Raw genomic sequence first — 57671 nt, forward strand, 5'->3', positions numbered from 1 at the left:
GCGCGTGCGTCCTCGATCAGCTCGGCGGCCACGATGGCGCTGCGCAGGCGTATGTGCAGTGTCTCCAGATCAACCCTTCGCATGGCGAGGCGTTACGGCAGCTGAACATGTTGATGGACAAGCTCCGCGGTGATTCACGGGCGCTCATCCGACACATGAGCGCGTGGCGTCGCTCTACGGTGTGACTGTCGCTGATACGGCAAGACTCGCCGCGCATTCGCCCATGCTGCGGGTCCTAGCCTGAGACGCGGCCATGGCAAGCGTATCGCCGCTGCCTGCAAACTTCCGGTATCGACCCACTCCGGACTTTGGACGTTCTACAAAGCGGACGTTCGATCTCCAGATCTTCGTCCCGTCGGACCGGCTACGGAGCGGCCAAGATTGCGCGTTCCACGTTGGGATCGAAGTGGTTCCGATACCAATCAATCATTTCCCGCATATGTGGCTCGGCCGGTGGCGTCCCCCCCGCGCCTATAAGTTCTGCACATGCGGCGGCTACTGCGGTGAGAATCCGCGCCGTTTCCGGGACATAAGGCAGATCGAGATTCTCGTCGTGACGCGCCCGGATTATTTCGTAGCGAACGTTCTCGGGCAGCGTCCAAGCGCTGATCAAGAACTCCAGCACGTTGACTTGTCGCCCGCCTACCTGGACGGAACGGCTGCGATGCTCTTCAGCATACCCGGCCTGTTCCAGCCGCTCACAACTGTCGATCGCCGCATTTAGAACGTCACGAATCAAATTCCAGTCTGTTTTCATTTCACTCCTTTTCAGTCGCTTCAATGAATGCTCAAGACGTCCTGTCGCAAGAATCGACGCGCAACAATCGTCTGCGATTGGAATCGACGCCCGTGTTTCCGGATAGCTCCATCGCGGCGCGTAAGCGGTCCCTCGTCTCCGTTCAATGCGGCCATTCACCTCATTCGAAGGCACGCTGTATCCGATTGATGAGGACTGCAAGCTCCGGCATATCGCCCCACATGTCAAACTCCCGAGTCGCAATCAGCCCCATCGTAAGTGGCCCCTGTCTAGGCTCCGACGGCTCGCCGGAAATTTGAGCGCGGCACCACATCAGTTGACGGTGAATGCTCTGCAAGTTTGGCCACGTTGCTGTCAGCATGGGCCCTATGGCCGACAATGCTTCGTCGACCTTGAGTAGCAGTTCGGTGTCTCGTAGTTGCATGGGGCGGTCGTCTATCTCATTCTTCGTCAGGTGACGAGTGCCTCCGAGCAATCGTCCATTGATACCGCTCGACCAGCTTTTCGGCAGCAGAGAGCGCCTGTTCACGCCATAATTTTTCGGCAGCCTCAATGCGAACGTCCTCGCGTTCTAGCGCATCCGCCGCCCAGTGCGCCCGAACGTCGCCAACTGGAAGATCGTCGGTTTCCGACGCAATCGCACGAAACAATAGAAACTCCGGCTCGTTTTGAACCTTGGTCCAATATGCCAATGGAAGCATCAACCGAGCTGTTTCGATGACGCCAAGACGACCTTCAAGCAAGTCCAGCGCTCTGGCGCGAATCCTTCGACAGTGTTTGCGCCAGAGGTCTGCGTTCCTGACTCCAGGAGGAATCTTCATCTTTTAACGGATCACGTTTGTTGACGCCAAATCTCGGTTTTCCAGTCGAGCAGCAATTCGCCGACGCGCCAGGAATGCGCGTGGCCGTCGACAGACCAGTACGGCAATTGTCCACGATCTAGGCAATGTGGTCGACCGGCCGTTCTTGGCCGGCCTGCGCCCCACGACCGAGCGTGACGATTACCTCGGGCGCAGCCCTTCATGCATATGGCATGAATCCGCCACCCAAACCAGCCATCCGCGAACTCCCTGAGCAGCCGTTCACGACCGTGGAGAATTGCAGCTGTCTGAGAATCTGGGTAAGCTTGCAGCGCCGCACAACGAAAATATTTCGGAGGTTCGTGTATGAAAGCTCTTTGTGAATCGATGTTGAAAAAATCCATCAATACCGTTTCGCAAGATAACCATGACCAACACGAACTACGACCCGCTCCGTTTTTCCACGATCGCACATAGCAACCACCGTTACCTGAGCCCGCTGTCGCAGAAGAAAGCTCATGAACTACTTCGCAGCTTCGTCGCGAATTTCTCGGCAGACGACATCGTGCTCGATGCTGGCTGTGGCAAGGCGGCGCTATTGCGAGATGTGCTTCACTTGTCACCGGCACGTGGTGTCGGCGTCGACATCAATCAAAGCTTCTTAGACGAGGCCCGAGCTGCGTTTCAGCAGGAATTTCCGAACGACTCACGGCTGAGTCTGATCAACGCTCCTCTGCTAGAGCACACTCGGCCCGAAGACGGATACGCTGCAATCCTCTGCGTTGGATCTACGCATGCATTCGGTTCGTTCGAAGAATGCCTGCGTGTCGCCTTCGACTGGTTGAAGCCCAATGGCCGTTTGCTCGTCGCCGAGGGATATTGGAGGCAGCCACCCGCGCAAGGCTATCTGGATGCAATTAACGGAACAGCCGACGAATTCGTTTCTCACGCAGAAAACGCCCAGCGCGCCCGTGCGTTGGGCTATAACCTGCTGCGGACCGCAACCAGCAGCGAAGATGAGTGGGATGAATACGAAGGCAGGTACTGCGACGCGATGATGCAATACTTGGCGACGAATCCTGATGACCCCGACTCGGCGACGTTCTTAAAGCGGATGCAAGATTGGCATAGCTCATACCTGCATTGGGGGCGCGCGACGCTCGGCTTTGGCTACTACCTGCTTTCACGCACCTGAAAGTAGCGAGTCAACGCTCCTCGGCCGCGATCCTTTCGCGGCCGATCTAAGCGACGGACCGTTGTCTGCGCGCCATTCAGTTCAGCGACGCGCATCGCGGCAGGTTTGTTTTGCAGATCAGTTTCCGATTGTCGCCAATCCACGTCCCGTGGTCGAACGTCGTTTCCTGGCCGGCTAGCGCCTGAAGTAGCGTCCGTGCACGTCTTGCGGCATTGCTACCTAACGCGAGGGCATCCTCGTCAAACGCGAACGAGACTTTGAATTGGTGACCATGTTGAGGACCTTGCAGTCCGGACACCAGCGCCCCTTATTCCGCACATTGTCAAAATTGGCCGCCCACACGTGACCTCGGTGACACTGCCAGGTGAGGTGGGTCCGAGCGTTCACGTATGTATGCGACAGACACTCCCCTCCGCGCTCGCGCGCTACCGCCCGCGCCTCGTCGATAGAACAGCGCTGGCTGTCCACCGCGCATCGCTTACACCATCTGCCAGCCAAAACTGCACTTCCCTTGGCGGACCACTCGTGGCCCTTTGCACACCGAAACCGGTACGATCGCGCGGTCCCGGCGAATGTTTCGTCCAGGCACTCCCCCCCGAGCTCCGCCGCACGTGACTTGAGCCGTGCGAGCCCGTCGCTTAGAAGGAGGGACTTGCCCGCCAGGGCTTCCGCGCAAGTGGGGCACCAGGCGCCCCTCAGTACCGACTGGGCCGAGGTTACCCAGCGATGCCCCTGTGCGCACATAAAACGGTGTCTACTGTGATAGCCGGCGTATCGCTTTGAGAGGCAACGTCCGTCGTGGGCGTGGGCCGCTTGTTGCAGTCGCGAGAGGCCGTCAATGGCGAGCGCGGCTTCGTGCTGGCAGCGGCGGCACCAGCTCGACGTGTAAAGAACCGTCCCCGCGAGTGCCGCCCACCTATGGCCGCGGGCGCATCTGAACGTATGTCGTACAGCGGTCCCGAGAAACCGTGGCGACAGGCACAGACCGCCGCGGGCCGTTGCGGCCGCCTGAAGCCGTTCCAGGCCGTCTGCGAGCACTGCCCTCGGACGTTGACACTTTGGGCACCAGGCGCCGCGCTGGAGCACTGCTGAACCGGGCCTCTCAAAACTGTGCCCCGCCTCGCACTCGAACCGATACGCGTGAGCCATCCCCATGTATGGGGCAGAGACACACTTGCCCCCTCGTTCTCGTGCGACCGCGTGCAAGCGCTCAAGCCCGTCCGACAGCAAATCGCCGGGTAGCGGCCCCAATTCGCGCTTGCACATACCGCAAGTCGCCCCCCGCAACAGCGCCTGGCCGCCGCACGCCCATTCATGCCCGTGCGAGCAACGAAGTCGATACCTGTGGGTCGTGCCACGCCACGGAGCATCCAGCCAGTTAAGACCTGCCTGCGCCGACTTTGCGTGCCCCAGGGCCGTTTTATCTTCGGTTGCGCATTCACTGCAACCCGCCACGCGCTTGCGGATAAGGTTGCGTGGCGCTACGACGGTTGTGTGCCCGCGGGCGCACGTGAACGGCTGCGCCGTCCACATGCCTTGCCACGAATCGCCCGCAAAAAACAGCGCGTGACGGTGCATTGCTCGCACCAGCGACGAGCTTGGTACGCGGACGGGAGGGAAGCGTGAGGGCTGAGCCACCGATGGCGTGCGCTTCATAGCGGGCTCGGCTGTTACAGCACCGGAACGGCGCCCGGAAGGAGTTGACCGCGCGCCAGCTCCGCGCCATTCGCGGCCGATACGATCTGGACCTGCACGAAGCTGTGCGCGGGGGCGTAGCGCACGAAAACGCTCTCAAGCACTCGCGCGAAAAGGGAGACTGGCACCCCGGCCAGCCCTTGCTCGTGAACGGTTAGACGCACACGCAGGCCCCGCGCCATCCGCGACTGAGGTTTCTCAACAATCCACTCCATCGCGGTTTCCCGTGACAGCCCAACGATCGCTTCGATTTGATCCTCGTTCGTCTGACCACGGCTTGGCACATGCGCTGCAAGCAACGACTTCAGAGCCGGCAAGCCGCTCTGATCGAGGCTGAACGGCCCGGCAGAAAGACTCTGGACGACGGACCAGTACTGATTCTTTGGCGCCAAACGCGCGGTGGCATCACTCGGCCGCCGCAGCAGGCTCACCTGAGCGACGGCACTTCGGTCGGCAAGGGCGAAGTCGCCATCCCGATGCCCCCACTGCATCGAGCCGGGCCCGACACCGTTGGTGCAAAGCAGCGCCGCGTCAACCTGCTCATCGCGCGGCGGTGCGGCAGTCTCGCCGCGTGCCGTCACAAACTCCAGCATGCACCCGTCACCCGCGACGACCGCCTCGTGCCCCGTTGGTCGTGACGCAAGCCAGTACAGCACCTGCCTGCGGTCCGTAGAACTCGCGAATCCAACACTGTGGTCGAGAGAGTGGAAAGGCTTCACCTCTCGCGTGATTGCCGCGCCGTCGCCGTCGCGCGTTAGCCGCACGCTTTGCACAGCCCAGACCTCGACGCCTTGTGGATTCACCGTTTGCGCGATCAACGGGTAAGCGGAAAGCGTCGAGTCCTTCAGCGCGATCGGCTCTGCCGCACACGGGAACAGATTCACGACCGGCGTACATCTCAACCGGAAAGCCGACGGCGACAATGTCGCCAATGCGAGCGCCGGCGGCGAATCAGGGTGAAGACCGGAAACCGGCACGTGAATCGACAGGCGCCTCACCACGCGCCGCCCGGCGAGAAGTTCGCCAAGCCGAAAATCGAGAAAGTGAAACTTCTCGGGATACGCAAAGTATTCAAGCAGAAGACGGTATGAGGACGCACCGCCCAGATCGATGATTGCTTCGCACTCGCCAAAACCAACCGGAGAAATTGGAACGGCATCGAGCGCAGTCCAGCGCCCACTCGCATCAACTTCCAGAAAGGCCTGTTTGCCGCGATGCACGAGCGCATCGATCACCGCAGCAACTGCGGCTTCCGGCGCGTCAACAAAGACCCGGACATCGCCCCGGACGGCGCTCGCAAAATCAACGGCACCAGACTGCACCGCGAAACTGATCGAAATAACGCCGCTTGTTCCTTCGGGCAACCGCACGTTACCTGGCACAGCGGAAGGAATCTGGTAGGCAGCGTCGTCGATGCAGAGCGCCGACACGGTCGTGTCATAGACCGTCCTGAAGCCGTACTCACCGGCGCGCGTCGTGAGATGGGTACCTCGTGGCATAACCGCCGGTGACGCAAGCCGCTCAACCGCGGTACTGGGTTCGAAACACGCGATCGAACACGACGGAAAGGGGCGCAGGAATTCCGGATAAAGGACTTCGAGCAACGGGACCGTGAAGTCGGGGATATCGTCTTCAAGTCGTTCGCGCACGCGTGCGTTGAGGAGCGCGGCAGACTGGATCATCCGTTCGACGTGCATATCCTCCGAGTGCTCGCCCTGCATCGAGAGGCGTCCCGCCGCGCGTGAATTACGTGCGGTAAATTCAGCCAGACCACGCCGCAGAAACTGAAGTTCGCGTTCGTAGCTCGATTTGAGATCTGACATCAACCGCCCCAATCTGTGTGGTTCGCTCTTTTGTCGCTGCATCATTGTGGCGACCGGAGTGATTCACACCGTCCGAAGACACGCCGGACACATACGGGCCTATCAGCCCAGGCCCGACGTTGACACCGACGAAATGAGCGTTGCGCCACATGAAATCTTATGCCCGTCAAAGGCCACGGCACGACCGCTTACGAGAACCGACTGATCGCCCTCGATAATCACGCAGTCATTGTGGCCAGACTGCGGGCAGGTGCACCGGTCGCCAACGCATGCGACCGCGCGGCCCATCACAGTCGAACCGTCGCGGCCAGTCACAACCTTGCCGCCGTGGCTCGTCGAATCACCTACACGAATCACGCCACGCATTACAGCCTCCCAACTTCAGCTTGTTCATGTTCCGCACCGCTCTACATGAGAGCGCACACCCTGTGCTCGAACCCATTCACGATCGCAGTCACCAGCCAACCAGCAGCGGCGCCGGCCACCACCGCCACCAGCAGGACGCGAAGACTCGGCCTTACGGGAGACCATTTCGCGATCGCCAGCACAACAGCAACGTAGGCCACCACAACCATGGCAAACTCGCCGGGCCAACTCACTGCGGCCAGGCTTCCCATGCCGATTCCCACAATCCCGGCCCACAGCAGCGCGCGAGCAACCCCACCATCGCAGTAGGCGAAACAGCCGCCTATCAGCGCCGCCCATGCCGTCGCGAACAGTATCGCAGCAAAAGCCAGGCAGCTTGACCGCAGCGCCCGGCGTACGCTTTCCGCCGCTGCACCCGATCCTCCCGACAGCTCCCCTTTGTGCATAGAACTACCCACCGGTTTGCAACTACATAAAAGCGCAGTTTGTATGGCCGAACTTATTGACCATGGAAGTCACCAGCCAGCTCAACCCGGCGCTGCCGAGGATTGCCGGAGCGACGATGCGCACGCCAAGCTTTAGTCGCGAGAACTTCGTGACGATCAAAACCACCGCGACGTACCCCAGCAGCCCCAAAACAAATTCACCCGGCCACCGCATCAATGCTTCAAACGGAATGCCCAAGGTGAAAAACAGCGTCGCGAGCATTGCACCACCAACGCCGTCGCAATACGCAGATGAGCCACCAACGACCCCGCCCAATGCCACCAGCAAGATTGCCACGCCCGCACGGACAACGCTGGATCGCGCTGTGCCGTGCGCACCGGTCGCCGGGACGCGCGTGCGTGCCCGTTCTGCCCTCTCGATAGATCCCGTCATCGGTAAAAAAGTTACGGCTTCAGCTGGAATGGATCAGCACCCCTGGCCTTCTGTGACCAGGCCGCTTTCACCGATGCGTCTGGTGGACTGACCATTACGATGCTCGCCGTGCCGTTTGGCCGGCGATTCACTGTCGCGCTGGCACCACCGTCATCGTAGCTCGCAATCAGGCCCAGACCGATCTGCACCAGAGGCGAACTGACTCCGGTGTTACCGATACGAGCACCAATGTCATAGCCTTCCTTAACGTCATCGAGGCTGGGGGCTGTGCTGCCCGTCTGCGCCAATGCCTGGCTCAACGGAATCACCCACTGGCGGTCTCCCGTCGTGTCATAAAACACCCGCTTCGGCTCCAGTTCGCCGTGTAGCGATGCGACCGCCGTTGCCCATCCGGCCTTCAACGCTTCGGCTTGCTGAGCCATCTTCAACGGACGTCCATGATCGTCAGTGAGCTTGACGTCCACCGGTCGGTGCAGGTAGCCGAACAACGGGGCATTGTCGAACTGCTTGAGCTGCCATGTCGTCCAGCGCACCGGAATATAAGGCGTCGGCGTAAATTGACCAGGCCCCTGGTTGCCAAGCGTCCCCCAGAGTTCAGGCAGACGCGCTTGCCACCAGTCGGCACGGGGAACAAAGGCGCTGACGAAACCGCCGTTTTCGCGATCGACTTCTTTCTGAAACGCGCTCGATTCGCTCCAATAGAAATTCCACAGCTTGATGATGTCGTATTCGGTGTTCGTCTTGTTAATGGCGGCGGTCTGGTCAACCGCAAACGGGCGGATGAGCCGATCGACGCGGTCCGAGCGACTCACCATCATTACGCCGATGCTGTCGGGTATGGCGGGAATGATGTGCTCGAACGACGGTGGTTTGCCGCTACCGGGAGGACCAAGCAAATCACGCGTCAACGACCCATCATAGCTGTATACCAATGCCGCAGGCACGTCCGGGTGCGCATCGAAGAACTGAAACAGCTTATCGAGCATACCCGCGCCGTCTTCGGTATTGGCATCGTCCTGCCACAGGAACAACGTCACGCCCAGGCCTGCGTCCTGACGGCTACCCGCGATTTCGATGGCTGCCCGAAACCGGTTCGCCTTGTCTTTCGGAGGCCCCCAGACGATGACGGGTACCGGCCAACGGTCAACGGCACGACCGGCACCGAATTGAAAAGCGGTCGAGTTCGCGACCTGCAGATAAGTGAGGCGCTCATCATCGCTGCCCGGATAGTCCGCGGGGTTTTGCGAGAGATACGTCGCGTGGTTGTCCGCCTTGGCCTCGATACGCTGCCAGATTTCCTGATTGGTAAATGGGCCCGTCACGATCCCGACCCCCCGCACTTCGAGCACGAAGTCCTGGCCGCTCCGCGACAGCATCTTTTGCGAACCGTCAAAGCCCGATGCCAAGGCGGCCGACGATCTCTGCTGTGCCGGCGGCGACGAACCCGGCGTGCTGGACGCACCCGTCCGCTGCAGCCACGCAAATCCCGCTCCATAGACCAAGGCAGCCAGCGCCAGCACAACCAGCACACCATTCCGAATACTGCTCACCATGCCCGGCATCTCCTGTCCTGTTTCCCGCCAGTAACTATAGTGTCCCGCCGTCACGTAGGCGGTCCACATGATTGACAGCACGATAAACGCTGCCACGTAAGGCCAGATACGTAGCTTCATCAGAGACCTCCCAGCTTGCCCCAGTTCTGGGCGGCCTGGTTCTGGTAGAAGCGCTCGTCCGCCGCCCTCTGTTGCTCAATGGCCTGCTGTTGCGCAGCGCTGGCCTTCGGCGTCAGTTCGCTGGTCACCAAAGACGGCGGGAGATCAGAAATCAGTCCGTCTGGGAAATCACCGTTCTGGTAGTACGCGGCGCAGGCAACGATCAGGGCGGAAGTATCCGCTGGCAAGCGCCTGTAGTTAGCGTTGCCCGTGATTTTATTCATTGCAGGCTTGGTCAATTTCCAGTCCGCGATGCGCACTAGCAAATCTCCCCACACCGGATCGTCCAGCGTCACCGCTTGACCGATCGCTACGTCCATTGCCGTGACCCATCGGTGATTCTCGGCGCTATGCAGCACCCCCGAATGGTAGTTGTTCGCCTCGTAGCTTTCTGGACGCCCCAATCGGATGCGCGCCTCATTCGGCGTTTCTTCGCGCAGGATCGCAAAGCCGCCGAGCCCTCCAACCTTCCAGTTCTGCGACTGATCGTCGATTGCCTTGTTTGCGTTGAACGCCGCCTTACGCTCTTCCAATTCTCCCGTCGGGTCCATCGAATGCGAGTCCGTTACCCAGGTCAGCTTCGCGTACTGGTTCCCAAGAATCACGTCTTTCGTCACGTCGTCATCTGCCATCTGTCCGGCCACATCAGCGTGGCCGGGGCGGGGACCGCCCTGAACAGCTTCGCCCCCGTACATCTTGGGCTCATACGGCGGCTTGAGTTCCTCGCCATTGATGTACCGGATGTCGTTGCGCACAAAATTCTGCTGCAACGCCGCATTCGTTCCCATTGCCTTGGCTGTCCCAAGCATTGAGGCGCCGGCATCCGGGCCAGGTGACAGGCGTTCGAACGCGTCTCGCACCGGCACCCGGGCCGGTTTCAAGCCAACCAGTACTTTCTTGAATTTCCCGTCGCCATTGTGGTCCCTCTCCATACGCGTCCACATCCGCTGGAAGAAACGCTTCGGCTCGAGCGCCTTCATGGCTGACATGGATTTCTGTCCGGACTGGGACTTAAGCGCTGCGCCGTCGGCCGGAACCTCATCGGGCACACCGTATGTGCCGATACCGCGGACGCTTTTCAGACCGACGACCGTGTCCTCCGGGCAAAAGTACAGGTAGACCTTGCCGCGGTTATCACGCTCATCGAACGTAATCCAATTCTTGCCGCTCGGGTCAAGACGCTTTCCCTGCGTAGGCGTCCATCCGGTTCCCGCCCGACCAGCGTGCTTCTCCGCGCCGATCAGCAGATCGGCGAGCTTCGGGATGCTGTACGGCTGCTGTGTGACCTCGTTGACGATATCGATCAGCGTCTTCAGCTTGGCGTGCCCGGTCTGGTTGCAGCCGTCTGTTTCGTAAAGGCTGTATGGACTGTCGACCATGATGATGCAGTCAGCGTACCGCTGCCCCTTCTGCTTCAGGATGGCCTGTGCCAAAAGCGTCAGGATGGTGCCCTGACTGTGGCCCATGACCGTGATCGTTTCGTGCTGTGGATCAAGGCCATGAGCCTCTGCCAGCGCCTTCGGCTTGATTGCCCTAATCGTGGTGATCAGATTGGCCAGCCGCGTTGCGGCTAGCACGAAATACCGTCGGTCCGGGCCGTCGGCAGCATACATGGAGTTGCCGCCCAACGCGTTTTTGGTCACGCGCTGTGTTTTCCAGTCTGCCTTGAAGCCCGGACCATACATGTCCGGGATGTTGTTTGTGGCGTTTGCGAAGAAGCCGCCACCCTTCGCGAAATGCTTGTCGAGCCGGTTGCCGTGGATGTCCTGATACTGACCGCGCGTCATCAGATTGCCATCGGCGTCTGCTGTCCGGCTGGTTACGTCGCCCGGATTGTTCGCGCGGGCAATATCCTCGCTCTTAGCGCGATAACCCCAATAGAACGGGATAAAACCGCTGTGTGTGCCCCGGGCATTAGTGCGCTGGTACAGGTTCAGGTCGGGATCATCAAGGAGATTCGCCTGTTGGGCAGTCGCCTGCGAACGCGGTTTGCCAGCAGTAGCTTGAACCGCCGCCTGATACGCCGCGCCATAAATTCCGGGTTTCAGGTCAGCCCGCGACAGGCGCTCGTTTAAACCCGTACACAGGCCATTCTCAACAAATGAGTACACTGCGCCCGGATCGTTGACGCCATGGATGAAGATCACAATACCCGGGAGATCACCGGGTAGCAGTACCGGGCGATCGCCCCCGCGATTTGCGTGGGTAACCGCTGCAGCCTGGCTTGTCACGTGATAATCGTTGCTTGAATTCGCCATGATTGTGTTGTCCGTTGCTCAAAGAACGGGCTTCAGGATGTCGATCTTCACTACGCGCATCGCGTCATCCTTCACTAGATCGGTCAGGCCGTTCGCATCGCTCTTGCCCTCTATCACGCGTCCGTCGTCGAGTGCGATGCGGTATGGCTGGTTGGCCGCAGCCGCCGTCTGTCCATCTTCGCCGGGATAATGCAACCGAAAGCGCTGATCGGTGGGCTGGTTGTTGAAGGCGCTCTTGGGAGCGCTTTCCGTTGCGGGGCCGCCCCACTGATGCGATGCCGATTGCAACTTGATGTCGCCATTCGTTCCCAGCGTCACACCACCGCCAATCTTGATGAAGCTCCCGTCCTCGGCGATCAGGCGCACGGTCGGCGCCGAGAGCACAATCTCGTTCTCGTTCGTGCTGATCGCCACACCTTTCTGCGCCGCGGCGGTCAGCGTGTCTGCCTGCGCCTGCAAGATCACAGGGCCCTCACCCGCGACCGCCTGAAACCCCTTGCCGCGCGCAAAGAGTTGCATGCCCTGTCCCGCGGTCGCGTTCAGGCGCTGCCCGCTCATGAGCTGCAAATGTTGCTGCGCGATCTGGTCGATGTTCTCTCCCGCATAGGTGACGTGTGTCTTGGGAGTGAGGTTTGCTGAACCCGACTGCGCGCCAAACGCCATCAATGCCTGTTCGCTGCCTTGCGTCGTGCCTGACGTCCCGCCCGTGCCAGTTCCCGGACTCCAGTTCTTCAGCGCGTTCGCGACTTCCGTCTGTCCGTTGCCATCGGCAGCCACGCCACCGTGCTGTCCGGCATAGTCACCCAGCGACTTGAAGAGCTCCGTACATTCAGAGAGCAGCGAAACCAGTTCGTCGCGATCCATCTGCCCACCGGCTGCCTGCGATCGGGCATAAGTCGTCAGCAGGATGCCTTGCGCAGCGCGAACTGATGCTGCTGCGTCGGTGCGCAATTCGGCACCCTCCCCCCGATCGGTGCCGTTACCATCGGAGCGAGGATGCGTCAGGTAGCCCAGGTTCAGCTGCGAGGAAGCATGGTCGCTCGCGAGTTGAGCGCTGATCTGCTGCGGCGTATCGTCCAGACGGAGCTGGTTCGAGCGCTGTCCGTTGATTTCCTGACTCACCGTGCCGCTAAGGTAGCGGTTTCCCGGGAGCGCGCCGGTGCGGCTAAACATGGCGGGCATGTTCTGGCCGTTGGGAAATACGCCTGCCACGTACATCCGGTCAGGATCGCCATTCAGGAAATCGAGCAGGACCTCCATGCCCTTTCGGGGCAAGGCGTTCTGGCCGAAGTTTGCGCCAGACCAGCTACCCAGTACACGAACCGCTGCGCTGTCCGCCGGCGTGCCCTGTGTACCTGCGCCCGCGGCATGGGCGTGGTCCGCCTCGTCGAGCCCCTGAATCTGCACAAAGATGCGGCCGTACTCGTCGGTGTGAACCTGCTCGCCGTCTGGCACAACCACGACGCCGGTAATCGGATAGACGCGGGGAAGATCGACGCGTGGATCGTAGACAGGCGTAAGTGGCGTGCCACGCGGCACACCCGTGAACGTGTTTTCGTACCGGCTGGATTCGGAGTCGTCGCCCTGGGCGCCTCGCATGCGCGTAGGAACAGACGCTGGCGGCGTGTCAGACAGCCACCGGCTCGCAGTGAACAGCGATTGCGCGCGCGAGGAAAGCTCCTTGGGCAGATTGTTCTCTCCGCGATGGTGAAGCGACGTGAAGATCACGCGGCGGTCTACCTCATCGACTTGATCCAGTTCGGGGTGCCCCGAGACCGTGACCCAGGTGCCAACTTCGAGGTTGCGAACGCCGCTCGCGCCGTCGATCCTCACGGCCTGACCACCGTGCGCCATAATCCGGGCTCTGCCGAGGCGCTGGTTGTCATCCGCAGAATCGGCAATGTGAGGCGCATCGATGCGTGAGTCAGACAGCAGACGCCCGAGGTCATTGCCCGCAGCGCCCTGATCCACCCGAGTCGGTGCCTGCAGCTTGTCCATCTGGCTGGGCTTGTAATCCCAGCTCACCCGGCGCACCGACCCGGCGACCAGCTGTCGGCCCGTCGAGAGAAGCGTGATGGAGTCAGACGTCCCAACGCTGGCGTCCGAGTGGTAAGGAACCGTTCCTGCCGGGCCTTGCTCTAGCTTGATCACGCTGTCGAAAAGCACCAACGTGTGAAAGGGCGATTGAGTGAGGTCCGAACTGCCCTGCCCTCCAGCCTTGATGAACCATGAGATGCCTTCGCGGCGGCAAAGTCGCCGGATAAAGTCGGCATCCGACTCATCAAATTGCAGCGTCTGCTCCCGGGTCGGGTATTTCGAGGCATCGATATTCGACATATCGATGTCGAACGTGGTGGCGAGAGTAGAGCTCTTTGTGCGCCATTCGCGCACGAGCGTCTGGATAATGTCCAGCGTGTTCTTGGTCCGGAATATCCGCGTGTTGATACGACGCTCCAGTACCGATAGCGCGTCACGCACGACCAACTGATATGTCGCGAGAGAACCGTCCGACTCACCCTCGTGCGCGTCAGTCACGATCCCGCATATAGACTGAAGCGCACCGGTATCCGTTACCATCTGCACGGTCAGCGGTTGCCCGAGGAAATTCTGAAGCGAAACACCAGTGCTGGTCGAAATGCACGACAGCCGCCCCTCGACACCGCCGCAAAGATCTTCACGAATATCAAGCCTCTGCAAAAGCAGCAAGCCGGCGAGATCTGTCTGAGAACTGCGCCAGTAGAGTCGAAAGGCGCGGGTGTCCTGCGACGGGAGCGCGCCAATAAATATTCGCTGGATGTTCACGACCTTATCCCCCGGAGGAATCTCACTTTATGCGATTTGAATTAGCCTGATATTCACCGCTGATTAATCGTGCCGCATAAAACACGAGAGGCCCAAGATTGCGGGCCGAAAATAACAGGCGTTTAAGTCGCTGTCAAATTCTGTAAGAATCGCGTTTAATAACCAGTATTAATTTCCTCAAATAGCTGACCGATGGCCGAACAGGAAAAATATTCCGACCGCTACTGAGTTAGTATTCTGCTTTCTGGCACTTACCGGAGGCGTCCCATACCGCGCCGAGCGTGTGGACTTCCAGGTCGAGAGCGGCATTCGTCTCTGAGATCAGGCACGCAAGTTCAAAGGGCAGCTCCATCGACGAGAGCCCCGTTGCGCGTGCAACTTACCGCAGAATGGTGCCGCTCATTTCAGCAACTTCGTCGCCACGGTTAGCGTTTGAGCCGTAGACCAGTACTCCGACCACGGATCCGCTGACTCGAAGCTGAGGTACTCGCGTGCTGTCTGGACTCCCCACTGCGCGCCGGATTTCAACTCGAGTAACTGTTCCCACGACACCGGCATGGAGACACCCATGCCCGGGCGCGCGCGGGCGGAGAACGCCGCGGCTGTGGTCTGGCCTTTACCGTTGCGCAGGTAGTCCACGTAGACCTTTTTGATACGGTTCGACGGCCCCGACGTTGCCGAGAATCGCTCCGGTATCGTCTTCGCGAGGTGCCGCACGAACGTCTGCGAAAACGCCTTGACCGCGTCATAGCCCGCTCTGGGCGTCAACGGCACAACAACGTGCAGACCCTTGCCTCCACTGGTCTTCAGCCACGCCTTGAGATCGAGTTCTTCGAGTAACGTGCGCACCAGCAGCGCAGCCTCCTGAACATGCGCCCACTTCACGCCTTCCCCTGGATCGAGATCGAAGATCACGCGGTCGGGTCGATCAATACGGCGGATCGTGGAGTTCCAGGTATGAAATTCGACCGTATTCATCTGGGCGGCCGAAATCAACGCTTCTTCCGTGTCGACCGACAGAAGCGGCGGATGGTCCGGCCACAACGTGCGGTCATGGATCGTCAGCCCAGGCATGCCCGTTCGCTCGGCGTGTTTCTGGAAAAACAGATCGCCGCCGATGCCCGCCGGGGCGCGAACCAGTGCTACGGGTCTATCGGCAAGGTGCGGCAACATGCGTTCGGCCACGCTCGCGTAGTAGCGCACAAGGTCCGCTTTCGTGATATTGGCCGACGAATCAACGACACGCTCGGGATGCGTTATCTTCAGCGCCAGCGGCGGCTCTGAGGCGCTTGTCTTTCCGCCCTCGCGCGCAACTGTCTTCGCTGGCTTGTCGAGTCGGAGACCCTTGAATGAGGCCTGCCGCACAACGCCGTCTGCCGTCCACTCCGCAAACTCTATCTCCGCGACGAGCTGCGGCTTGACCCACCGTTCGCCACCGGCCGCTCGCCGCGACCAGCGCCGCGATCCGGTTACGGCAACGTCATAGGGCGATTCGCGCGTTTCAAGCGGAGCGAGGCGCTCCCAAAGATCGCGCGCGGTCCTCGCGTTCCAGCCCGTACCCACGCTGCCGGCGCCGACGAGCTTCGCACCATCATCGTAGTAGCCGAGCAGCAGACTGCCGATCTCCCCGTCCTTCCCGCCCCGCGTCGTGAACCCGCAGATCACCAGTTCCTGTCGCAGACGCGCTTTCGCTTTCAGCCAGGTTTGGGTCCGCCCGGATTCGTAGTGCGCATCGCGCCTCTTGAGCATCAGGCCTTCGATGCCAAGACTCGACGCCGCCTCGAACATCGCGGCGGCGGGCGCGTCAAATGCCTCGCTGAAACGCAGATGCTCGCCCGCGCCTTCGAGAAGTTGCGAAAGCCGCGCGCGCCGGGCCCACAGCGGCACCCTTCGCAGGTCCTCGCCATCGACGTACATGAGGTCGAAAAGGAAATAGACGATGTCACCGCTCGTTCGCGCATCCATCGCGTTTTGCAGTGCGGAGAAGTCCGGTAGACCATCCGTCAGCATCACGATCTCGCCGTCGAGCCACGCCGTCGACAACTCCAGCGCCTCCAGTTCACCGACCAGCGTGGGAAATTTCGCCGCCCAGTTGTGGCCGCTACGTGTGAGAAGGCGAACCTCGCCCCCTTCGATGCGAGCAAGTAGTCTGTAACCGTCGAGCTTCGTTTCCGTGATCCAGTCACCGCCGACCGGCAACGAAGGGGCGAGCGTTGCGAGTTGGGGCTCGATCTTCGCGGGAAACGGTGCGCGCACCGCGGCAGAGAGATCAGGGGCCAACGGCGTATCCGCGCGTGTTGGTGCAACTTTCGGCTCTCGCTGCTCTATCAGGCCCAGGGGGTGCGTAACGACACTATCGGGCAACGCCTTGAGCACATCGTACTCGGACAGTGGTTTGGCCCATTCATCGCGCTTCTTGAACAGCATCCACTGGTCCTGTTTCTCCCCCGGCTTCGAGATCCGCACGAGTTCCCACAGACCCGCGAGCTTCTCGCCATGAAGGCGGAAAACGAGCTTACCTGCGGTCAAGCCCTCGGCGGCATCGCCCAAAGGCTCCCACGTTCCCCTATCCCAAACGATGACGTCCCCAGCCCCGTACTGCTTCGGCGGTATGGTCCCTTCGAAACTCGCGTAGTCGAGCGGGTGGTCCTCCACGTGAACCGCCATCCGCTTTGCCTTCGGGTCATAGCATGGCCCCTTCGGCACCGCCCACGACAACAGCACGCCGCCCGCTTCAAGCCTAAAGTCGTAGTGTAGGCGACTTGCCCAGTGCTTCTGGATGACGAACGACGGCGGCCCTAATTTACGGCGCGTCCGGCTTGGCTTGCTGACCGGTTCGGGGGTGATCTCGAAATTGCGCTTGCCTCCGTACGTCGCTAGCTTCTCCGGCGCGCCGGCCGCAATCAACCCCGGTGCGGACGACGAGCGCTTCCGACCCGCAGCCACCTTCAGTCTCCCGAACCCAGCTCGCTGCGCTTATGGGAATGGGTCGCGGCGTGCAGAAGCTCATAGTGAGCGCCCTTCCCGCCGCGCGTCGGCGGAAAATGTTCGCCTTCCACGCAGGTAACCTCGAACGAGCCCTCCGCGCTCTCGCGAACGACCTTGTAGATGCCGGAAGTTTTCACGATCTCGCCCGGGCGATGCCGGTCAGCCATGATGTTCTCCGTGAGGAATGGTTGATGCGCATGTAGCGCAAAGCCCATGCCGTTGGGCTGCACTCGCCTGGTAGCGCGCAGCAAAATACGCATTCGCATGTTTGCGCTTTTTCCCGGGCGCGGCCTTGCGGCTCTCAGAATGCCGTGATTCATCGGAGAGAAAATGACTTCTCGCACAGAGGACGCCCTGGTCGTCCTGCTCAATATCGACGCCGAAATCAGGCACCTACGAAGCTGGCTTGACGTGTCCGAAAATTGCGCCGGCCGTTCGTTGGCGCGTTCAGGTGAAGGCCTCGCAGCCCTGCAGGAGCAACTGCGAACAGCGCAGATGCGGCGCGAAGAGCAGTTTATTACGCTCCACCTTCTCGCTAAATTCTTACGCTAGCCGCAGTCCGCAGGTGGAGTATGTGGGTGCGGACGATAAACGTGCCACAACGCGGCAGGCGCTTGGCCGGTGTGGAAAGATTGGTTGGACACGGCAAGCATGTCGCCGCTATCTCGTTTTACTCAACGCCGGCAAGCCGCCGTTCGTCTCTCGTTAATTTTTTAAGGAGGTCGTGTGTACCGAGAAGCTGTTATTACATTCGTGGACATTTTAGGGTTTAAGAATCTGATCCAGAAAAACACGTATGAGCAGGTAGCTCAAAAGCTGGCCACGGTCCGCAGGCTTTCGGGACTAAACGAGACCGAGGACGGCGAGGGATTTGAACCCAGAGTCATACAGTTTTCCGATTCGATCATCCGCATCCGGCCGCTTGACTCGGCTGCAAACAAGGAAGCCGGATATGGACTGATGTTTTACGAGATGCTAGATCTAGTTCATATGCAAGGAGAACTAATCAATCACGGCATTTGTGTTCGCGGCGGCGTATCTCTCGGCAGCGTTCATGTTGACGAGCAAATCCTCTTTGGCCCAGGTTTCGTCAGGGCATACGAACTTGAATCGATCTATGCAAACTACCCGCGGATCGTTGTAGACCCATACCTGATTGATCAAGTACGGAAAGATCCACGTCTGACATCGGCAGAGCACACTGTTGAGCAAGATCTTTCCCATATTCGAAAGATCCTCAGAAAAGACAGCGATGGAATCCACTTCGTCGACTATCTTCGAGCCTTCTTGTCCGAGATTGATGAGGCTGACAACATTCCAGTCTTCCTGCAGCGACACAAAGAGATCATCCTCCAGAACGCCGGGGGCGCAGACGAACTTTCCTCCGTAGCCGCCAAGTATCTTTGGATGGCTTCCTATCACAACGGGCTCATTTCTGAGATCAAGGACGAGTCTTTCGAGCACTACGGTTTGCAGCGAAAAGACCTTGAAGTCACACTGGAAGAAATGCCGCTACTCCAGTCGCTCAAGGCATAGTGGATCGGTAGGGCTCTCGACGCCACGCGGCGCCGCCAGTGGCGAGGTCAGCCATTGGCGCGCGAGCACCAAATCTGGTACGCACGGCTTGACGCTGCAACGGCGAACAGCTACTCTCTTCCTCGCTGGAAAACTTGCCTTCGTGTTTTCACGGCAATGCATTTCCAGCAGCGCCTTGCAGTAAACCGTTTTTTCAGTAACCCATTTTTGCAGCACCCTTAAAAGCGAGACTACGATGTCGACCCGCCCTTCCGCACGAAAGTGCGCCGCTCTGCTTGTCCTCAACGCCTTCGAATATGCCCGCGAGAAAAGTCGCGAGGACGCTTCTGGCTATCGTTTTACGCGCCGTACGCTCGAGGTCGTAACCGAACGCATCCGTCTGCACGAGTCGTTCATGATCGAGCTTGAGGACGAACTCCTCCATCTCAAATGGCATCTGGTCCATAGCTCGGGCGGTGAGTACGCGATTTTTCCCTTTCGACGCGCGCAGCAATGGCCCGCTCTGAATTCAAAGCGCATTCGTAAGTTTTTTGAGCTGGAAGAAGATGACCTGATTGGCCTTGTGAGGGGCGAACAGCCGCTCGAACAAGAGTCCAAAGACGACTAACAGCGCCGTGAAATAAAAAAGGGCACCAACACGTTGGCGCCCTTTCACAGCAGGAAGTCGGGGGTCCGCTTACCTTTACAGGCAGCAGCCGACACTGATCCCGACTTTTCACCTGCGAGACTATCTCATTCCAAGGTCGCCGTCAAATGCAACTCGAAGATGATGAACTCGCCGAAATTACCCGCCTGCTCTCTGGCGAACGACTCAGCACGTTTGTAGCACTCGCGGGATCAGCACGCGGCGCCGTGGAGCTACACCAGGAAACTGTCCGGGTCGCGAGCGGCCTTATGGCCGTAACGGCCGTCGTAGAGATCTCGCTGCGCAACGCCATATGTGATCAACTTGTAGAGCACTTCAACGCACCTGACTGGCTACGCACGCCGCCGAAACCCTTCGAATGGAAGCCGCAGGAATCCAGCAAAATAGGCGAAGCGTGCGCGAGTGCACAGCAGGCCGCCTACGCGAAACTCAGCGCAGCGGACAAGCGCGCCCTCGACGCGAGAATCTTCCGCAACGGCGTGCCGGCACACTTCACCCATGAACAGCACGTCAAGGCTCGGCAAAAAGCGATCGCCGTGCCAACCGGTCAGATCGTTGCCCAGCTGAGTCTTTTCTTCTGGAAGCGACTTTTTTCCGCCGATTACGAACACGTGCTCTGGCGCCCCGCCCTCAAGCGCGTTTTCCCGGACAAATCCCTCCGGCGCGCGGATGTCGCGGTGCAGTTGGAGCGCATCTACCAAACAAGAAACCGCATCGCGCATCACGAGCCTGTATACGGGGGCCGACTGCGCGACGCGATCGAGGCGATCGAGTTCGTCGTCGGCAGACTCGGACGCAGTGCACCCCAATCCCGTACACCTCTCGGTCAGCTCCTCGCTATGGAAAAAGACACGTTGGCGAAGCAGGCGAGCGATCTTCAGATACATATCGCTGCCTACTCGAACGGTGCAAGTCCTGGAACTTGAGCAGCATGGCGCAGGCCCCAAGAAGGAGTTCCTCAAAAAGCTGGACAACGAGGACGATCTTGAAGATCACCACGAAGCGGCGGCATACATTGCGAATGCCGGCGCCATTGCTGCGTCTGAACTCGGCAATCGTCTTGAAGTCCGGCACGAGGCGACCGGTCAGCCACATCAGTTCGACATTACGCTGGCACTCGCGCTCCAGACGTCGGCTCGACTGCACGCGATTGAGATAGCCGTAGATGTAAAGTTTGAGCAGAACGGAGGGATGGTAAGACGGTCGGCCCGTGATCGCCGGCGTGGTGCCTTCGAAGCCCATGGAAGCCAGATCGAGTTCGTCTACGAATGCGTCGACGATCCGCACGGGATTGTCTTGAGCGACAAAGTCTTCGAGACACTCCGGCAGCAACGTGGCCTGATTGCGGCTTGTACCTTCGACGAATCGCCCCATCTCCGCCTCTCGCGCTAACAGGTTGATTCAGTCTAGGCGATCGCGCGGGTTTTGACACACCCTCGGCCACTGACGGAAACATACAGCGCAGATCTCGCCGCAAACGCCGCTATATCGCTAACGGATTTTAGCGATATAGCGGCATTTTTCGACGAAACTGCGCCGGTGCAGATCAGGCCTCAGTAGTTCCGCGCTCGTAGCACGGAAGCGAAGTGTCAGATTTAATACGCACTGAGGCGAAGTGATGTTTTTAACGCGCTCGGAGTGGAAACAAAACTGTCACTTCGACGACGGAAAGCACCGTCAAATCGAGGCTGCGCTAGTGACACATTTATTGCGCCCTACGGCCAGCGTTCCGCGTTTCCGGCGGTTCGATCACGTGCGCCGGCCAGAGCGGCTGCGGGCGCTCGGGCACGCGGCCGCCGGCGCATGCGCATAGCGCGCATTACTGCGTTTCGAACGTCGACCAGAGCTGTTCGTTCATCGGCGTCGCCACGTTCGCATGCGAAAAACTCAGACGTCCGCTTCGGCGAACGGCAGGCAATGCGCCGGGCCTACCCGCGCATTGCCTGCCGTCGCCCCCCGGTCAGTGAATGTGTTACCCGCGTGAGCTACTGGTGCGGACGTGAGTGAGCACGTCGCGGCGTTCGTCGCTCGTGAAACCATGGCGGTCTAGCAGTTCAACCAAAGTCAGGAGAACCTCGGTAGAGGTAATGCCGGGCTGCGGCTGCGTCCAGTGCATGCTGATGGTGCGATTGCGGCCCGTGAATGCAGCCGCGTTACGCCAGTCATCCGTGGCGAGGACAGTCCCACGCCAACCCTCAGGGTCAGCGATGCTCACGCCCAGCGCGTGAAGGTCATGCATGAAGCTGTCGACTTCCGCTTCCTGCGCCTCGCGGCTCTTTACGGTGTCGAGGATCGCGTTATTGATGACACGCGCGGCATCGATAAGTTGGGCGTCCGACGAAGTAAAACTTGATCCATTGGGGAAGTAAAATTTGTACCGCGCTGCAACAGGCGCACATCGCGCACGGGACGTCTAAACGTGGGACTCTGAAACTAGAGATCCACTATCACCGCGTTGATGCTGCACTCACACCGCGCACAGCGCTCCGCACTTGGCAGCAGGGCACGCGATCCCCACTCCGGTACCATTTGCACAACTTGTCAGAGAAAACTGCTGTCGCGTGCCTCGATCAGGCGGATCAGCGAATCGTCCCTATTGCCCTTGAGATCGTCGATGAGATTGTCGTAGATGCGCTGCTGGCGATCGAAGAACTCTTTCGGGCTGCGCAGCGTAGGATGCCGGTGAAGTGCATCGAGGAACGTGGTCAGCACCGTCTGCAGGTAGTACTCGAGATTCGCACAGAGCATTGCCGCGTTCACCACGCGGCCCGCACTATGCACGATGTCGCACCGTGCTCGGTACACACGCTGGATGTGCCATCCCAGCCGTCCTGCGTGGCCTGTCATCGTTGACTGCAGGTTCTGCGGCTTCTCGACATACGCGAGCAGCCGCTTCACGTGCACAGACACAAACGGGCGGGACGCGCAGGTCGCAAGAACAGCATCCCTGGCAGCCTGACTTTTCAGCAGACCGTACAGCGACGCCAGCGGAAGGCTACCGAACGCGACCGGTGTGCCGGCCGCTGGGTCAGGTATCTCGCCCCCTAGATCGTTGAGCAGCGTCCGCAGCGCACGCAGATGCTTGGGCACGTAGGCGAGCGCGACCGTCGACTTGATCGCCTTCTCGACACCATCTCCGATCGCACCGCTGCTGCTGCCCTTGACCATGAACTCCAGTGCGGTCCACCAGTTCACCAGCTTGTTCTCGAAATTCGACGTCTCGGAACCTGTTCTGTATAGCCTGAACGTCGAAAAGACACGGCTGCGAGCCTCCTGGCGCAGGCCATCGCTGACCACGAGATTGGTAAGGCGCTCCATGAATTCACCAAGCTGCTCCGCGGTGAGCGACTGGAATGGCGCGCTAACCGTACCTGGGACCTTGAGGTACATCTGCTTGCCGCCCGTCACCGCAACGAAACTTTCCGACAGCCGCGGATTTTTACGCTCGTACCCGTAGCGCACCACATCGAGCACCTGGCTGATCTGGTCGCTGGCAGACGTTGCCGCCATCCTAGCCTCTTGCGCCTTGACGGTCAGCGTCGCGAACAGCTTGTTGCCGGCTGGTTTGAGGAATTTTTCCATTAGCTCCGATGGCGGTCGCGGCACCTCCGGCGGCCTGGTCGAGAAGCGGATGTCTCCGATAGATCTCGGAAACTGCGCGGGCTTGGAGACATCGCGAATGGTAAAGGTAATGTCGTATGCGTCGGACGGAGCGAGCAGTTTGCTTAACGCGAAGTCGAGCGCTGCGGCAAAATCGTACGGCTTCTTCTCGTCAATGCGGCGCGGAATGAGTATCGTCGTGTACAGCACATAGAGGGATTGGAAACTCCAGCCAAGATGTACCAGCACGCTGAGCATCGTACTGGTCGCCACCTCGATATGCGCCCAGTCGCGCCGCTCAGCCGCGTCAATGGCGGCGTCTGGCGCCGCGAGCTTTGCCTTGAGCCAGTCGATGACTGTTCTGAGGTAGTGCTCGCGCAACAAGTGCTGCAGCTCACGCGCGAAGGCTTCGATGAGAGACTGGCTTTCCGCGAGGGCAGATTTCGCCTTGCCCTGTTTGGCATTCTCGGCCTGCTTCTTGTCATGGCCCGGCGCCGCTGGCTTCGGTGCCGCACCAGCCCTCTCCAGCAGAAGCCTGAGTTCAGCGCGCGCTGGATTGAACACGGCGCTGGACAGGATAAGGTCCTCGGCCAGGACAAGTTTCGCCTCACCGATCACGCGGACGCGATCGGCGTCGTTGGCGTGCCGCGCATCAAGGATCCGGAGCAACTCGTCTACCATGTTGAGCGGATTCATGGCACGCACGCGGAACGAGTCGATCGATGCCTCGTGGATCAGGTTAAACCAACAGTCGGCGAACATGTGCTGTTTTCGCGAGAGCCTGTAGTCCGCTGTGATGGCTTGATCGGTGCGCATGTCTTGTCAAGTGTCCGGAAAACGACTATTCTAGCGGCACAGTCGGGAGGCGATTGCCCCGGCGCCAGAAATAATAGGGGTTGGATTTATCGGTCTGGGTTTCCCGCGGTTCTTCCTCCCCGCCTACTCGAACGGCCTGCAAGCATGCAGGCCGTTTTTTTGGGGTTACGCACCCCTGATTGTTACAGGGGTGCGTCAAATGGGCGTCCGACCGGAGGTAAGGCCTGTACCGGCCCCGCGAAAGCGCGCCGAACCCAAACCACATTGTCAAAACAGCTGCGCCGGCAACGCAGCCAGATTCGCCCACTTAACCGTGCTCCGAAAAGCCCGCCCGTCTTCGTCAAGTGATTCGATGATCACCCGCTGACCGCGCGCCTCCGCCACTACCCGCACCACGCGCTCCCCATAGCACATTAGCAGACCGATTTCCGGGCAGACCGACTTTCGTTTCCCGCGTCCCGTACGGCTCATGTCTTCGCGCCTGGCTTGCGCACCGTGGCTTTTGCGGAGCCTGCGGACTGCCGGGCAGCGCGTCCCGGTGTGCGGCGAGCGCCAATGCCCGGACCTGACGCCCTCTGCCTCAGGAATTCAATCTCCTGCGCCTGGGCCGCGTGGCTCGCCCGCATCGCTTCAAATCGCCCCTCCAGCATACCCGTCGAATGGCGCAAATCTCCCAGTTGCGTCTGCAATGACTGGATCTCGGCCTGTGTCCGCTCGCCGTCGCGAGCCGCCCGTTGCTGCACGCCTTCCAGTTCGCGCTGCAGACGCGTGCTCGCCGTGCGTTCACGCTCAATCTCGAGCAGCGCGCGCTTCTCAGCGGCTTGCAAGCGCGCTTCGGCCAGCTCCGTGCTGGCCCGCTGCCTCTCGAGCTCGGCCGCGAAATCGGCGCGGGCCTGAGCCAGCGCGGCGTCGCGCTCGCATCCGCCCTGTTCCAGCCGTGCGATTTCGCCTTCAAGCGCTTCGCGCGTTGCCACTGCCGCCGCCTGAGCCTGCTCGAGTTCCTGGATCCGCACCTGTGCGGCGAGCAACGCATTCGTTCTCTGCTCCAACGCCATTTCGGCGCGAGCCAAATCCGCCTGCACAACGGCGACGGAAGCTTCGGCGGCGAGACGCGCAGCTTCCACCTCGCTGCGCAGCGCGTGGAGTGAATCATCAGCCGCGACGGCGGCACGCTTCCAGAGCGTAGCCACAAGCTCCCCGGCTGACTCACGCAGCTCCTCAGGCAGATCGGCATGATCGACGCGCACGCGGCTTTTCTCGCGAAGTTCGGCCCAGAACCCGGCGAGGACTGCGACGGGCGTACTCATACTGCCGCGGCGCACGAGCTGGTAAAGACGGTTCGCCGTTGGCGTAACACCGAATCTGAAGAACAGCAGCGCGCAGACCTCGCGGTAGAGATCGCGCGTATGCGGAAATTCGGCCTTCAGGCGCTCAATCTCGGCTTTAAGCCGGGTTTCATCGGATATTGCGTCGGACATGGCGGAAAGGCAGTTTTTATTTTCGTTATATTACTGAGTAATTCATCATTTTTCTACCTTTTATGGCACTATATTTGACATTATTCATATAATGTTGCATAAAATGAAAGGTGGTGCGACGCTGAACGCGTGACATGTTAAAGCTGCCCGATCCGATGAAAACCACCCTGATCGCTCCGCGCCCGCTCGACCTGCTTGAGCTGCCTGATGATCTCGACGGCCGCACCGGCTTGAATCGCGCGCTCGGCCGCCGCCAGATCGCCGCCGATAACGACCTTGAGGCCCTGCGAGCCCGGCTTGCGCGCGTGACCGATACGAAAACCACCTTCGAGAATTACCGCAAGGAAGCCGAACGGCTCCTGCTATGGTCGATCGTCCAGCTCGGCAAGCCGCTCTCGTCACTCACGCACGAAGACCTGCTCGTCTACCAGCGTTTTCTCCGGGATCCGCAGCCCGGCGAACGATGGGTCGCCTCCGGCCGCAAATTTGCGAGGGAAGACCCGCGCTGGCGTCCGTTTCACGGTCCACTCGCCGTAAGCAGCCAGCGTCAGGCCATGGTGATCATCAACGCCCTCTTTTCGTGGCTCGTCGGTGCCGGCTATCTGGCCGGCAATCCGCTGTCGCTCTCACGCCAGCGCACGCGCCGGCCCACACCGCGTGTCACGCGTTTTCTTGAGCGCGCCCTGTGGCAGGAGGTCAAGGCCTACATCGATACGCTGCCGCGCGAGACGGATCGCGAGCGCGAACGATACTGGCGCGCGCGGTGGCTGTTCACCCTGCTCTACCTGGGTGGACTGCGCGTCTCCGAGGTGAGCACAAATACGATGGGATGCTTCTTCTGCCGCCGCGACGCCGACGGGCACGAGCGCTGGTGGCTCGAGGTCACGGGCAAGGGCGACAGGGAGCGCCTGGTGCCCGCCTCGGCCGAGATGATGGTCGAGCTGGGACGCTACCGCCGCGGGCGTGGCCTGCCCCCGCTGCCCGCGCAGCACGAGGACAGACCGCTCGTGCTCCCGCTTGGAAAGTCCATGAAGCCGCTCGCGCGTGCGGCACTCCACATCATTATCAAGGGCACCTTCGCAGGAGCGGCGAAGATGCTGCGCCTGCGGGGCGATGAATTCGCGGCGCGCGCCGCGCAGCTCGAGCGTGCCTCGGCTCACTGGATGCGCCACAGCGCAGGCTCGCACATGGCCGATGGCAACGTCGATCTGAGGCTCATCCGGGACAACCTCGGCCACGCGTCGTTGACAACGACGAGTCTCTACCTGCACGTCCATGACGACCAGCGGCATCGGGAAACCGCAGAAAAGCACCGCATCGACTGGTAACTTCGGCCAGCATTTTGCCGCCGTTGACGCGTAAGAACTTAATAGTGCAAATTTGCCATCTCCGACGCCACGAGAAGCCCATGACCCTTCAGCAACTCCATTATTTTCTCGCTGCCATCGAGTACGGAACGTTATCCAAGGCGGCGGAACATCTGAAGGTCGCGCAGCCGAGCTTGTCGGACCAGATTATCCGGCTTGAAGAATCAGTGGGCACCGCCCTTTTCATCCGCACCAATCGCAAGCTGATGCTGACAGAAGCCGGGCGGCGCCTGCATCCGTTCGCAAAGGCTGCTACGACTGCTTCGCGGCAGGGCCATGAAGCCGTCAAGTCCGTGCGCGAACTCAAAGGCGGCGTGGCGAGCTTTGGCACTTTCGGCACCGCACATCACTATTTCCTGGCAGATCTGATCGAGGAGTTCCGCACCCGCTATCCTGACGTGAAGCTCAAGATCGTGGGCAACAACTCGTCCGAGATTGCCAATGCGGTAAGCCAGGGCGAGCTGGAGGCAGGTCTGGTCATGATTCCCCTGAACGAACGCAACCTCACCTATAGCGAGCCAGTGTGGTCGGCGCGGGTTGGCTACATCAGCGCCGACCCGGCCCGGCTGAAAGGGCCCAAAACGATCGAGGATCTAGCAGGCGCTCCGCTGATCCTGACTGAGGCCCGCTGGAACACGGCCGACCCTATCCGCCTGAACCTGCGTTTACGCGCACAGAAAGCCGGCGTCATCCTCAATCCGGTCATCGAAGTGGACCATCAGTCCACCGGGTTCGAACTCGCCGCGCGTGGTCTCGGCGATCTGATCGCCACGCAGCCCATCCTGCATCAACTCGGCTATCAGGACCGGCTTGGTTGGGCGCCGATCGACCCGCCGCTGTTTGAGGTGTTCGCCTTCATTCACCGCTACGACACGCCGCTTTCCGCAGGCACGCGCGTCCTGATCCAGATGATGCGAGAACACCTGGCGCGCGTGCAAAGCCTTTACGCCCACCTCGACCTGCCTTCCGAACACGCCCCTGCGGCGCGCGATACGTCGCCGAGGCGCAACCGGGGAAACCACTAAGGCACGCGCGCGGCTTCTGCCCTCACTGCGATTCCGCACTTCCGAACGCTGCCGATAGCGCGCCAGCCGCGCCGTGACGGCCTGTGCGCCTCGTTGCCCTGGCCGTCGCGCTTTGCAGCTATCCGCCTCGCATAGCCAAGTCCTATGGGAAGCATTGGCAAAGGGATTCTTCACGGGTGTTTTTGACCTCCGGATACTCCAATCCACTCGATTCACATCCTTTGTCCACCACGGAGTATCCGTATGAGCACTGTCACCGCTAATCGCCAGAAGATTTCCTCGGGCGGCCCCTATGAAAACGTCTTCGGCTATTCGCGCGCGGTGCGCGTAGGCGAGCATCTGCATATTTCCGGCACCTGCGCGCCAGCCGTGCACGAACGTAGCGACGCCTATACCCAAACCCGCGCAATTCTCGAAGTCATCGAAAAAGTACTCGGCGAAGCCGGCATGAATCTGCACGACGTGGTGCGCACCGTGGTGTTCGTACGCGACATCAACGATGCCGACGGCGTCGCCCGCGCGCACCTCGAAACCTTCGACGAGATTCGCCCTGCCAGCACGCTGGTCCAGGTCGACTCCATGCTGCGCCCGTGGCAGAAGGTCGAAATCGAAACCTACGCAATCGCCGGATAACACCGCCTGGGCAGTTCTATCGCGCCTCCTGCGCAGCACGCCGCGAGGAGGCCGAAACGAGATCGCAGGAAGCCAGCAACAGGATTCTGGGGCGTTTCAATCGTCATAATAATTCGTATACCTAATCAAAATAACGATAGGGCGAAGATCGACGCCTCCCACGCAATCGCATGCTTTCTTTTGTTTGGAGAACAGGGTGAACAGCCATAAAAAACTTATTTTCGCCGCCATGACGGTCGCGCTCTCGGGGACGGTCCATGCGCAGTCCTCGTCGGTTTCACTCTATGGGGTGATCGATACCGGGATCGACTTCACCAACAACAGCGGCGGCAAACAGCTCTGGCACATGCAGGATGGCACCTATGACGGCCTGTACGGCAGCCGCTGGGGGCTCAAAGGTGAAGAAGATCTGGGCGGCGGCCTGAAGGCGATCTTCAAACTCGAAAGCGGCTTCAACGTGGTGAACGGCACGGCTGCGCAGGGCAACCGCCTGTTCGGGCGTCAGGCATGGGTCGGTCTGCAGGACGAGCGCTTCGGGACGCTCACGCTGGGCCGTCAATACGATTCGATCGTCGACTACGTGCAGCCACTGACACTCACTGGCAACTGGGGCGGCCTCGCCTTTCATGCCGGCGACATCGACAACACGGCAAACTCGTTTCGCGTCAACAACGCCATCAAGTACGCCAGTCCCAAGATCGCCGGCGTGACCTTCGGCGGCATGCTGGCGCTCAGCAACTCCAACGCGGACGGCACCAGCAAGATCGGTATGTGGAGCGCGGGCGCGGCGTATTCGATCGGCAACCTGAATCTTGGCGCGGCGTACTTCTATGCAAAGCAGCCCGCGACGCTCTTCACCGACGGCGACTTTGTCGGCAACACGACGGGGGCCGCGGTAGGCGCGAGCGGCGCTTTCAGCTACGTGGGCAATCCGTCGAACGAGCAGATCATCGGCGTGGGCGCCACCTGGCTGATCGGCGCGGCAACGCTGGGCTTCAACTACACCAACACGCGCTTTGACGACGCGAACGGCACGACCGCCCAAGTGCGCTTCGACGACTACGAGGCATGGGGCTCCTATGCGCTGACCCAAGCGGCGACCCTCGCAGCAGGCTACTCCTTCACGAATGGCGATGTGGGCTACTCCTCGGCACGCCCGAAATACCATCAGATCAACCTCGCTGCCGACTACAAGCTCAGCAAGCGCACCGAGGTCTATCTGTCGGCCGCTTACCAGATTGCGGCAGGCGACTCGCAACCCGCCGCGATCTTCGACGGCGTGGTCGGCAACGCGTCTTCTTCGAACCACCAGTTGGGCCTGCGCGTCGGCATCGCCCACAAGTTCTGATTCCATCCACCTGCTTTCGACGGCGCGGCCGCACTGCGCCGCACCCTCTCCGGGAGTCATCATGAGCCTTTCCTTCGGTATCCGCCGCCGCGTGCTCGTTCTCGCGGCCGGCGCCGGCATCGGTGCGCTTTTCATCGGCCCAGCCGCCCACGCTGCCGGCGATACGCCCTGGCAAAAAGTTCGCACGGACGGCGTTTTGCGCTGTGGCGCAGCGGCCTCGCCGCCCTACGTGATCCGCGATCCGCAGACGCAGACCTACGAAGGCGCGTTTGCCGATCTCTGCCGCGGCTTTGCCGAGCGGCTGAAAGTGAAAGCGGTATTCGTCGATGCGACCTGGCCCAATCTGATTGCCGGACTGCAATCGGACAAATGGGACATGGCGCTTTCGCTGAGCGACACCCCCGAGCGCGAAAAGGCCGTCAGCTTCTCGGCGCCGGTATTCGATTCGAGCGTCACCTTTGCCTACGACAAGCGCAATCCGAAGCTTGCCAGCACGCCGCATTCGATCGCCGACCTCAACCGCGCCGATCTCACGCTTTCTGTGATGGCTGGCTCGGTGGCCGACAAAGCGATCAGCGACGTGCTCACCAAGCCGCACATCATGCGCTTGCCCGACGCCGACGCCGCGCGTCTCGCCCTGCTGTCGAAACGTGCCGATGTACTCGCCGACGACATCGCCACCAACATGCTCGTGACGGCTGCGCACCCGGAATCGCTCGTCGCCTTCAAACCGGAACCGGCACTCGCACCGCTGCCCGCCAACTTCGGCGTGAGCAAGGCACTGCCCGCAGCGGATCTCGCGTATCTGAACAGCTATATCGACGAGCAGAAGAAGGCCGGCGCGATCGACCGCATGATGGCCCAGGCGGTCAAGAAGACGTTGCAGCAAGCCGGGAAGTGAGGCGAAGCCGCGTCGCCGACATAACTGCCCGCCATCCTGTGCGCGCGGCGCGGCAGCAACCTGGCTCATCCCACCCGCATTTCACGCTTATCGACTGCGCCTGCTGCGCCACGCACGAGCCGCCGGAGACCCCATTCATGAATGTCCATACGTCGATCGCCACGCGCCCACCCGACCCCGATCCCGATATCCCGCCGACCCCGCTTGCGTCGTCCGCTCCCTTCGTCGAACTGCGCGACGTCTACAAATCCTATGGCGAGCATCTCGTTGTGATGGACGGCCTGTCCCTCGACATGCAGGCCGACGATCGTCTAGTCATCATCGGTCCGAGTGGAAGCGGAAAAAGCTCGCTGCTGCGTTGCATGATGGGACTCGAGGGCATCCAGGGTGGCGAAATCCACTTTCAGGGCCGCCCCTACATGCGCTCGTCGAGCAACCGCGCGCGACCGTCGCTCGATCGCACCCTGCAGCGCCAGATCGGCATGGTGTTCCAGCATTACACGCTGTTCCCGCACCTCTCGGTGCTCGGCAATCTCGTCCTGGCGCCGATGAAAAGCGGCGGCATGTCCCGGCAGGACGCCACTGAACGCGCACGCGCCTATCTCGCGCGCCTTGGTCTGGAAAGCAAGCTGCACGCCTATCCCAGCCAGCTGTCGGGCGGCCAGAAGCAGCGCGTCGCCATCGCCCGGGCGCTCATGCTCGAGCCGCGACTGATGCTGTTCGACGAAGTCACCTCCGCGCTCGATCCCGAGATGGTGGTCGAAGTCCAGAACGTCATGCTGCAGCTCGCCGAGCAGAGAATGGCGATGATCATCGTTACCCACGATATGCATTTCGCCCGCGATATCGCCACCCGCGTGATCTTCTGCGCCAATGGCTCGATCGTCGAACAAGGGCCGCCGCTGCAGTTGTTCCGCCACCCGCGCGAGACCCGCACCCGCGAGTTTCTCGACAAAGTGCTGCATCTCGGTTGAGGGGAAACGCATGCACTACCAGTTCGACTTTTCTTTCCTTTCGAGCCATGTCAGCGCACTGCTTGGCGGCCTTGGCATCACACTCGAACTGACGCTCATCGCGAATCTGATCGGCGTGACGCTGGGTTTCGTGCTGTGTCTGTGCTCGATGAGCCGTCATGCGCTCCTTCGCTGGCCCGCGCGTGCGTACATCGAATTCTTCCGCTGTACGCCCGCACTGTTGCAGATCGCGTGGTTCTTCTATTGCGTTCCGATGATGTTCGATGTCTTTATCGGCCCCGTTGCGCTGGGCATTCTCGCGCTCGGGCTGAATCTGACCGCCTTCAACGCGGAAGCGTATCGCGCCGGTGTGCAGGCAGTGCCGAAGGAGCACCTCGATGCCTGCGTCGCTCTGGGGCTGCGGCCCTGGCAACGCACGCTCTTTGTGGTGTTGCCGCAGGCGCTGCGCAGCGCGACGCCAATCCTCATGACCAATGGCATTGGCGCGTTGCAGCAAAGCGCGCTGGTCGCGGTCGTCGCGGTCGGTGACCTTATGTATGTCGGCAACCAGATCGCCACGGATACGTTCCGGCCGCTGGAAACCTACACGCTGATCGCCGCTGTCTATTTCGCGCTGTCCGTGCCCGCAGCAGCGCTCATCCGACTCGTCGAACATCGGCAGGATCTCGCCATGCAGCGTTGAAGGAGCCGCTATGCCCATCCATTTCTCCGTCGTGCTGCCGTACTGGCACGTGCTGCTGCAAGGTCTCGCGACCACCGTTGTATTTACGCTGGGCTGCGCCCTCGCGGGCAGTATCGGCGGCTTCGTCTTGAGTCTGCTGCGCCTGTCGCCCAATCGCTGGATCAACGGCGCAGCTTCGCTGTACGTTGAGTTATTTCGAGGGACACCACTGCTGATCCAGCTGTTCTGGATCTTCTTCTGCCTGCCCGTCGTGCTCGGGATCGCCATTGCACCGGCGATTTCCGTGCTGGTTTCGCTCACGCTCTACATGATCGCCATCACCAGCGAAACCTTTCGTGGCGCACTCAAGTCCATCGCCAGCGAGCAGCATGACGCCTGCATTGCGCTCGGGCTCGCACCGGCCGCGAAAATCCTGCACGTTATCTTCCCGCAGGCGTTGTTGCGCGCGCTGCCGCCGCTGCTCTCGAACATCGTGAGCCTGTTCAAGGAAAGCGCGCTGATCTCGTCTGTGGGGATCGCCGATCTGATGCTCGTCGGCCAGAACATCTCCACGAATACAGCGCGTCCGGTGGAGTTCCTCACGACAGTGGGCGTCATCTATTTTCTGGTGGCGTTCCCGCTCACGCGTCTGGTCGGCGTTGTCGAGACACGCTTGTTGCGCCGCTACGGAAGCTGATTCACCCCACCCTTACCTATGCAGACGGCCTCGCTCGCGAGGCCGTTTGTGCTTTTCGTGATTTTTGCTCGCAATACCAGGGTAAATCCTGCCTCTCCCGCGAGACCTGCACGACAACACCGCTGTTGCTGTTGTGAAAGCGTGGCGCCCTTTCACAACGGGGTAATTCGGGGACAAGCACGCGCGCCGGTTTGAAATTTACCCACCACCTATAGGACATGGCTATGGCACACACCTGTGCGGCCATTCTTCACGCGCTTTTTTTGCCTTCCGATACTGGCTTCACCAGATTCGATTCGTCGTCGGGGCAACAGTCCCGGAGCCAGCACACAAGGAGGTGAACCATGACGAAACAAGCACGTTATTGCGTGATCGGTGCCGGCGCAGCCGGCCTTGCCGCCCTCAAGACCCTGACCGATGCCGGTATCGCGGTCGACTGTTTTGAGAAGAGCGATCGGGTTGGGGGCCACTGGCACCACGACTACGACGCCTTGCATCTGATCACGCCGAAGAACAGTTCGTTCTTCGACGACTTTCCGATGCCCGAGTCGTACCCGATGTACCCGAGCCGCGACCAGGTCGCCGCTTATATGGTGAGTTACGCCGAGCATTTCGGCCTCACACCGATGATCCGCTTCAACACGGCGGTCAAGCGCCTCGACCCACTGGGCGAGCGCGGCACGGACGGCTGGCGTGTTGCACTCAGCGACGGCACGACGCGCGACTATGCAGGCGTGCTGGTGGCCAACGGCCATCTCTGGGATCAGAGCATTCCCGCGGTCGGACAAGGCTTCACGGGACGCTCGATTCATTCAGGTTCCTATCGAAACACCACGGATATCGAAGGCCGCGTACTGGTGGTCGGCTTTGGCAATTCCGGCTGCGATCTGGCTGTGGACGCCGCGCAGAGCCGCCTCGACGTCACCATCGCGATGCGCTGCGGTCAGGTGTTCCAGCCCAAGACCTTTTATGGCCTGCCGCGCGTCGAAGTCCCGTACCTCAACGCGCTGCCGCCGGAATTGCAGAACATGGCGACTTCGACGCTGATTCAAACAGTTCTCGGCACTTACGAAAACTATCCGGGCATGCCCAAGCCCGAAACCTACGACCTCGAAAAGCAGCCTCCCGTCGTCAATTCACTGCTGCTGTACTGGATTCAGCATGGCCGCATCAAGGTGGCGCCGGGCCTGCGCGCCATCGAAGGCAAGCGCGTCACCTTCACAGACGGCACCGAACGCGAGTACGACACGATTCTGTGGGCTACGGGCTTCAAGACCACGCTACCGTTCCTCGATTCGTCGCTGCTCGAATGGCGTGACGGCGTGCCGCTGCGCACGGCCGCCATGACGCTGCCAACGGGCCTGGAATCGCTGTATTTCGTCGGCCTCGCCGCGCCGCGCGGCGCGCAATGGCCCGTGTATTGCGCACAAAGCCAGCTGATTTCGCAATTTATTGCGCTGCGTGAACAAGGCGTCGAAGGCCTTGCCAGTCGCATCAGCAAGGAACAGGACGCCGAATCGCGCATCGACATCGTGCGCCGGGTGTGGCAGCAGAACCTCGACGAAACGCGCCGGACGCTCGAGACGATCGCTCAGCAACACGCAAGCAGCGCCGTCTCGACGCAAGCCGAGGCACAACTGGCCATCTAACGTTTCACCGTACATTCGGACAATCACATGAATACGCAGAAACTGGCAACCGCAGAGCAGAAAAGCGTCCTCGTCACCGGCGCGAATTCGGGCATGGGGCGCGCGACGGCGTTGCGCTTTGCAGCCGAGGGCTGGCACGTGGTCGCACTCGATGTCGGCGCGTTTTCGCATGGAGTCGAGTCGAACATCACACCGGCGATGGCCGATATCGGCGATGAGGCCGCGCTCTCCCAAGCGGTCGGCCATGCGCTCGAAGGCAAACCGCGCCTGGCTGCAGTGGTGAACGCCGCGGGTATTTTTCCCACCTCGTCGCTGGAGAGCTTCGATACGGCGCTCTACCGGCGGATTTTCGATGTCAACGTGCTCGGCACACTCAATGTCGCCCGCGTAGGCGCGAAGCATCTAGGCGATCAGGGCGGCGCCATGCTGTTCTTCGCGTCGGTCGACGCCTTCGCGGTGTCGCGCAACCAGCTGCTTTACAGCGCCTCGAAAGCGGCGGTGGTCTCGATCACGCGCTCGCTCGCCATCGAACTCGCGGAGCGGCACATCACTGTCAACGCGATCGCTCCTGGCTGGGTCGATACCGAAGGCACCCGCCGGGGTGGCCGCATCGAAGCGGCCATCCCCGACATCCCGCTGCATCGCGCGGCATCGGTCGATGAAATCGCCACATGGGTCTGGAATCTCGCGCACGAGCCGTCCTATATCACGGGCGAAACGCTGTGCATCGCAGGCGGCGTCTTCATGCGATAGCACGTCGTGAGGCGCGGGCGTGGCGATTTTTTGACGCGCTCGCGCCATCGCCTTGAATGAATCATGATGTAAGGAGAGTTCAAATGGGTGCGAAAAATCTTTCGTCCGACGACTTGTCTGCATATATGCAGCCTGCCGAAGCCCATCATGCCGACGTGTCCGCGCTCAGGCGCGCCGTCGTCGGCGTGACCTGCGGCAATATGATCGAATGGTTCGATTTCGCGCTGTATTCGTCGCTCGCGACGATCATCGGCAACGTGTTCTTTAGGAACCAGAGCCACGCGACGCAATTGCTCTCGATCTACGCAACGTTCGCCGCCGGCTTCCTGATTCGCCCCATCGGCAGTTTTGTGTTCGGTCCGATCGGCGACCGGTACGGGCGGCGTACCGCGCTCACGCTCAGCATCGCGCTCATGTCGGTCGCCACGCTTTGCATCGCGTTGCTGCCGGGTTATGACTCGATCGGTGCGGCCGCACCGGCTCTGCTGCTGGTCATCCGGTTGCTGCAAGGTCTGTCGACGGGCGGCGAATACGGCGGTTCGTGCACGTTCATCGCCGAACACGCGCCCGACCGCAAGCGTTCATTTCTCACGAGCTGGCTCGAGTTCGGCAATATCTCGGGTTTTCTGCTGGGCGGCGCCGTGGTGAATACACTGATGTTCCTGCTCGGTGAAACCACCATGGCCGCCTGGGGCTGGCGCATTCCATTCGTGATTGCGGGTTTGACCGGACTGGTCGCGCTTTATCTGCGGCTGAACGTGGACGAATCGCCCGTCTTCAAACAGATGCAGCAGAACGAGAGCCAGCAGAAACATCTGGCCGGCAAACAGCGTTTTTTCGATCTGCTGATCGCCGAGTGGCCCCAACTGCTCAAATGCGCCGGGCTCACCGCTGTGTTCAACATCACCTACTATGTCGCGCTTGGTTATGTGCCCGGCTATCTCGCCGACGTAGCGGGCCATCCGGTGGAATTCGGCAATATGCTGGCCATGATCGCCACACTCGTGATGCTTGCACTTATTCCCGTGTCGGGGCGCCTGGCCGACCGGATCGGCGGCAACAAGATGATCATGCTCGGCTGCCTCGTCATCATCGTCGGCGCGGTGCCCGCGTTCAGTCTGCTGCGCAGCCAGAGCGTAGCCGTCGTGTTCGCGGCGCTGATGCTGCTTGTGCTTGCCCAGGTGCTGTTTGAAGGCTCGATGCCGGCCACGCTGGTTTCGCTGTTTCGCGCGCCAGTGCGCTACAGCGGTCTGGCGATCAGTTACAACGTCTCCGTCTCGCTGCTCGGCGGTACGGCTCCGCTCATCAATACCTGGCTGATCCATCGGACGGGCAATCCCGTGATTCCCGCGTGGTATCTGATCGGTGGTGCGCTACTCGGACTACTGGCGTTGCGCTTCGTGAAGGACATGACGGGCAAGCCGCTGCCTTTGTAACTCCTGCACCGAACATTTCTAACAGGGCACCGATCATGCGTATTTGCTGGATTCACCCGACGACGAAAGTGGCCGATCTCGAACCGGTCTGGAGCATGCTCGAAACGGAGATTCCCCCGCTACTCGCGCCGGGTTCCACGGTAGAGTTCCGCTACGCGCGCCAGAGCGCGAATTTCACTCGCTCGCTATACGCCGAACATCTGAACAGCGTTGCGATGATGGACGAAGCGATCGCCGCCGGGAGCGACGGCTTTGACGGTGTCTACTTCGGCTGCTGGAATGACCCACTGTGGGAGGCACGAGAAGTACTCGATATCCCCGTGGCGTCGGTGGGTGAGCAATCGATGCTGGCAGCGCTAGCGATGGGGCAGCGGTTTGCAGTCATCACTGTGTCGGAGAAAACGGCGGCCGCCATAGCGCGAGACATCACGCTCTATGGCCTTCGCGAGCGCGCAATCACTCGACCGGCCCGATCGATTGCGCCGGAATCGGATTCCGCGCTACTTCTAGGTGCTGTCCGCGATCCATGGCAATCCTTCATTCCTCGTTTCGACGAGGCAGCGCGCCAATGCATTGCCGATGGCGCGGATGTGATTCTGGTTGGCTGCGCATGGTACGGACCATTGCTGAGGCGAGCAGGTTATACGTGCGTTTCGGGAACTCGTGTACCGGTTGCCGATTCAACGACGGTCGCGCTCAAATATCTTGAAGCGATGATTGGCGTAGCCAGATCTACGTCTGCCATCAAATCATATGCCGCACCATTCAGCACCCCGGACCGGGCAAAAATCCAACGCGCACGTGCTGCGCTTGGCATGCCGCGAAACATCGCTGAAACCTAGCCATAATGAGAGTCCAGAGAATTGTTTGCGGTGCAGAAAAGGCGCACTGAGGTAGGCAGCACTCGGCGCACGAGGCAGCGTCCTGTCTGCAAAAATCTTAAGCTAAACCGCCTCGTGAGCAGTGACCGCTATGGGCGTTGAAGTGCTGCGGCCGGAGAGCTTCGCTGGCCGCGAGCATGTCCGCCGTTTCGGTTGTCACAAGCGGACAACCAGCTGTGACGATCAACATGGCGGATTTCATGCGGATACGCTGCCCCGCGTAACGGGTTCACCCTGCTCTGGTGGGAACTAGGTTGCCGATTGGGCGCACCGATGAACAGACGGTGGTGAAGCAACGCTTACGATCAGAGGCACCGTGAAACCGAACAAAAACACCGGATGGACTGGTAGGCACAGGGTGACGCCCACTTCGGGCATGCGCGCGCGAACGCACGACGGCAGCATGGGCTATACGGTTCACCGGCAGCACCCAGCAACGGCATCATCTTGCGAAAATCCACAACACTGTATATATTCACAGCATGTTTGGATAAACAGGGGGTGCCGCAATGGAACACCTGATAAGAATCCTCAACGACGATGACCGCCAGACGCTTGCGTGGTTGCGCACGCACGTCGGCGACAGCCGGCTCGCCGACGCCGCGAAGCGGCTGGCCGCTCACGGCCTCCCCGTCAAGCCCTACCTGTCGGCGGTCTGCCGGTATCTTGGCGTATGGCCACCCGCTCAACCCCGCGCTGTTCAAGGCGACGCCAGCCAGGCCGTGGCAGACCAGCATATTGCGCAGATGCGGTTGCTACTCGCGCGGCACTCGAAGGTAGTGCACAGGACGACACGATAGCTGACACCACGAGCCGGATATGTTCGAAACTTCTGATACCTCGCTCCGGGAAAACGCCGCGCTGGAAAACGATCCCGTTGCGCTCGAGCGGGCGGCGCAACGCGCAGCACTGGATCTGCAACGCATCATCGTGCTGCTGTTGCAGCGCAATGTCAGCGCGCGACGATCAGCTCCGTGGCGTCCGGCTCCAGCACTGACGTGGCGCACGCTGCTCGATATCGAGGAGCAGGCCTTTGCAGACCTCGGGTTCCAGGGACGACACCCGGCCGCCGTGCGGGCCAGCTTTTCGCGTCTCGCCGACACCCGCATCACAGGCGGCGAGCTTGATGCGCAGGTTGACTGGCAACGCGATGAGGAACCCTTGCCGGCCGTCTACGCGATCGCACGGGGCTTCGTGAGCCACTCGCAGATGGACCGCGAGGACACCTGAGCACCCTCTCCCCTGCCGGGAGTGACCGATAACCTGTCGGCCCCGCGCTATTTCGACACCACCTTCAGCTGGCTACCTGGAAGCACCGACGCCCGGTCCGAGCGCGTGAAACTTTCGAGCTGCTTCCAGGCATCGACATAGCGATACTTCGGCACGCTGGCGATCAGTTCGTCGGCACGCCTGAGCACCCGTTCAACGAGCGGGATTCGCCCGGCCCGCAACTGCCAGTCCAGCCCCATTGTTGCGGCCCGGATGATTTCATCGAGCGCTAACTCAGCCTCCAGGAACAGGGCGAAATCCTGTTCAGGACAGTCCATCCCGCACAGAAAATACGTCATGTAAAGGACGCGCAGCAGCGAAACCATGGTGTCGGGTGTGCCATTCCCGCTTCGCATGGTCGCTAGCGCAAGATGATTTTCCAGGGAAATGCTACGCACGGCAGCCGCAGTCAGTGGCAGTAGCATGTCCTTCGTCCGCGCCTCCCGTGCGCGGTGGGGTGTGTTCCGTTTTTTCATGGTTCAATCATTTGCCTGTCGCTGCTCCCCGGCACCGCCCAGGACGTTCTTCATCACATGCGCTCAACCACATCGCACCGCATCCTTCGGCGCGGCGCAACCAGTCTGCAGAAAGACAGTTCGTGGCCGCCGACAGAGCCGCGGCGATGCCGTCACTGCCGTCAGTCGAGGACATCCTGCACTGCCCGGAACACCGGGGACGATCGCCCGACACATGGTACAAGCCTGGCAGTCACCTCTTGCAATTCCAGCTCACGCCCCCATAACGGGATACCATTCCCCGTCCTGACGCCATCCGACCGGAGAAACCGAAGCATCATGCCGCGCAGAAAACCTGGCCGCCCCGCAACGGCAAGATCCAAAACACTGCAGCTTCCCATGCCGAGACCACGTGCGTCCGATCTCGCACTACGCGCGCGACTGGCACTCGTGCGGTTTCGCCATGGGGATGTCGACCGTCCCCTGGTGACACATCTCTCCCAGGTCTGTCTTGTCACAGGATTTATTGCCGAGGACGGCTACTGCATGCTCGCGCAGCAGGTTATCGAAGAAGCTGAACACGGACTTGGCCGCCTGCTGCTCAACTTCGATCAGACGGGACAATGGCCAGAATACACTCCCGAACTGCTGGACAGGCTGACGACCGTCGTCAACGAATACGACCGCATACTCGCCACCGTCCGCCTGGAAGTCATTGCTCGCGCCAGTGATCACCTCGAGCGGCTCAAGACTGTAGCCGCCCGCACGAAACCCTCCATCGAGGAACTGTCCCAGATCATCGCACCAGCACCGTCCGGCCGCGAAACGGGCGACGAGCCTGCGCCAATTACATCACGAACCTGTCCTGAAGCATGAAACGAGTTACCACCCGACGCTCCCCGATACACGGCAAAGGGGTATTTGCACTCCGCGAGCTGGCCGCTGGCGAACGTATCCTGGAATACCGCGGGCTCGTGACGACCTGGCGCGAGGCGGCAGACCATTGCGCCGGGCGCGAAAACGAGGAACACACCTTCCTGTTCGGTCTTTCCGATGGGCGCGTGATCGACGGCGGCCGCGGCGGCAACAGCGCACGCTGGCTTAACCACGCCTGCGACGCCAACTGTGAAGCCGTCGAGGAGTCCGACCGCGTTTTTATTGAGACGATCCGGGCGATCGCCCCCGGCGAAGAACTGTTTATCGATTACTCGCTCGAGCTGCCGCGCTCTGGGCGCCGCCGTGATGCAAGGGAAACTTACCGCTGCCATTGCGGCGCGCCATCCTGCCGTGGCACGATGCTTCGCCTCGCCTGAACAATACGCTGGCCCTGACTGCCTGGTTTGCCGCCAAGTCGTTCGCCGGCTAACACCACGATTTCGCTCTTCCCTTCGACATCAAAGATCACGACATTCAAAAATTACCCTTCGCGCTTGCCTTCGTATCAATGGTACTGAAGCATCGCCCAGCCTAAAGCAGACGCACGGCCCCGTAACGATACCCTCCACCCGATACCGTCGGCGCGCCGAAGTCCCTCGTTCAAATTGTTACTGGTCGATTCTCAGGCGTTCGACGACCCGACCGTTGAGCACGTGCTCATCGACAATCTCATCGATATCGGTTTTATCGACGTAGGTATACCAGACAGCTTCCGGGTAGATCACGACGATCGGGCCATCGCTGCACCGCGCGAAGCAACCGGCACGATTGATCCGGATTCCGGTGTGACCGGAAGCGGCATCTGCCAGCCGCTTCTTTGCATACCGGCAAATTTCCGACGCCCCGTGGTCATTGCACGCCTCCCCGTTCTCACGTGCATTCGTGCAAACAAAGACATGACGGTCGTAAAAACTCATCGCGATTCTCCTTTGGATATCCGGCCGACGCTTACACTCGCTCTTCGAAAATTGCTCACTCGCCATGTCTCGGCACGGGCTTTCGCTCCGCAGGTGTCCACTGAATGATCACGATCCCGATCAACAGAATCACCGCCCCGACGATGCTGTACCAGGTCATCCGCTCGTGCAGCAGCAAAACGGCAAGTACCGTGGAAACCAGCGGCTCCAGCAGGCTCGCGATCGCACCGCCGACGGCGCCCGTACCCTTGATGCCGCCCAGGAAAAGGGTTTGCGCAATCGCCGTCGGCACCGCGGCCACATAAAGCAGCATCAGCCAGCCGTCCATCGTGTAATGGAGCTGCAGCCCGTCGTGAAGACCGAACGGCAACAGCGCCAATGCGCCAATGGCAAATCCGATCCCGCCCGCGTGCATGGGGCTACAGATCTTTCCTGAAGCCCGGGCGGCCAGTACGTAAAAGGCCTGACACACTGCACAGGCAACCGCAATCGCGACGCCGATCCAGAATTGCCGAACATCCTGAACAACGCCTGACGGAAGACCGACCAGAAACACCGTGCCCACAATTGCGAGGACAAGTGCAATCATCGTTTGCGCATTGAATCGTTCCCCCAGCCAGGCGACCGAGATCAAGGCAACGAAAATCGGTGCGCCGCAGATACTGATCAGCACAGAGATCGCCACGCCCACCCGCTCGATTGCAAGCACGTATGTCAGCTGGTAGAACGCCATGCCCAGTCCGAGTCCCGCGAGCACAGCCAGACCTTTGGGCGTCAATTTGATGAACCATGTCCCCAAATGGATCCGTCCCATCAGGAACAGAAACGGCACCGACAACGCCAGTCGCAGTATGCTGATCGAAACAGCGTTAGCACCAGCCGACGTTCCGAGTACATTAAAGATGATCCCGGTAGTTCCCCACAACGTAGCGGCGGTCAGGACCATCGCCCAGCCTTTCTTTCCATCCAGGTCTGCCGCATATCCTGGAGCCGCCGGTACCGCCTTTATCGATCCCATGTCGTTCTCACTATGTGTAGTCAAATGATCCGACGTGTGTCGGTACGCTTCACGGCTATTGCTTGAACAACGAGAAGCGCTTCGTGAGCGCCTCAACCCCCTCACGTGCGCCAAAGATCACCACCACGACGAAGTCCAGTGCCTCGTCGAGCGCTGTGCGCGTTGCTTCCATCTGTGCTGCTGCTGACGCACCGATCATTGAAGTCGTGAAAACGTTGTATGCGATGCTTGCGCTCGACTCTTCCTTTATGTTTGAAAGAAGCACCCGAAGCTGGTTACTGTTTTTTGCCTCGAGAATGATGAACGGCGATTCATCGATCTTCGCTGCAAAATCGCACGCAACGTTCTGGTACTCGAGGAGATTGCCGACACCCGCAATGCCGGATAGACCGAATGCGGCGTGTGCCAGCGCATTCAGCACGACGGGAGTCGCATGTCTGCGGTTGATCACCGCTACGAACTTGCTTGTGTTGTCTGCGTATGCCATCTTTTTCGACCTGTCGTTTGAATCGGGGCGACACGAGAATTTCAATACCGGCCGACGGCCGCGATTAATCAGGAACCATTTACGGGAGACGTGCCGGCTACCAGCCCCGATTCGGCAGGCAACTCCGGCGCCTGAGACATGTGGACAAAAACATGCGCGATCATGTTTTCGATGCCCCACAGCTCGCGCTCCTCCATTCCGGCGGAATTGCCGCTATCGATCGCACGCTGGCGCTCGAATATCGCGTCGGGCCAACTTCTATGGCTGTGACCTACGGCACTGGCCAGGTGATGCCAGTCATGTGCAGGCAGGTCTCCGACCAGGACGCCCACACGCATCGGCATGTGCAGGAACAACGTTCTGCACCACCACCGAAGCCACATCCGTGTCGAGGGGATATTGCCATCTGCGCCCGGAACGCTTTCCCCGCAAAATCGCCCGTGGCAGCGTTCAGCATAGACCTCAGCCTGAACGCCCGGCGCCGCGCCCACAAGCCAGACGTGTTCTGTCGAAAACTGCAGCAGCGCGCTCATTTGATAGAAAGCAGTCAACGGAAGCCACAGTGCAATCGCGGTCGCATTCACGCCAAAGCATGCGGGCATGACGACGACGAGCACGACAAGCCATACGACCACGAAACACTGCTCGATCAGTGGCCGCCTCAGGTTCGATATGACACGAGACTTGAGGAACCAAATATGGAAAACCGGCGAAAAAAGCGTGCTGATCAGGTTGTGGTTCAGTTCGGCGATCGAACGCCCCGGACGGATGCCAAAGTTGAACAGCAGGGACGCGTCTGCGTCATCCCGTGTCGTGAAGACCGAACGCCGATGATGGCCGAGATGCTCCTTTTCGTACTCGATTTCGTTCTGCGCCAGAACGAAGATGGTCAGCCCTTTCGACACAAGGCCGTTCATGCAGCTCCCACGCCTGAAAAGGGTCTCGTGTATTGCATGATGCACATACACAACCTGGATCTTCCGCAGCAAGCCGACCAGGAACACAATCACCATTGGTGAAACGACGTAACCCAGAATGCGAAGCCCGTTTCTGGAAGACGTCAAAAGGTACAGGTGCGCTGCACCCGTCACAATCGCCAACAGGACATCCATGCTCAGGGAAAGCGCCGGATGGGGCGTGAACCACGGCCGCTCGTTCGGAAGAGGTTTTCCAGTCAGGCGCGTCCATAACGGCTGCGTCCATTTCGGGAAGCGCAGGTACGATGCTCGAACAGATATTCGCGAAAACTCACGCACGCTGGCCTGCGATTCACGAAAATTCATTTGCAGTCCTCAATATTTTGACTGGCATTCGATTCGCTGATGTGACGTGTCCCATACAACTCAGAAACGCGTCGCCCGGTACCCGGCCTCGCATGCGAGGCCAAGGTCCATCTCATCCTCGCTCTCTGCTTGCGCCGACCTCGCCATTTCAGCCGGCCACGTCCGCTCGCATACAGCAGCCCTCCGACGAGTCGTTGTTCGACGACAGGTCCCTTAACTCAAGCGGCGTCAACGGTGAATAATCACGTGCCGCAAGAAACTCCGGGCGCGGCGGCCGTGTCTGAACCGGCAGGTTTTTCACACTGTTGTACGAAATAAATGCGACGCGCCTGTCGAACGGAGAAATATTGACGCCCGATGCATGGAACAGATTCGCGTGAAAAACGACGATGTCCCCCGCTTTCCCTTTCGGAGCATCCATGCCATGCTGGCGCACCATCTCGCGCAGCACGTCTCGATCAACTGTGTAGCGAAGCCTGGCCGTCGTGTTGCTAAGCCAGTCGCTCTGCTTGTCGTACGTGTCGATCGTATGCTTGATGCTCTCCTTGAAACCGTCGACATGCGACCCGGGTATCACGGTCAGCGGCGCATTGAACTCGGTCACATCATCCAGAAATACGGCGACGGTCAGGAACCGCGGCTCGGGCAGCTCATCCTCACGATGATAGAACGTCATGTCCTGATGCCATTCCCACACATCGCCGACGAACGCGGCCTTGATATTGAGTTTGAACTGGTGGACGTAGACGTCGTCGCCCAGAACAAACTTCGCCGTGCGCAGCAGGGTCGGGTGGCGGCACAATTTTGCCAGCACTTCGTTGCGCAGGTGGGCTCCGTGAAGCCCGCGAACCGTCTTGCCATCCACTTCAGTCACACGCCCCGGATCTGTGGAGTCGTTCATACAGCCGTCAGATGCCTTGCGGAGAATTTCCAGCCCGGCCGCGTCGATAACTTCCCGAACGGTAAAGTATCCTTTCTCAAGAAACTGCTGCCTGAAAGTAGCGTTTTGCATCGTCATTACTCCAGTACCTGATTCCGTATGGTGGGTGGGGCGGACATCGAAGTTCGGCGAACATGTCTTCTATCGACGCACCATCGGGGTAACGTTCGCCAACAGCGCACGGCCGATAGCTGTTCAAATCATGCGGCATCCAGATTCCGCCCCCCGCGCGCAAGAAAGGCGATCATCAAGCGGCAACCGCGACGGGCGCTCGTGCGCCGGACAAATGGAGAAAATCAGCGAACTCATTCAGTGCGACATCCCAGTGCGCTGCGTAAGTCTGGGTGAGCTGCAGCATGCGCGCCTGCTTCTCCGGGGTGTCGGCGATTGCGGTGGTGCCGGTATCGTCGTCGCTCACTGCCTTGTGATGCTCGACCTCGGCGTGGATGTGGGAATCCATCCACTGAAAGTGTTGCGGCCGCGAGAAAAGGCGCCCGCCGGAGATCTCGACCCTGGAGAATACACGCTTGAATGCCACCGTGATATCCAGCGCGATCGCTTCCACGACGCGCAACTGCACGGCGGCACCGAGCGGGTCATGCGCGAGCTGGCGCATGTTTTCAATGAGTCGCTTCCCACCGGGTCTAAGCAGGTTCGATGTATCGTTCGTCCCGGCGCCCAACGCCGCCTTGAGCGGCTCGACAATGGCGCTTTCCCACCATGCGTAGTGCATGCCGGCCGGCCCGGCCGGAGCGACTTCCCTGAACACCGGCATCACGTTCGACAGATCGTCGCCTATGACCTGGAATACGGTCTGGATTGCCGTCAGGAGATTTGTGTTCGGGTAGGTTTCGGCATCGGCCTCGGACGCCATCAGGCCCAAACCCGCAATAGACGTGAACATGAATGTTTTGGTGATCTCACGCCATCCGTGCGCGATACCCAATGCAGCCAGAGGGTCGATCGACTTCACCGCCTTGGCTTCCACAAAGAAACGGTTGGCTTCCGTCGTCAGATGCGATGCCTCGAGGCACGCAGCGATCGCCGCATCGTAGTCTGCCAGCGGTGCGCGGTCACGTTCCAAGTCTGCGTTGACCATCGGATCGATTGCGCTCATCATGATATGCATTCCTTATAAATAAAAATACAAAGAAGAACGTCAAGAAACTGCGAATATGCCAATACAAGCCTACCGGATGACTTCCACACACACAGAGCAGACTCTCGCCCAATCGACATTGCCGCGCACTCCCCGCCACTCTTGATGATGAGGAATTCGGCAACGCGCCAGGACCGCCTGTTGACGCCCGGAGCCTTCTCTGTTCACTACACAGCTGATTTGAGGTTGACTATTTACTAGCGTTTATTTCTTTCGTTGGGCGATCGTGAATTAGACGATATGGTCTGCCACCCCGGTTGTCTGCTGGCCGGGTCATGGCCGCGTCGCGATTTCAACTATAATTGTCAGCGTAGTCAACGTTGACATTATAGTCAACGATTTTTTAGGAGGCGATGAACCCATGGCAATGACCAGACAATTCGACGAAGACGCGGTGCTGGAAAAGGTTCTGGAAATTTTCTGGATAAAGGGCTGGAAGGGGGCCTCCATGGCTGATCTTGCAGAAGCTGCAAATGTTCAGCGCGGCTCCCTCTACCACGCGTATGGTGGAAAGGAGCAGCTATTCCAGCTTGCTTTCGATCGATATGCGACTCGGGTACTCGACGAGACACGCACAGCACTGGATGCGCCATCTGCACATGCCGCTCTACAGCAGTTTTTTGAGAGTTCAATTGCCAGCATGACCGCGCATGTGCCGCCCCGCGGCTGCCTGACGACGAGGAGCGCGATCGAAGCGGACGACGCATCAGCCGACACTATCCAGGATGATGTACGCGGCCTGCTCAAGAACCTCGAACATACGATCGTCGAGGCACTCTCGCGGGATGCGATTCGCGCATCGCTTGTCCAGTCCCCTGAAGTGACGGCTCAGATGATCATCACCTTCACGCGTGGGCTCGCAGTAATGGAGCGAATCAACCACGATCCGGAGCAGTTGCGCGAGATGTGCGGCCATTTCGCCAATTTGCTTTACTCGGACGACAGCCAGAAACTGGCTGCCGCCAGTACATAGGCCGCAGCACGGTACCAGCTTCGCACGCACGCAAAGTGTCGCGTTCCAATAATCCCTCCACGCTTGCGCGAACTCTGTCATGGCGCACCTTCGCTAAGCGTCGCGAATCGCCGATTGCGGCCATTGCATGGAGAGTGCGACCCAGACGACCATCACTGTCAGGCGTGGTCACATCTGCGTCTATCATCCCTCGGATTTCGTCGAGGCCGCTGCGGGCCTGCCTTGGGTGAGGGAATTCGGGGGCAAGTTGAAGGACAGCTTCAGCGTGTGGATGTCGCGATGCCCAGCGTTGCCGGCTGCACTCGATGCCCGTACTTTATTGCGGAACTCCCGAATCGCGAGCGCGCAAAGCTGGGGAGGATTCCGGTACTCCACGCCACCCCGCACGACGACGGTGCGCTGTAGGAAATCGTGGACCGGGAACGGCAGCCAGAGCGTGCGCTGAAGATCGCTCCTTTCATATGCTTCAGCACGATACCAATGAAAACTATCGAGGCAGGCCCCGACCAGGGCATGTAACGTCAGCCACTGCGAGGCAGGGCGGCTCCAGTTCTGCGGCGCAACCGGCGCGTCGAGCGACAACCAGAGCGCGAGCCCCAGCGCACCATGCAATGGCCGTTGCAGCAGCGAGCGCGGAATGCTTATCCCTTCCCACTTGCAGCGCCACCGCAGGAATGCCACGGCAACCGGACAGAACGGCGCCGTCGTGCAGGCGGTGAGCGGCCAGGTCAGGTGGCGCGCGGCCGTCATAATGCAAGCACGATGGCGCCGTCCCCACATCTTCATGATCCGTCGCCGCACTGCCTTGTAGCAGCTGCGTGCCTGCGCGTCCAGGTCAAAGCCATGTAACTCCGGGACTTCGAACGATGGGCCAGAAGCTTCGGCTACGTCCCCAGCCCCGAAACTGATCCACTTCGACTCCGGCTCGCCCAGCAGGTACGCTGCACCCGCCCTTTCGTCGCCCGGCGCCACCCCGGCGAACCCGGGCTGCGTATCAATCGCCGGAGCAAAGCCCGGCACCTTCCGGTCCAGCCTTCGGCGGTATCGATGATGGATCCGCAGATCGTCCACGCCCTGGGCCGGCTCCCACCACAGGTAGGTACACGATGGACAGCTGAACGGCGAGCGGAACAGATCCGCACGCAGGCGGTAAGGGAACGTCTCACCGCATCGCTCACAGCGCTCAAGTAGCGACGTCCCGTGGACGGGGCAGACGTCGAGGCGTCGGTACTGAAATTCCGTAAGGTGCACGCCCTCCCGCGCGCATCGCACGCACCAACGCAGGGTGGGAAACGCGATCCGCTGGATCGCGCCCGACGGCATGACGAACGCTGCGGCAACATCCACAAGCGGTAGACGCAGCGCCTCCATCATGCGGGGTAGGTCGAACCGCCGCGCATCGCGCAGATCAAGATCCGCTGGTATCGTTTTCCTGCCTTCGCGACAGACAAAGGATTCCGTAAGCGCCTTGCATGACAGCGCGTTCAGGCGCTGGAACTTCGCGAGCAGCGAGAACGCCGACTCTCCGTCGACATGCCAGTCGTCACGCCAGCACCAGGGCTCGTACCGCAACGGCTCGTCGTCTGCCAGCAGGATGTTAAAGCGTCGCGTCACGGCGGCCCTGCGTCATCAACGAAGATGATCCGCAACGCTTCGAGAGAAGCGACGAAATTGGACTCGCCAACCGCCTCTTCCCAGCAGGCGCGGCTCAACTCGAAGCGTGGGCCATCGTGCTCCATGTTACGCGTCAACGCGATCTCGACCGAACGGGCCAGAAATTCCATGGGCAGCTCGAGCACGAAATCGAACCTCGCGAGGCGGTGTGCCGCTTCGAAGGCGTCCCAGAGAATCTGCTGCTGCGTGCCCAGCCGGAATCCATTATCGAACGCCCGTTGAAGGAAAAAGCGCGTGTAGGTCCAGCCACTGTCCTCCGGGAATATTGAAGTGTCGTAGGCAGCGAGCGACATCTTCAGCCCGGAAGGCTCGCGCAGGCCGGAAAAGCGCATCTCGTCGATCATGAAGCGCGAGACGATCTGCGAGGTATCGACGTTCTGCGTGAAGGCGCTCCTGCGGTTCAGAAGCCCGGGTTGACCAACCAGAAACACAAACATGCGGATGCCACGCCGCCCGAGCTCGTCCTGCACGTCGCGCAGCCATTCGTAATGCTCCAGTTCCAGTCGCTGCGCTTCGTCGACGAACACTACCAGCGTATTGCCCGATGCCCGCGCCACGAGTTCGCCAAGCTTGTGGTAGAGCCGCAGGCGGCGCTGCAATGCCGTGCCACTGTCCGGGCGGGGGTGACGGGCAGCCTCAAGCAGCATGCCGAAAAACAGGGCTTCCGAGCGCGACGGATTCTGCGGCATGCCAAAGGTGAGCACGACCACGCGCGGCAGTTCATGACGCAGCAGACGCACACAGTATCGAACTGCGTATGTTTTACCCCACCGTGTGTGCCCGTAGATCAACGCGCCCGTCACGCCGCGCCGAAGACAGTGCCGTACGCGCGCATACATCGCAGCGATCGCAGGCGTCGGCACGATGTACGACTGGCTCGACAGCGGATGATCCACCGGGTCGACAGGACGTTTGAGGGCGTCGAGCATTGCGTCAGTACGTAATGATCTTCGTGAGCCACGGTGCTGGCTCCCCCGCGCTCACGGCCCCCGCCTCGCGCGACCCGGCTACGTTCGGGTCGGCCGCCGGTTCAACTACCGGTTCAGCATGAGTGCCATTTGGCACGGTGTGGGCCTTCGCGCGGTCGGCCAGCATCCGCGCGAGATCGTTGGCGTCCCGCGTGTGCCGCCGCGCCTGCTCCCGCTTCCATGCAAACCAGACACCGACCGGATCGTCACCTTCGCGCCAGGCGAGCTTGCGCTGGCGCATCAGGGAAAAGATCTCCTGCCGCACGCGTAGCGAATGCGGAGTAAAGCACCACGGGCGGGACGCTGTCAGCACACCCAGCTCTGGGCCGTTCATGAAGAAAGCGTGCAGGTGCCGGATGTCCTTCACATTGAAGTAGATGCGCAGTTGCCGGCCGATCAGACCAGTCATGCCCGACAGCAACCGGCTGTCATAGCGCACGTATTCGAAATTGATGTGGGGACGCACACCGCGGGCGATGTTGCCGCGGACAGTGACAATGCGTGCCTCCTGCAGCAGGCACAGCGTGCTGCGCCGCGCTTCAGGCAGCGTGCGCAGCATGCCTTCGCCTCGTCCGAGCTGGAACTGCATCGCCTCGAGCGGCGTACGGCCACCGAGCCCCGCGTGCGGCTCGCCGTTGTAGTTGGCAAGCACGACCTCGATCACGTCCTCGAGTTCGTCGAGCGTCATCATCAATGACGTGTCTTTCCCGACGTCGCTGAGCGCACGTTCAACCGAGCGGGGATCACGCCCGGTCGAGGCCGGCAGGCGGTGCGCGAAGTGTGAGGCGAGCTGATCGAAGAACCGTTCGATGAACGCGCGTTCGTTCTTCTCCCCGGGCGGCCCGTTGTCGGTTGCGCAACCGACAACCGTCGTCAGGCGCTCGAGCGTCTGCTTCGAAAGGTGCGCCCTTGCCGCGTCGAAGCGCAGCGTGCCCCAGCACGCCCACGCCGTCTGGGGAATCACCGCCGACGGGAAGCCGCCCCCGGTTCGCACGCGCAGGGCGGGAATCACCGGTTCGCGGGAAACATGCGGCATCAGCGCGGCCTGGAGTGCCTGCGCGACATCGTCACTGTTATATTCGCGCCCATGTGAAATGGCATAGCCGATCACCGCCCGGCTTGCCACATCGAGCAATACCAGAACCCAGATCCGGTGCAGGACCAGCAGCGTTTCGAAACCGAATGGATCATCGATGCGCAGCGTCAGCCGGACGTCGAGCTTGTGACCATCGAATTCGACAACTTCCCAGGGAAACGTCGCGGCCTTGCGGACCTCACCGGGATCGACGTGCCAGCGATGCCCGACCTGTTGTGCGCCTGCGGCGCAGGCCGCAGCGGCGAACTCGCGGTTCGCGAGCCTGCGCACGTGAGTCGCCAGCGAGCGTTCGCCGAGGTACTTCTGGTTGAAGGGATATTCAGTCGCCTGAATGCCCGCCTGCCGGCACTGCGCCAGAAAGCCGGCGTGCAGTCGCCATAGCTGCCGCGGAACCTCGTCCAGCCTGGTCAGTTTCCGGCTGCGCGCAGCCACCTTGCGCGCAATCCAGTGTTCGATCTCCGGATAGCGGCGCAGCAGCTGCGTGAACGCACCGCTCGCACCGGCTCCAGTCGACATCGTGACCTGTACGCGGCGCTCGTAAGGCCGCGTGTGCAACCAGGGCAGCAACGCACGGCAACCGTAGATCCGCCCGTCCTCATGAGGCGCGATGCAGCGCTCAAAGAGCCGGTACAGATCATGGATGCGCACGCCGGTGTCCCTGCCGATTTCCTTCAGAGGCATGCCCCCATCGAGGAACAGCGTCATCGCGCGCACCCTCCGCGCGAAAAGCGCACGGGCCTGCTCATCCAGCGCGCTGTCGTCGGCGCCGGGCCAATGACTGATATCGGCGATCTCGGGCGGTATCGAGCGGCGGTCAAACCGCAGAGAGCCGAAGGTCATCGATCTCATCGCATCACCAGGTAGCTGCGCGGCCCGAGCGGCTGCAGTGCGATCGCGGGGCATTCGAGCCGGCCCTTCAGGATCAGGGAAAAGGCCGTTGTCCGCACAACGGACGGATCGATCTCAGCGAACTGGCGCTCGAGACCGGAAAGCGAAAGCCCGCTTTCGCACGCGCGCTGGATGGACGCCTGAATGTCGGCACCGGCAGGCAATGTGCAGGCTGCAAGGTGCTGCAGCATCGTGAGCCGGTTCTGGCACAGCACGGCGCTGTCGTTGAGGTCGTCCGGCGCAACGATGCGCAGCGCGATCGAATGTGCACGGCACCAGACCTTAAGTGCTGGCCAGTTGCTGGTTCCTTGCGCGGCCGATGCCGTCGCCTGCGCCCGCACAAGGAGGTACAGTTGTTCGCTGTCGTCCGTCGCGACCCAGAACGCGGCCGCCCTGCTGCGGCCCGCGTCCGGAACAAGCATCGGCCGCTCACAATAGGTCACCACCTGTGGGTCGGCTTCGAGGCGCAGCCAAAGCTGAAGGGCGTGGCGGCCGAACAGCGTCAGCCGCCGCCCGAACTTCGGACCGAACACGTCGAACCGGTGCGAACCATACGGCCGCACATTGGTCACCGCGTTCTGAAAACGTGCCCGGCGCATCGTGCACCCTCAGCGGACAATGTTCATGTTGTAGTACACGAATGCCGCAGGGAGAAAGGTTTGGCGACCCGACGCGCGGGAGGGGGCTCCGCCCCGTCACCAGACTACGAAACACGTAATGATCAATACAATTTATCCCTGACCTTCCCTTCATGCTGAAAAGCAGCGGTTTTGCGAGGGATTTTACGCGTGAGAATCACGTTAGACCGTGGAACATTTCGCCGCGAAGTCGCCAAATCCCTTTATCACACTGGGTTGCGAGGGCGCTTCCTTGTCTCGACGGATGTTTCACGGAATCGTCGGGCACCCTCCCCGCAACTTGGAGATTTCAGTCTTTTACTTCTCTCCGGCGAGATTTCGAACTTTCGCTTCAGGCACTCCAGAAGTGAATATGGGAATAAGGATGGTTGAACCGCGACTGCAGGCTGATCGACGAACGTCGGCTGGTACGGGTTTTCCTTCATCCGACGGGTGAGCCGGCTCGCGCTCGACGTCGAAGGGATCGAGGCCTACGTCCTCATCGACGGCGACACGTCGCCCCATCTGCGCCTCATTCGCGACATGCCCGCGCTCACGCCGGCCGCCAGTGCGATCGTCGCTTCGATCGTGCGGCGCTACGGCCCCGACCTCTTCTCGACTCACGCGAAGGTGCTGCGCACCCTTGTCCACTTCGGACCGGTTCGATACGCCCAGATCGTCTTGGGGGTCATGGAAGACGTTCAACCGGCAGCCAGCATCATCGAGCTCGGCGCCGAGTTCGAATGGATCTTCGAGCAGCATCCGTCGACCGGCTATGCCGCCGCGCGCCGCGCGCTGCGGGCCATGGGGCTACCGGCCGGAGATGGCTCCCGTCCTGGCAACGCGGGTTACGCGCCGTGAGGCGCCAGCCCTGCCTGGGAATTTCTGAGCGTTAGTTGCGAGAATACGAACGGAGTCGCAATGGCTGAAAAGCTTGATCTGCAGCGCCAGTACACCGCGAAAGACTTCGCCGCCCTGCGCGCATTCGTGCAACGGCTGCCGCCGGCGGTCATCGCCCGCACCTACTTCAACGAGGACGACGACCCACACGCGGCCACGCCCGGCGCAATGGAGCGCTATCTGCGCGACATGCTCGCCGCGCTGGTCGCGCTGGCGATCGAGCACGGCTCACCGGTGCTGGCCGATCACCTCAAAGCATCGATCCGCAAGCACGGCAGCGCGAAGCTGACGGCCGCATCGCTCAAGATGGTCGAGGACGCCGCGCGCCTTGCCGTCGCGAAGCCCGCCGCTGCCCACGGGATCGGGATGTGGTTCCGGCCGATGGTCGCGCGGTATCTGAAGGCGCGCGGAGTGGCCACTCTGTCCGATCTCGTGGCGTACTGCAATGCCCGCGGCGGCAGCTGGTGGCGCTCCGTGCCGCGTGTCGGGCCCGGCCGGGCGCGTACGATCGTGGCGTGGCTGCGTCGTCACGAGGGCACGCTCGGCCTGCGCGTCGACGAAGACGTGGATCTCGCCGATCCTCTCGCGGCCGCCGATCACGACATCGTTGCGGTCGGCGGTCCCAGCGGCGCGCTGGTCCCGCTCGAGCGCATGGCGCTACGTGCGGTGCTCGACGGCTCGGCCGGCGTCAACCGGTCCGTGGCCTTCCCGTATATCGCTGCGCGCAACGACCTGGCCGCCGTGCGCGCCTGGCTTCACCTGTACCGGGACCGCCCGAAAACGCTGCGTGCCTACACGAAGGAAGCGGAACGCTTTCTCCTGTGGTCCGTGACCGTACGCGGCAAGGCGCTTAGCTCGCTCCTCGTTGACGACTGCGAAGCGTACAAGGACTTCCTCGCGCTTCCCTCCCCCTCATTTATCGGAACCCGCGCGCCGCGCAAATCTCTGCGGTGGCGCCCGTTCGCAGGCGACGAACTGAGCCCCGAGTCCCGGCTTTACGCTGTACGCGTTCTACGCGCCGCATTCGCGTGGCTCGTCGAGATGCGCTATCTGGCCGGAAACCCGTGGAAAGGTGTCCGCGACCCGGTGACCATTCAGCGCGAGGGAGAAATCCAGATCGACCGCGCGCTGACCCGGCAGCTCTGGGCGGATATCCGGTCCCATGTCCGGCGCAGGAGCAGCGCGCACGAAAACCAGCGTTGGCGCGTTGTGCACGGGCTGATGCTGCTGATGGGCGACTCGGGCCTACGCCGTGAGGAAGCCGCAGGCGCGCGGCGCGAGCGGCTTCAGCCGTACCCGATGGATGATGGCACGGACGTATGGGCCCTGACGATTGTGGGCAAACGGAACCGTGAGCGCACGGTACCCGTTAGCGTTGAGACGGTCGACGCGCTCCGCGCGCATTGGCGAGACCGTGGCGACGACTTTGACGCGCCGAAGGCTGCCGGCCCCCTGCTCTCGCCAATCGTGATTCCAAGAACCGACGCTGCCCAGAAAAAGCACCTCCCAGGCGAACGGCAGCCATACCGGCCCGACACCTTCAATGAAATCGTCGACTGGCTACGCAAGCGCCTGCTCGCCGAACTGGACAATCTTTCGCCCGCGACGCACGCGCAGCTCGAACAGATGACGCCGCACGCTTTCCGGCACACATTTGGCACGCTAGCCGCGGCTAACGACGTGCCGCTCGATGTTGTCCAGCGCGTGCTCGGCCACCGGTCAATTCAGACCACGTCGATCTACCTGCAGGCGGAAAAGCGTCGGATGATGAACGAGGTTGGCGCGATGTTCGAACGTCGGGATGCCAAGGAAACGGCGTCTCGCGAGGACGGACCTGCTGGGGTGCCCACTGAGGCATCGGACCGCTGATCGTCGCCGGCGCGATTACCGAGTCTGGACCGAAGTCGCATTTTCCCTGCGCCCCTTTCGTGAAAGCCGGCCTACGGCCCGATCGTCATCCGTTGGACAGCTGATCCAGTTCGCTTCGAAGCCGATCGTACTGGCCGAGCATCGCTGCTGCCGCTTCAGCCTCAAGAGTCACCTCAAACATCGTAATCGCCGTCGCGAGATAGCTTTCCAGCTTCCCGAGATGCGGAAGAAGCCGCCCAATCTCGGGAAGCTCGACGCGCAGAGTCCGCTTGTCGCGCGACAGACGCACTTGCACTTTCGTGATTTTGCGATTCGGCAAACGGTTTGTGATGAGAATTTCCAAGATGTCGTCGACTGCGGTATAGCCTAGTTTTGAGGCATGTTTGGCACGGTCGATGACTTCTCGCTCGCCGACATGTTCGATCGCGCCCAGCAAAAGGTCGCCTGCCCGGAATGTAAGGCGATCGGGACCACCCAACGCAGCGACGATGGAGTCAGGAATACGCGCTAACGCGATGGCCCGTGAGACATTCGAGTTTGAAACCTCTAGAAAATCGGACATGCTTTTCTGACTAGGCCAAAGACGCTGCGAAAGCATGGCGCGGTAGAAGTGCCCGATCTCGTAGTGAGATGCGCCTTGGGCGCGCATGTCTGAATGAAGGCGTTTCGCGGTAAGCCGGTTCGGAATGGATTTGGACTCAAAGAACATGGGCATGCGTTTCTCGATCGAAGTAGCTGATGTCCTATAGTGTCCGCGCGCCGACGTTGTCAAGCATGTTGGCCCCGCAGAAAGCGTTGGCTGACGCTTTTTTTGACGATTTAGTACTCGTCGCTGTCGATACAAATGCACCGCTTGCATGCCTTGGGGAGCCACCCTCAGATGTAGTTCGCTCTCGGCCGTCTCTCTCAAGACCGTGAACGTTGACGGCACGTCCCGTTCTTCACGAACAAGACTTACAACATCAAAACTCCGGGATAATCCCGGAGTTGCTCACAGACGGCAGAAAAAACCCCGGGCTAATCCCGGAGTTTCATCGGCGTCCGGCTCTAACCCCGGGATAATCCCGGACTTCAGCGTGCGTACAAATTGTATAGTGAGCCTTTTAGGCACACTCATCTAAGAATCCTCACGCGCCTGAAAGGTCGTTGGCGACATTTGCTTTTGCAATGCTAGATTCAACCTGACGTGGATTCGTAAAGTGTGCCTTTTAGGCACACATGCATGCAGGCATGCCCCCAAGAGTCGCGGCCCCTTGAGACACGTTCTCGACCAGCGTCAAAGCCGATCAAACCAAAGTCCGAACGAAAAAAAACCCGCTAACGCGGGCTTTTCCTTGTACCTTGATCACTCATCGTCGCCGGTGAAAAACTCACTGAGCAACTGTCGTATTCTCGACTCTTGCGCATCCGACAAAAGGCCCGCCTTGATCTTAACGGTCAAACCGTGAACGTCCTTAGTGATGCTTCCAGCTTGGCTTTTCCCAGAGAAAAACTTGTCAATCGTGCGGTCCGAAGCTGTAGCTCTAGAAAGTCTCCGGGACACCAGAGCCGTAACTGCGCCCGCAAATTTTGACTGTTCGAGGCTTCCCTTCACCAGATCGGGCCACAATTCTTCAGCGGCTGTCACGCCTTCGTCACCGTGCTTTTTAATCGCGGAAGAGATAGCATCTGCCGCGTTGCTCCCCAAAAGCGTCGGATTCAAATCCAAGTCACGCGTCATGAAACTGGGCAGCATCGAAAACGACATGTACTTGTAGAGCCCCCGTCTACTCAGCCCAACCGCCTCCGCTAACCGAGTCCGATTCGGAAATTCTCGCTCCGTTGCGCGCAAGGACAGGGATATCTCATAGTCGCTCAAATCGTCACGACTGATGTTCTCCATAAGCGCGAGCACAGACATGTCCTGATCAGAGCACTCAACGACGAGGCCCTTGATCATTTCGCGGTTGAGCAACTTGTGCGCTCGCCACCGCCGCTCGCCGGCCACAATCTGATAACCGGCTTCTGCACGACGAACGACGATAGGTTGAAGCAACCCTGATTCGCGAATCGACTCGGCCAACTCCGTGAGCTTGTCTTCATTGAAGACGCGCCGGGGCTGCCAAGGGTTTGGAACTACCGAGGAGACCGGCAGCTCAGTCGCCCCGCCTGCGGCCTCAAGCTCTTGCACACGCATTTGCGCGACCGCAAGAGCCCCAGCTAGCCCTGGCGCAGTCTCGGTGCGCGCGGCTCTGCGGCTGACGTCAGGCGTCCGCTCAGCTGTGGAGCGTACACCGCTTGTTTTCGCAAGGAGTTCTTCTCGAAGTTTGCTCATGATGCTTGTTTCCAGGTTTTAACGAACTGTTCATCCACCCAACGGCAATAGTCGACCAGAGGCTGGCGAACACGTTGCAGTGATTTCGCCTGGCTGTGATTGCTGCTGATGTCGAAGACGGTTGTAAACGCCAGCGCGCCGGAACTCATTACCGAACTAGCGGGTACTTCGAAAGGGTCAAGCCATTGCCGATAGGCGCCCTGCGCCCAAGTCCGGACCACGGGTGCCGACG

The 57671-nt window shown here is 60.6% G+C and carries 50 protein-coding genes and 2 pseudogenes (1 of these 52 running past the window's edge); 24 read left to right on the plus strand and 28 right to left on the minus strand.

What is annotated here, in order from left to right:
• Positions 1–185 (plus strand): annotated as a pseudogene (locus tag G3N97_RS05195) (hypothetical protein); the annotation flags it as partial.
• Between the two features lie 179 nt (positions 186–364).
• On the opposite strand, the gene G3N97_RS05200 reads toward G3N97_RS05195, so the two are convergent.
• Positions 365–757, minus strand: a complete 393-nt coding sequence (locus tag G3N97_RS05200) for a hypothetical protein (protein WP_205992247.1) — start codon at positions 755–757, stop codon at positions 365–367.
• A gap of 440 nt (positions 758–1197) precedes the next feature.
• Complete coding sequence (locus G3N97_RS05205) at positions 1198–1578, minus strand: hypothetical protein (protein WP_205992248.1); 381 nt, start codon at positions 1576–1578, stop codon at positions 1198–1200.
• 406 nt (positions 1579–1984) lie between these two features.
• On the opposite strand from G3N97_RS05205, the gene G3N97_RS05210 reads away from it, so the two are divergent.
• Positions 1985–2752 carry a class I SAM-dependent methyltransferase gene (locus G3N97_RS05210; protein ID WP_205992249.1) on the plus strand — a complete coding sequence of 256 codons (768 nt, stop codon included), beginning with the start codon at positions 1985–1987 and terminating at the stop codon, positions 2750–2752.
• A gap of 1670 nt (positions 2753–4422) precedes the next feature.
• Here the strand turns inward: G3N97_RS05210 and tssF are convergent.
• The 9 genes from tssF to G3N97_RS05255 all read right to left on the minus strand — a co-directional run bounded on the left by tssF (position 4423) and on the right by G3N97_RS05255 (position 17442).
• Positions 4423–6270 (minus strand): type VI secretion system baseplate subunit TssF, encoded by a 1848-nt coding sequence (gene tssF / locus G3N97_RS05215; RefSeq protein ID WP_205992250.1) that lies wholly within the window; start codon positions 6268–6270, stop codon positions 4423–4425.
• A gap of 102 nt (positions 6271–6372) precedes the next feature.
• Positions 6373–6636: a PAAR domain-containing protein gene (locus G3N97_RS05220; RefSeq protein WP_110330121.1), complete on the minus strand. Its 264-nt coding sequence runs from the start codon at positions 6634–6636 to the stop codon at positions 6373–6375.
• Between the two features lie 41 nt (positions 6637–6677).
• Positions 6678–7082: a hypothetical protein gene (locus G3N97_RS05225; RefSeq protein WP_110330120.1), complete on the minus strand. Its 405-nt coding sequence runs from the start codon at positions 7080–7082 to the stop codon at positions 6678–6680.
• 22 nt (positions 7083–7104) lie between these two features.
• Complete coding sequence (locus G3N97_RS05230; protein WP_146230162.1) at positions 7105–7419, minus strand: hypothetical protein; 315 nt, start codon at positions 7417–7419, stop codon at positions 7105–7107.
• Positions 7420–7526: 107 nt separating this feature from the next.
• Positions 7527–9188, minus strand: coding sequence for a DUF2875 family protein (locus tag G3N97_RS05235; RefSeq protein ID WP_205992251.1), 1662 nt, complete (start codon positions 9186–9188; stop codon positions 7527–7529).
• A complete protein-coding gene (locus tag G3N97_RS05240) occupies positions 9188–11485 on the minus strand; it encodes a DUF3274 domain-containing protein (RefSeq protein WP_205992252.1) in 2298 nt (765 codons plus the stop codon). Before G3N97_RS05240 ends, G3N97_RS05235 begins: the two co-directional genes overlap by 1 nt.
• A gap of 18 nt (positions 11486–11503) precedes the next feature.
• Complete coding sequence (locus tag G3N97_RS05245) at positions 11504–14287, minus strand: type VI secretion system Vgr family protein (protein ID WP_205992253.1); 2784 nt, start codon at positions 14285–14287, stop codon at positions 11504–11506.
• Between the two features lie 399 nt (positions 14288–14686).
• On the minus strand, positions 14687–17233 hold the full coding sequence (ligD, locus tag G3N97_RS05250; RefSeq protein WP_346778019.1) for a DNA ligase D: 2547 nt from the start codon (positions 17231–17233) through the stop codon (positions 14687–14689).
• Positions 17234–17235: 2 nt separating this feature from the next.
• A complete protein-coding gene (locus G3N97_RS05255; RefSeq protein WP_205992295.1) occupies positions 17236–17442 on the minus strand; it encodes a hypothetical protein in 207 nt (68 codons plus the stop codon).
• 559 nt (positions 17443–18001) lie between these two features.
• Between G3N97_RS05255 and G3N97_RS05260 the strand changes: the two genes are divergently transcribed.
• The 3 genes from G3N97_RS05260 (at position 18002) to G3N97_RS05270 (ending at position 20383) form a co-directional block, all read left to right on the plus strand.
• Positions 18002–18811 carry a hypothetical protein gene (locus tag G3N97_RS05260; RefSeq protein ID WP_205992254.1) on the plus strand — a complete coding sequence of 270 codons (810 nt, stop codon included), beginning with the start codon at positions 18002–18004 and terminating at the stop codon, positions 18809–18811.
• Positions 18812–19046: 235 nt separating this feature from the next.
• Positions 19047–19418 carry a hypothetical protein gene (locus G3N97_RS05265; RefSeq protein ID WP_205992255.1) on the plus strand — a complete coding sequence of 124 codons (372 nt, stop codon included), beginning with the start codon at positions 19047–19049 and terminating at the stop codon, positions 19416–19418.
• A 146-nt stretch (positions 19419–19564) separates the two neighbouring features.
• Positions 19565–20383, plus strand: a complete 819-nt coding sequence (locus tag G3N97_RS05270) for a hypothetical protein (protein ID WP_205992256.1) — start codon at positions 19565–19567, stop codon at positions 20381–20383.
• Positions 20384–20441: 58 nt separating this feature from the next.
• Here the strand turns inward: G3N97_RS05270 and G3N97_RS05275 are convergent.
• The 3 genes and pseudogenes from G3N97_RS05275 to G3N97_RS05285 form a co-directional block, all read right to left on the minus strand.
• Positions 20442–20831 (minus strand): annotated as a pseudogene (locus G3N97_RS05275) (transposase); the annotation flags it as partial.
• A gap of 1167 nt (positions 20832–21998) precedes the next feature.
• Complete coding sequence (locus tag G3N97_RS05280) at positions 21999–23873, minus strand: hypothetical protein (RefSeq protein WP_205992257.1); 1875 nt, start codon at positions 23871–23873, stop codon at positions 21999–22001.
• A 467-nt stretch (positions 23874–24340) separates the two neighbouring features.
• A complete protein-coding gene (locus tag G3N97_RS05285; protein ID WP_205992258.1) occupies positions 24341–25351 on the minus strand; it encodes a DNA-binding protein in 1011 nt (336 codons plus the stop codon).
• Positions 25352–25506: 155 nt separating this feature from the next.
• Between G3N97_RS05285 and G3N97_RS05290 the strand changes: the two genes are divergently transcribed.
• The 14 genes from G3N97_RS05290 (at position 25507) to G3N97_RS05355 (ending at position 38906) form a co-directional block, all read left to right on the plus strand.
• The gene (locus G3N97_RS05290; RefSeq protein WP_205992296.1) at positions 25507–26679 is read left to right on the plus strand and encodes a tyrosine-type recombinase/integrase; all 1173 of its coding nucleotides are present in this window, start codon (positions 25507–25509) and stop codon (positions 26677–26679) included.
• An 80-nt stretch (positions 26680–26759) separates the two neighbouring features.
• Complete coding sequence (locus G3N97_RS05295) at positions 26760–27743, plus strand: LysR family transcriptional regulator (protein WP_205992259.1); 984 nt, start codon at positions 26760–26762, stop codon at positions 27741–27743.
• Positions 27744–27986: 243 nt separating this feature from the next.
• Positions 27987–28376 (plus strand): Rid family hydrolase, encoded by a 390-nt coding sequence (locus G3N97_RS05300; RefSeq protein ID WP_205992260.1) that lies wholly within the window; start codon positions 27987–27989, stop codon positions 28374–28376.
• Between the two features lie 229 nt (positions 28377–28605).
• The gene (locus G3N97_RS05305) at positions 28606–29724 is read left to right on the plus strand and encodes a porin (RefSeq protein WP_205992261.1); all 1119 of its coding nucleotides are present in this window, start codon (positions 28606–28608) and stop codon (positions 29722–29724) included.
• Between the two features lie 61 nt (positions 29725–29785).
• Complete coding sequence (locus G3N97_RS05310) at positions 29786–30625, plus strand: transporter substrate-binding domain-containing protein (protein WP_205992262.1); 840 nt, start codon at positions 29786–29788, stop codon at positions 30623–30625.
• A 137-nt stretch (positions 30626–30762) separates the two neighbouring features.
• Complete coding sequence (locus G3N97_RS05315; RefSeq protein WP_205992263.1) at positions 30763–31599, plus strand: amino acid ABC transporter ATP-binding protein; 837 nt, start codon at positions 30763–30765, stop codon at positions 31597–31599.
• A gap of 10 nt (positions 31600–31609) precedes the next feature.
• On the plus strand, positions 31610–32281 hold the full coding sequence (locus G3N97_RS05320; protein ID WP_205992264.1) for an amino acid ABC transporter permease: 672 nt from the start codon (positions 31610–31612) through the stop codon (positions 32279–32281).
• Positions 32282–32291: 10 nt separating this feature from the next.
• A complete protein-coding gene (locus G3N97_RS05325) occupies positions 32292–32957 on the plus strand; it encodes an amino acid ABC transporter permease (RefSeq protein ID WP_205992265.1) in 666 nt (221 codons plus the stop codon).
• A gap of 344 nt (positions 32958–33301) precedes the next feature.
• On the plus strand, positions 33302–34606 hold the full coding sequence (locus tag G3N97_RS05330) for an NAD(P)-binding domain-containing protein (RefSeq protein ID WP_205992266.1): 1305 nt from the start codon (positions 33302–33304) through the stop codon (positions 34604–34606).
• Between the two features lie 27 nt (positions 34607–34633).
• Positions 34634–35359 carry an SDR family oxidoreductase gene (locus G3N97_RS05335; RefSeq protein WP_205992267.1) on the plus strand — a complete coding sequence of 242 codons (726 nt, stop codon included), beginning with the start codon at positions 34634–34636 and terminating at the stop codon, positions 35357–35359.
• An 83-nt stretch (positions 35360–35442) separates the two neighbouring features.
• A complete protein-coding gene (locus tag G3N97_RS05340; RefSeq protein ID WP_205992268.1) occupies positions 35443–36795 on the plus strand; it encodes an MFS transporter in 1353 nt (450 codons plus the stop codon).
• 68 nt (positions 36796–36863) lie between these two features.
• Positions 36864–37637 (plus strand): aspartate/glutamate racemase family protein, encoded by a 774-nt coding sequence (locus tag G3N97_RS05345; RefSeq protein WP_205992269.1) that lies wholly within the window; start codon positions 36864–36866, stop codon positions 37635–37637.
• Between the two features lie 548 nt (positions 37638–38185).
• Complete coding sequence (locus tag G3N97_RS05350; RefSeq protein WP_205992270.1) at positions 38186–38476, plus strand: hypothetical protein; 291 nt, start codon at positions 38186–38188, stop codon at positions 38474–38476.
• A 19-nt stretch (positions 38477–38495) separates the two neighbouring features.
• Positions 38496–38906, plus strand: a complete 411-nt coding sequence (locus G3N97_RS05355; protein ID WP_205992271.1) for a DUF2471 family protein — start codon at positions 38496–38498, stop codon at positions 38904–38906.
• Positions 38907–38953: 47 nt separating this feature from the next.
• Here G3N97_RS05355 and G3N97_RS05360 read toward each other — a convergent pair whose 3' ends face one another.
• Positions 38954–39421 (minus strand): hypothetical protein, encoded by a 468-nt coding sequence (locus G3N97_RS05360; protein WP_241030400.1) that lies wholly within the window; start codon positions 39419–39421, stop codon positions 38954–38956.
• A gap of 465 nt (positions 39422–39886) precedes the next feature.
• On the opposite strand from G3N97_RS05360, the gene G3N97_RS05365 reads away from it, so the two are divergent.
• Both G3N97_RS05365 and G3N97_RS05370 read left to right on the plus strand, forming a co-directional pair.
• Complete coding sequence (locus tag G3N97_RS05365; RefSeq protein ID WP_205992272.1) at positions 39887–40276, plus strand: hypothetical protein; 390 nt, start codon at positions 39887–39889, stop codon at positions 40274–40276.
• The gene (locus tag G3N97_RS05370) at positions 40273–40713 is read left to right on the plus strand and encodes an SET domain-containing protein-lysine N-methyltransferase (protein WP_205992273.1); all 441 of its coding nucleotides are present in this window, start codon (positions 40273–40275) and stop codon (positions 40711–40713) included. The genes G3N97_RS05365 and G3N97_RS05370 overlap by 4 nt, the downstream gene beginning before the upstream one ends.
• A gap of 231 nt (positions 40714–40944) precedes the next feature.
• Here the strand turns inward: G3N97_RS05370 and G3N97_RS05375 are convergent, their stop codons facing one another.
• From G3N97_RS05375 to G3N97_RS05400, 6 genes are all read right to left on the minus strand, one after another.
• Positions 40945–41253, minus strand: coding sequence for a (2Fe-2S) ferredoxin domain-containing protein (locus G3N97_RS05375; RefSeq protein ID WP_205992274.1), 309 nt, complete (start codon positions 41251–41253; stop codon positions 40945–40947).
• Positions 41254–41308: 55 nt separating this feature from the next.
• The gene (locus G3N97_RS05380; protein WP_205992275.1) at positions 41309–42271 is read right to left on the minus strand and encodes an EamA family transporter; all 963 of its coding nucleotides are present in this window, start codon (positions 42269–42271) and stop codon (positions 41309–41311) included.
• A gap of 55 nt (positions 42272–42326) precedes the next feature.
• Positions 42327–42758 carry a DUF2000 family protein gene (locus G3N97_RS05385; protein ID WP_205992276.1) on the minus strand — a complete coding sequence of 144 codons (432 nt, stop codon included), beginning with the start codon at positions 42756–42758 and terminating at the stop codon, positions 42327–42329.
• A 68-nt stretch (positions 42759–42826) separates the two neighbouring features.
• Complete coding sequence (locus G3N97_RS05390; protein ID WP_205992277.1) at positions 42827–44041, minus strand: hypothetical protein; 1215 nt, start codon at positions 44039–44041, stop codon at positions 42827–42829.
• Positions 44042–44189: 148 nt separating this feature from the next.
• Complete coding sequence (locus tag G3N97_RS05395; RefSeq protein ID WP_205992278.1) at positions 44190–45053, minus strand: phytanoyl-CoA dioxygenase family protein; 864 nt, start codon at positions 45051–45053, stop codon at positions 44190–44192.
• Positions 45054–45228: 175 nt separating this feature from the next.
• The gene (locus tag G3N97_RS05400; protein ID WP_205992279.1) at positions 45229–46101 is read right to left on the minus strand and encodes a DUF6202 family protein; all 873 of its coding nucleotides are present in this window, start codon (positions 46099–46101) and stop codon (positions 45229–45231) included.
• 400 nt (positions 46102–46501) lie between these two features.
• Here G3N97_RS05400 and G3N97_RS05405 point away from each other — a divergent pair, with 400 nt between their 5' ends.
• On the plus strand, positions 46502–47113 hold the full coding sequence (locus G3N97_RS05405; protein ID WP_205992280.1) for a TetR/AcrR family transcriptional regulator: 612 nt from the start codon (positions 46502–46504) through the stop codon (positions 47111–47113).
• A gap of 183 nt (positions 47114–47296) precedes the next feature.
• Here G3N97_RS05405 and G3N97_RS05410 read toward each other — a convergent pair whose 3' ends face one another.
• From G3N97_RS05410 to G3N97_RS05425, 4 genes are read right to left on the minus strand one after another with little or no spacing between them, the layout of a single operon-like run.
• Positions 47297–48727 carry a hypothetical protein gene (locus G3N97_RS05410; protein WP_205992281.1) on the minus strand — a complete coding sequence of 477 codons (1431 nt, stop codon included), beginning with the start codon at positions 48725–48727 and terminating at the stop codon, positions 47297–47299.
• A complete protein-coding gene (locus G3N97_RS05415) occupies positions 48724–49716 on the minus strand; it encodes an ATP-binding protein (RefSeq protein WP_205992282.1) in 993 nt (330 codons plus the stop codon). The genes G3N97_RS05410 and G3N97_RS05415 overlap by 4 nt, the downstream gene beginning before the upstream one ends.
• Before the next feature lie 4 nt (positions 49717–49720).
• Positions 49721–51691 carry a hypothetical protein gene (locus G3N97_RS05420; protein ID WP_241030401.1) on the minus strand — a complete coding sequence of 657 codons (1971 nt, stop codon included), beginning with the start codon at positions 51689–51691 and terminating at the stop codon, positions 49721–49723.
• A 5-nt stretch (positions 51692–51696) separates the two neighbouring features.
• Entirely contained in the window at positions 51697–52338 is a 642-nt protein-coding gene (locus G3N97_RS05425) for a hypothetical protein (protein ID WP_205992284.1), read from the minus strand.
• A 471-nt stretch (positions 52339–52809) separates the two neighbouring features.
• Between G3N97_RS05425 and G3N97_RS05430 the strand changes: the two genes are divergently transcribed.
• Both G3N97_RS05430 and G3N97_RS05435 read left to right on the plus strand, forming a co-directional pair.
• On the plus strand, positions 52810–53217 hold the full coding sequence (locus tag G3N97_RS05430; protein ID WP_205992285.1) for a hypothetical protein: 408 nt from the start codon (positions 52810–52812) through the stop codon (positions 53215–53217).
• A 60-nt stretch (positions 53218–53277) separates the two neighbouring features.
• Positions 53278–55125, plus strand: a complete 1848-nt coding sequence (locus G3N97_RS05435) for a site-specific integrase (RefSeq protein WP_205992286.1) — start codon at positions 53278–53280, stop codon at positions 55123–55125.
• A gap of 85 nt (positions 55126–55210) precedes the next feature.
• On the opposite strand, the gene G3N97_RS05440 is transcribed toward G3N97_RS05435, so the two are convergent.
• The 3 genes from G3N97_RS05440 to G3N97_RS05450 all read right to left on the minus strand — a co-directional run.
• Positions 55211–55840, minus strand: coding sequence for a hypothetical protein (locus G3N97_RS05440; RefSeq protein WP_205992287.1), 630 nt, complete (start codon positions 55838–55840; stop codon positions 55211–55213).
• A gap of 630 nt (positions 55841–56470) precedes the next feature.
• Positions 56471–57439 carry a ParB/RepB/Spo0J family partition protein gene (locus tag G3N97_RS05445; RefSeq protein WP_205992288.1) on the minus strand — a complete coding sequence of 323 codons (969 nt, stop codon included), beginning with the start codon at positions 57437–57439 and terminating at the stop codon, positions 56471–56473.
• A protein-coding gene (locus G3N97_RS05450) for an AAA family ATPase (RefSeq protein WP_205992289.1) crosses the window boundary here: on the minus strand, positions 57436–57671 show its end. 985 nt of this gene lie beyond the right edge of the window; 236 of the gene's 1221 nt are visible here — the last part of the coding sequence; its start codon lies beyond the right edge, outside the window — the gene reads right to left on this strand; it ends in the stop codon at positions 57436–57438. Before G3N97_RS05450 ends, G3N97_RS05445 begins: the two co-directional genes overlap by 4 nt.

This window comes from Paraburkholderia sp. Ac-20347, assembly GCF_017104805.1.
Lineage (GTDB): Bacteria > Pseudomonadota > Gammaproteobacteria > Burkholderiales > Burkholderiaceae > Paraburkholderia > Paraburkholderia tropica.

Excerpts from the sequence above, each read along its gene's own strand:
- G3N97_RS05330 (WP_205992266.1), top strand. The coding sequence starts at position 33,302 with ATGACGAAACAAGCACGTTATTGCGTGATCGGTGCCGGCGCAGCCGGC.
- G3N97_RS05310 (WP_205992262.1), top strand. The coding sequence starts at position 29,786 with ATGAGCCTTTCCTTCGGTATCCGCCGCCGCGTGCTCGTTCTCGCGGCC.
- G3N97_RS05340 (WP_205992268.1), top strand. The coding sequence starts at position 35,443 with ATGGGTGCGAAAAATCTTTCGTCCGACGACTTGTCTGCATATATGCAG.
- G3N97_RS05280 (WP_205992257.1), bottom strand. The coding sequence starts at position 23,873 with ATGCGCACCGATCAAGCCATCACAGCGGACTACAGGCTCTCGCGAAAA.
- G3N97_RS05380 (WP_205992275.1), bottom strand. The coding sequence starts at position 42,271 with ATGGGATCGATAAAGGCGGTACCGGCGGCTCCAGGATATGCGGCAGAC.
- G3N97_RS05350 (WP_205992270.1), top strand. The coding sequence starts at position 38,186 with ATGGAACACCTGATAAGAATCCTCAACGACGATGACCGCCAGACGCTT.
- G3N97_RS05300 (WP_205992260.1), top strand. The coding sequence starts at position 27,987 with ATGAGCACTGTCACCGCTAATCGCCAGAAGATTTCCTCGGGCGGCCCC.
- G3N97_RS05445 (WP_205992288.1), bottom strand. The coding sequence starts at position 57,439 with ATGAGCAAACTTCGAGAAGAACTCCTTGCGAAAACAAGCGGTGTACGC.
- G3N97_RS05325 (WP_205992265.1), top strand. The coding sequence starts at position 32,292 with ATGCCCATCCATTTCTCCGTCGTGCTGCCGTACTGGCACGTGCTGCTG.
- G3N97_RS05315 (WP_205992263.1), top strand. The coding sequence starts at position 30,763 with ATGAATGTCCATACGTCGATCGCCACGCGCCCACCCGACCCCGATCCC.
- G3N97_RS05270 (WP_205992256.1), top strand. The coding sequence starts at position 19,565 with ATGCAACTCGAAGATGATGAACTCGCCGAAATTACCCGCCTGCTCTCT.
- G3N97_RS05395 (WP_205992278.1), bottom strand. The coding sequence starts at position 45,053 with ATGCAAAACGCTACTTTCAGGCAGCAGTTTCTTGAGAAAGGATACTTT.
- G3N97_RS05420 (WP_241030401.1), bottom strand. The coding sequence starts at position 51,691 with ATGACCTTCGGCTCTCTGCGGTTTGACCGCCGCTCGATACCGCCCGAG.
- G3N97_RS05400 (WP_205992279.1), bottom strand. The coding sequence starts at position 46,101 with ATGATGAGCGCAATCGATCCGATGGTCAACGCAGACTTGGAACGTGAC.
- G3N97_RS05220 (WP_110330121.1), bottom strand. The coding sequence starts at position 6,636 with ATGCGTGGCGTGATTCGTGTAGGTGATTCGACGAGCCACGGCGGCAAG.
- G3N97_RS05320 (WP_205992264.1), top strand. The coding sequence starts at position 31,610 with ATGCACTACCAGTTCGACTTTTCTTTCCTTTCGAGCCATGTCAGCGCA.
- G3N97_RS05440 (WP_205992287.1), bottom strand. The coding sequence starts at position 55,840 with ATGCCCATGTTCTTTGAGTCCAAATCCATTCCGAACCGGCTTACCGCG.
- G3N97_RS05200 (WP_205992247.1), bottom strand. The coding sequence starts at position 757 with ATGAAAACAGACTGGAATTTGATTCGTGACGTTCTAAATGCGGCGATC.
- G3N97_RS05405 (WP_205992280.1), top strand. The coding sequence starts at position 46,502 with ATGGCAATGACCAGACAATTCGACGAAGACGCGGTGCTGGAAAAGGTT.
- G3N97_RS05255 (WP_205992295.1), bottom strand. The coding sequence starts at position 17,442 with ATGGCTGACCGGCATCGCCCGGGCGAGATCGTGAAAACTTCCGGCATC.
- G3N97_RS05425 (WP_205992284.1), bottom strand. The coding sequence starts at position 52,338 with ATGCGCCGGGCACGTTTTCAGAACGCGGTGACCAATGTGCGGCCGTAT.
- G3N97_RS05390 (WP_205992277.1), bottom strand. The coding sequence starts at position 44,041 with ATGAATTTTCGTGAATCGCAGGCCAGCGTGCGTGAGTTTTCGCGAATA.
- G3N97_RS05210 (WP_205992249.1), top strand. The coding sequence starts at position 1,985 with ATGACCAACACGAACTACGACCCGCTCCGTTTTTCCACGATCGCACAT.
- G3N97_RS05435 (WP_205992286.1), top strand. The coding sequence starts at position 53,278 with ATGGCTGAAAAGCTTGATCTGCAGCGCCAGTACACCGCGAAAGACTTC.
- G3N97_RS05335 (WP_205992267.1), top strand. The coding sequence starts at position 34,634 with ATGAATACGCAGAAACTGGCAACCGCAGAGCAGAAAAGCGTCCTCGTC.
- G3N97_RS05355 (WP_205992271.1), top strand. The coding sequence starts at position 38,496 with ATGTTCGAAACTTCTGATACCTCGCTCCGGGAAAACGCCGCGCTGGAA.
- G3N97_RS05375 (WP_205992274.1), bottom strand. The coding sequence starts at position 41,253 with ATGAGTTTTTACGACCGTCATGTCTTTGTTTGCACGAATGCACGTGAG.
- G3N97_RS05415 (WP_205992282.1), bottom strand. The coding sequence starts at position 49,716 with ATGCTCGACGCCCTCAAACGTCCTGTCGACCCGGTGGATCATCCGCTG.
- G3N97_RS05295 (WP_205992259.1), top strand. The coding sequence starts at position 26,760 with ATGACCCTTCAGCAACTCCATTATTTTCTCGCTGCCATCGAGTACGGA.
- G3N97_RS05290 (WP_205992296.1), top strand. The coding sequence starts at position 25,507 with ATGAAAACCACCCTGATCGCTCCGCGCCCGCTCGACCTGCTTGAGCTG.
- G3N97_RS05265 (WP_205992255.1), top strand. The coding sequence starts at position 19,047 with ATGTCGACCCGCCCTTCCGCACGAAAGTGCGCCGCTCTGCTTGTCCTC.
- G3N97_RS05385 (WP_205992276.1), bottom strand. The coding sequence starts at position 42,758 with ATGGCATACGCAGACAACACAAGCAAGTTCGTAGCGGTGATCAACCGC.
- G3N97_RS05370 (WP_205992273.1), top strand. The coding sequence starts at position 40,273 with ATGAAACGAGTTACCACCCGACGCTCCCCGATACACGGCAAAGGGGTA.
- G3N97_RS05360 (WP_241030400.1), bottom strand. The coding sequence starts at position 39,421 with ATGAAAAAACGGAACACACCCCACCGCGCACGGGAGGCGCGGACGAAG.
- G3N97_RS05225 (WP_110330120.1), bottom strand. The coding sequence starts at position 7,082 with ATGCACAAAGGGGAGCTGTCGGGAGGATCGGGTGCAGCGGCGGAAAGC.
- G3N97_RS05285 (WP_205992258.1), bottom strand. The coding sequence starts at position 25,351 with ATGTCCGACGCAATATCCGATGAAACCCGGCTTAAAGCCGAGATTGAG.
- G3N97_RS05240 (WP_205992252.1), bottom strand. The coding sequence starts at position 11,485 with ATGGCGAATTCAAGCAACGATTATCACGTGACAAGCCAGGCTGCAGCG.
- tssF (WP_205992250.1), bottom strand. The coding sequence starts at position 6,270 with ATGTCAGATCTCAAATCGAGCTACGAACGCGAACTTCAGTTTCTGCGG.
- G3N97_RS05205 (WP_205992248.1), bottom strand. The coding sequence starts at position 1,578 with ATGAAGATTCCTCCTGGAGTCAGGAACGCAGACCTCTGGCGCAAACAC.
- G3N97_RS05305 (WP_205992261.1), top strand. The coding sequence starts at position 28,606 with ATGACGGTCGCGCTCTCGGGGACGGTCCATGCGCAGTCCTCGTCGGTT.
- G3N97_RS05235 (WP_205992251.1), bottom strand. The coding sequence starts at position 9,188 with ATGAAGCTACGTATCTGGCCTTACGTGGCAGCGTTTATCGTGCTGTCA.